Here is a 57,671-nt window from a genome sequence, read left to right on the forward strand (position 1 = left end):
CACTTCGCGAATTTTCGCGAGTTCTATCCCTACTATCTTGGCGAGCACGCCGACCAGACTTGCCGTCGTCTGCATTTCGTGGGCACGTCTCTGGTCATCGGCGTCCTTGTTGCAGCGATCGTACGCAGCAACCCGATGTGGCTGTTGCTTGCACCCGTCGCGGGCTATGGCTTCGCATGGGTCGGACATTTCTTCTTCGAAAAGAACCGGCCGGCGACTTTCAAGCACCCGCTCTACAGCCTGATCGGCGACTGGGTCATGTACTGGGACATGCTGCGCGGCAAGATCAGGTTCTGAGCATCGCATGGGTGCCCATAGTGAAGCAGCCGGCGTGCGACTGGATGTATGGCTCTGGGCTGCACGCTTCTTCAAGACGCGCAGTCTCGCCAAGCAGGCCATCGCGGGAGGCAAGGTCGCAATCAACGACGCGTCGGCCAAGCCGGCACGCAGCGTGCACGTCGGCGATCAGCTGAGTATCGCTCGCGGCGTTGAGCGTATGCGGGTCCGCGTCGTCGGCTTGAGCGCCATGCGCGGTCCTGCGACACAGGCACAGGCCTTGTACGAGGAGTCTGCGGAAAGCGTGGACGCGCGCGAGAAAGCACGAGAGATGAGGCGACTCACAGGTGCTGGACTGGATCATCCGGCAGCTCGACCCGACAAGCACTCTCGCCGCCTCCTGCGTGAATTCAAGGAGAGCGGTCACTGACAGCGTTCGAGCATCTATGCAAACTGTCCGGTGTACCATGCGCATCAATGGAGTCGTCCGCAATCCGGCATTAGTGAAGATGACCCTTGCACCTCCCGGCAGGATCTCTTCCCCGGGATTCACGATGCCCGCAGATCCGCGGCCGAGTGGGTGCCATGCAATGTGCCTGAACTCTGGAAGATGATGCAGCGCTCGCTACTAAGAGATACCTGGGTCGAATTGAGACGGCGCCGCGTTGTCCGCGCCGGGATAACCTACGCCGTGGTTGGCTGGATCATTCTGCAGGCGGCGGAGATCACCTTCGAGCCGCTGGATCTTCCGCCGTGGGCGCTGACCTGGACCGTGCTCGGCGTCGTGCTTGGTTTTCCGGTCGTGCTCGTGCTTTCCTGGTTCTTCGATGTTTCGAAACGCGGTGTCACGCGTGAGCGAGGCGTGGCCGGTCCGGTTGGCGCGGCATTTGCGGTTGCGATGGTGTTGCTGGCCGTCGGAGGTGTTGCCTGGTGGCTCTACGGGGTCTATGCGCCCGCCAGGCTCCAGTTGGCAAAGGCCGACCCTGGCATCGAGGCCTCATCGAGTTCGGCGCCAGCCAATTCGGTTGGCGTGTTGCCGTTCGATGATCTGAGTCCCGGGGCAGATCAGGGATTTCTTGCCGACGGAATCGCCGAAGAACTGCTCGATCGCCTGGCGCGCAATCCGGGTCTGCAGGTTGCATCGAGAACATCCTCCTTTGCATTGCGCGGACTTGCCCAGGACATGCGCACGCTGGGCCAGCAGCTCGGCGTGCGCTGGTTGCTTGAAGGGTCCCTGCGCAAGGCCAGTGGGCGCGTCCGCGTGACCGCCCAGCTCATCGACACGAGCAACGGATTTCATGTCTGGAGCGATACCTACGAAAAATCCGATCACGATCTTTTCGCCCTGCAGGATGAAATCGCAACGGCGATCTCCGATGAGCTTTCTACGCGTATCGAGGGCGTGGCCGCTGAAGTGCCCGCGGAAGCCAGCACCAGCAACCCGGAAGCCCTGGAGGCGTACATGCAGGGTCGCGGCGCATGGCGCAAGCGGACTGCAGCTTCGCTGGACGATGCGGAGGCCATGTTCCTCAAGGCCGTGGAGCTCGATCCGGAGTTTGCACGCGCGTGGTCCGGATTGGCCGACACCTACCTGCTCCAGGCAGATTACGGTCGGCGTTCCGAAGAAGAGGCCATCCGCCTGGCGGAGCCCGCGGCGGTCAAGGCTGTCGTACTGGGCCCCAAACTCGGCGAAGCCTGGGCATCTCTCGGGCTGTTGCGCTTGACTGCAGGACAGTACACGGCAGCGCAGAGCAGTCTGGAGCAGGCGATGAAACTCGACCCGCGCTACGAAATGGCGCCCATGTGGCTGGCCAACGTCTACGGCAGCATGGGCCGAATGGACAGGAAGCGCGAAGTCTTGCTCAAGGCTGTCGAGCTCACCCCGCTGGAGCCCGTTATCAATGTCAATCTGGCCGAGCTCACGGCCAGCAGCGGGGACAGCCAGGCCGCGCTTGAACAGCTGCAACGGGTACTTGCGATCACCCCGAATGACGCGTCACTGTTGCGCGCGGTTTCGTCGATCGAACTGGCAGAGCTCGATTACTCTGCTGCATTGCGTGCTGCCAGGCAGGCCCTGGCAACAGATCCGGATGGGCCGGCAAATATCCATGCCATGCTGAGGGTCCTCATGCAGATCGAGGATTTCGAGGCCGCCACGTCGCTTGCCATGCGTCTCCCGGCTGGCACGCCGGATCGACGCATCGCCCTGCAGACGATTGAATTCAATCGGGGTGGTACCGAGTTGATTCCGGACATGGTGGAAGCCATCTCCAGCATTGCCGTCAATCCCTATAGCGCCAGCAATCGAACCACGCTGACCCTGGCAGGCATGGTCGAGTTGCGCGCGGGAAATCCGGGATTGGCGGCGGATTGGCTGAGTCAGGCCGCGGGCGAGCCCGGGCAACTCGAAACCAATCTGGATTTGATGAATCCGGCCAGTTTGCTGGTCGTCGCATTGGAGGCGATGGGCGAAAAGGAACAAGCCAGGCGTTGGAGTGAACCGCTGCTTGAAGTTGCAAAAAGGGCCATCGAGCAACCGGGCAACGGAATCCGGCGTTTCATGCTGGAAGCAATGGTTGCAGCGCAGCAGGATGAGCCGGCCGCCGCTGTTGCTGCGCTGGAAAAGGCCTTCGAGCAGGGTTATCGAAACCGTGCGGAACTGCTGTACGATCCGCGTCTGGCGCCTCTGAAAGACAGGCCCGAAATTCAGGCGATGCAGAAGAAGATGGCGGACGAGTTTGCCGCGGCTCGACAGGAGGCGGCCGGATCGATTGCCCATTGATCTCCTCACTCGCGGTGCGAATGGAGCCGGCCTTCGCCTCATGCGGAATGGCATGGGCGTCGCCAGAACGGTTTCCTCCATTTCCTTCACCAGGTATTTCGGGTTGCGCATGCCTGTCTGGTCTGGATATCAGTTCGATCGCGGCCAGGAACGACGGAAACAGGATCCGGTTGGCGTGACCGCTCAGGTGGTCGCCGTCGAAGAACAGCGGCTTTCCATCACGTATCGCATTGCAGCGAGTGGCGCCGCAAAGTAGCGGAAGCGGATCCCAGACCGTGGCCTCCAGCTGGCGCGCCAGCTGGCCAAGGCTGGTCATGGCCGGCTCTCGATAGTCTTCGATGGAAGCGCGCGACTCCGACATGCCGCCCGCGCATGAAGAGTTTCCTGCATTGAAGAAGTCCGAGCAGCGAAACGGCGAGGCGCGAAACAGCGGTGTCGGTGCCTCAAAGACGATATGGATACCCTTTCTTGCCAAGGGGTAGAGCGTTCTCCGGAGCGCGGCCTCGATGGCGCGCCGAGCCGTGGCATGTCGGGACACATGCGGGAAACCGGCAACATCTCCTGCAGGAAAGGCCGCATCCTGATTGCTCAGGCGCGGCAGGCGCATCGCTGCGAGGAACAGGATGTCTCCGGGTTTCGAGCGATGCAGGATGTCGTCGACCTGTGCCTGATTCTGTGCCGGGCAAACGCCGGATTCGCGTTCGGGCTGCAGACTGGCAAACGTGCATCCGGTATTCGGGTAAAGAGTGACCCGCGCGCCGGTACGCAACACGTATTCGGTCAGCATCGTTGCATAGGCCAGCGCGTGCGAATCGCCAATCGCAAATACATCGGGCATGGAGGCGGAGACAGCCCCGCATCCGGATCTCTCGTAGATCGTCACGGGTGCAGCATCGATTGTCTGACTCGACGTGACCACCGTACAGCCGGGTATGGCATCGATGCGTTGCAGGGGTTTCGCATACCAGAGCTCGGCGTTGCGCGATACCGTGCTCAGGGACAGGTGCTGCTTTCCCAGCGAGATCATTGCCGACAGTCCCCAGGACGCAACGATCACCAGCATGCCCGCGGCAACAACACTTGTGCGCGACCAGGGCCGTAACAGCTTCCAGTAGCGGAATGGAGACTCGACGAGGCGATAGGACAGCTCGGCCAGAATGAACGTCGAACCGACAGCCGCCGCCGCAAGCGGAATCGTATCGAGTCCGCAGGTCCAGCGCATGACGACGTAGACCGGCCAATGCCACAGATACAGCGAGTACGAGCGACGCCCCAGATAGACAGGGATCGCGCTTCCCAGCAGGCGCGACAAGCCCAGCTTGCGGTCGGTTCCATACAGGAACCCCAACAGGCCAAGCGTCGCGACGGTTGGCAAGAGGGCACCCGGGAACGGAAACCGGCTGACTTCGGAAACCGACAATGCCCAGCCGAGCAAAGCAAGCGAGAGCCACGCCGCAATTGCCCTTGTTGCCAGCCATCCCGTCGCCCGACCTTTGCCGGCCGTGGACTGGACAAGCTGGAACACCAACACACCGGCTCCCAGTTGCCAGAATCGCGATGTAATCAGGTAGAAGCCTGCCCCGGAATCCGAGCCCGAGCGTGCCCATGCATCAGCCAGTGAAGCGAGCACGGCCAATGCGACAAGGCATACGGATACGCTCCGCCAGCGTCCGCCGCGCGTCCAGGCGAAGAAGAGCAGGGGAAACAGCAGATAGAACTGCTCTTCGACACCCAGCGACCAGGTATGCAGATAGGGATTGAACTCCGTGCTCGGCGAGAAATAGGTATCGGACTGCAAAGCCAGATAGACATTGCTGAGTGCAAAGAAGGCAAACAGCCCGGTCAGTTCGTTTGACGAGCTGAGCCACGCGCTGGGTATGACCAGGGTGGAAACCAGACTTGTTGCGAGCAGGCAGGCGAGCAGGGCCGGCACAATCCGTTGCATGCGACGTGCATAGAACGAGGCGAGGAAATGCCCCGGACCACCATCATTCCAGTGGCTGACCGAAGCACTGACCACAAATCCCGAGATGGCGAAGAACACGTCAACACCACTGAACCCGCCCGGCAACCAGAACGTATCCAGGTGATAGAGCATGACGGCGATGACCGCGATCGCGCGCAATCCGTCGATATACGCCTGGTAGTGGATGCGTGGGGTGGCGGTAGCCGATCGCATGGGCAGATGACTTCGTGGCGTACTCAAAGCATCTTTTTCAGGCGGTACAGAGCCTCCAGGGCCTCGCGCGGGCTCATCGAATCCGGATCGAGCGCTCGCATGGTTTCCTCGATTGGCGATGGGGCCGGCGGAGCAAACAGGCCGAGTTGGGGTGTCGCCGACAACGCTGATTTAGTTGCCTTCGCCGTCGAGTGCCCGTCCGCCTCGAGGCGCGCCAGCGTGGCGCGTGCATCCGCAATGGTGGCCTTGGGCAGTCCGGCCAGCGCGGCCACCTGCAAACCGAAGCTGCGGTTTGCCGGACCTTCCTTTACCGCATGCATGAAGACGAGCTGCTCGCCGTATTCGACGGCATCCAGGTGCACGTTCGCGATGCCTTCGTGCGTTTCGGGCAGACGTGTCAGCTCGAAATAGTGCGTCGCAAAAAGCGTGAACGCACGGTTGCGGGTTGCCAGATGACTGGCACAGGCCTGTGCCAGCGCAAGGCCGTCGTAGGTACTCGTGCCGCGACCGATTTCATCCATCAGGACCAGGCTCTGCTCACTGGCGTTGTGCAGGATATTGGCCGTTTCACTCATTTCGACCATGAAAGTCGACTGACCACGCGAAAGGTCATCACCGGCACCGATGCGCGTGAAGATGCGGTCAATCGGTCCGATCGTCGCTCCTGCGGCCGGGACGAAGCTGCCGATGTGCGCCAGCAGTACGATCAAGGCGTTCTGGCGCATGTAGGTGGACTTGCCGCCCATGTTGGGGCCGGTGACGATCAGCATGCGGCGTTCGTCGTTCAGGACCAGATCGTTCGGCTCGAACGGCTCGTCACGGACCTGTTCAACCACCGGATGACGCCCTCGTTCGATCTGGATGCCGTTGACATCGGTCAGGGTAGGGCGATTCCAGCCCAGGGCTTCGGCGCGATCGGCCAGGCAGGCCAGGGTGTCGAGCTCGGCGATGGCGCCGGCAGCGATCTTCAGCTCGCCCAGGCGTTCACCAAGATAGTCGAGCAAGCCCTCGTAGAGCGCGCGCTCGCGCATCAGTGAACGCTCGCGGGCGGAAAGCACCTTGTCCTCGAAGGTCTTCAGTTCTTCGGTGATGTAGCGCTCGGCCCCCTTGATGGTTTGCCTGCGCGTGTAGTGGGCAGGTGCCCGGGTCGATTGCGCCTTGCTGATCTCGATGTAGTAACCGTGCACGCGGTTGTAGCCGACTTTGAGCGTCGGGATGCCGCTGGCGGCCTTCTCGCGCTCTTCGAAGTCGATCAGGAACTGGTCCGCGTTGGTCGCAAGCGCGCGCAACTCGTCCAGCTCGGCGTCGAACCCGGTCCGGATCACACCGCCATCGCGCTGCAGGGCCGGAGGTTGTTCGACGACGGCTGCGATCAGGTAGGCGGCGGTATCGGCGTGCTCGCCTACACGCTCGAGCAGGTCGTGCAGCAACGGACTGTCGGTTCCGGTCAGACGCTCGCGCAATGCCGGTGTGCGCGCAATGCCGTCGCGCAGGGTCGAAAGATCGCGCGGTCGCGCAGAGCGCAGGGCCACCCGGGCCAGGATCCGTTCCAGATCACCGATGCCGCGGAGTTCTTCGCGAAGACCTTCGTTGCAGCCGCTGTCGATCAGCGATTCGATGGCCTGATAGCGACGGTTCAGTGTTTCTCGATCTCGAAGTGGCCTGTTCAACCATCGGTGCAGCTTGCGTGCGCCCATCGGCGTAACCGTGGTATCGAGCACGCCGAGCACGGTGACGTCGCGGTTGCCGGAGGCATGGAAGTCGAGCTCGAGGTTGCGCCGTGTGGCGGCATCCAGCGCAATCGTTTCGTTCGCGTTCTGGACTGACATGCCGCTGAGATGGGGCAGGGCGGACTTCTGCGTTTCCTCGACGTAGGCCAGCAGGCAACCGGCCGCGCCGATGGCCAGCGGGCAATCGTCCACTCCAAACCCGGACAGGTCGCGCGTACCGAAGAATCGACAAAGTTCGCGTTGCGCCGACTCGGCGTCGAAATGCCAGGGTGCGCGCTTGCGCAAGCCGCTCAGCCCGGAGACGACCTTCGGCCAGGCCACGTCCTCGGCAATCAGCACCTCGGCGGGTTGCAGGCGAGCCAGCTCGGCCGCCAGCGCCTCGGCGTTGTCGACATCGCTGAGCAGGAAGCGGCCCGTGGTCAGGTCGACCCAGGCAAGCCCGAAACCCTGCTTGCCGGCCGAAATGGCCAGCAGGAGATTGTCGCGCCGCTCTTCGAGCAGGGCTTCATCGGTCACCGTGCCTGGGGTGACGATACGCACGACCTTGCGCTCGACCAGTCCCTTGGCCTGCGCCGGATCGCCGATCTGCTCGCAGATCGCCACGGATTCGCCGAGCTTGACCAGGCGTGCCAGATAGCCCTCGGCGGCATGGTAGGGCACACCGGCCATCGGAATCGGGGCTCCCGCCGACGAACCGCGCTGGGTCAGTGTGATATCGATCAGGCGTGCCGCCTTGCGCGCGTCGTCGTAGAAGAGCTCGTAGAAATCGCCCATGCGAAAGAACATGAGCACGTCCGGATGGGCCTGCTTCGCAGCGAAGAACTGGCGCATCAGCGGGGTGTGGGTGGCTGCACCTTTTTCAGTCATGCGTACAAGGTTCGGGCGGGAGGCAAGGGGTCTTCCATGTGGTGCGGTGCCCGATTGCGGATCGAAGAAGGCGATTCAATCAGGAACATGCCGGTTGATGGTGATTCTCGGTGGAAACAATGCGCCGCGCGACCGCGGCAGCCTTCGACGGTGCCACATTATCGCCCAATCGTCACACCCGCCGTCCCGACCTGGTGCGTCCTTCCGTTGGCCCGGCCTCGCGTACCGGTTGCAAAGGCATCGCGTATGATCAGGATCCGGGCCGAGACCCTGCAACCGGCGGAGATTCACGTCAATGACATCGCAATCGACGGACGATGCGCAACTGTTCGCCCTGGGCAATACCATCGCGGAATTGCTGATTTCGCATGGCCAGACCATCGTCGCGGCAGAATCGTGCACGGGTGGCTGGATTTCCAAGGTCCTGACCGATATTCCCGGCAGCTCCACCTGGTTCGAGTGCGGGGTCGTTGCCTACAGCTACGAAGCCAAGGAAGCCTTGCTCGGCGTCCAGCCGCAAACCCTGGAGCGGACCGGTGCGGTCAGTCAGGAAACCGTCGTCGAGATGGTATCCGGTGCATTGGCCCGCTATGGCGCCGGCGTGGCCGTGGCGGTGACCGGCATCGCCGGCCCGGGTGGCGATGCTCCAGGCAAGCCGGTCGGGACAGTCTGGATCGGCTGGAAACGGCGCGGCGGCTATGCAAAATCCGAGCAGTTCCATTTTGAGGGCGACCGCGAAGCGGTTCGTCGGCAGACTGTCGGCGCTGCCCTGGAGGGCGTGCGGCGAATTCTTACAAGCTGAGTCGGAAATCTCCTCTTCCGTCTGCGGCCCCGTGTGAAATAATCGAAGACAGACGGGCTGCCGGCCCATGGTTCTCAGCTTCTGAGATGAACTGCCTGCAGTCTCGCAATCCGTGACTACCAAGGAATCCCTGATGGACGACAACAAGCGCAAGGCGCTCTCCTCCGCGTTGAGCCAGATCGAGAAGCAGTTCGGCAAGGGCGCGGTCATGCGCATGGGTGATCGCGTCAACGAGGCGATCCCGACCATTTCCACCGGCTCGCTTACCCTGGACATCGCGCTGGGCATTGGTGGATTGCCGACCGGACGCGTCGTCGAGATCTATGGCCCGGAGTCCTCCGGCAAGACCACGCTGACCCTGCAAGTCATTGCGGCCTGCCAGAAAGCGGGCGGAACCGCTGCATTCGTCGATGCCGAGCACGCACTGGATCCGTCCTATGCGGAAAAACTGGGGGTCAAGGTGGACGACCTCCTGGTATCCCAGCCCGATACCGGCGAACAGGCGCTTGAGATCGCGGACATGCTGGTGCGCTCCAATGCGGTCGATGTGGTTGTGGTCGATTCGGTCGCTGCACTCACGCCCAAGGCCGAAATCGAAGGCGAGATGGGCGATACCCATGTCGGTCTGCAGGCGCGACTGATGAGTCAGGCCTTGAGGAAACTGACAGCAAACATAAAGAAATCAGGATGTCTGGTCATTTTCATCAACCAGATTCGCATGAAGATCGGCGTCATGTTCGGCAGCCCCGAAACGACCACCGGCGGCAATGCGCTGAAGTTCTACGCATCGGTCCGCCTCGATATCCGTCGTATTGGCGCAGTCAAGCGCGGCGACGAAGTGATCGGCTCGGAAACCCGGGTCAAGGTCGTCAAGAACAAGGTCGCCCCGCCGTTCAGGCAGGCCGAATTCGAGATCCTTTACGGCGAGGGTACGTCGCGCGAGGGCGAACTGATCGACCTCGGCGTGCTGCACAATCTCGTCGAGAAATCCGGTGCCTGGTACAGCTACAACGGCGACCGTATCGGCCAGGGCAAGGACAATGTCCGCCAGTTCCTCAAGGAGCATCCGGAATTGGCCGACCAGATCGACAAGGCGCTGCGCGACAAGCTGCTGGTCAAGCTCGGCAACTCGCCGCTGCCGGCCGTGGAAGTCGAAGAAGCCTGAGCAAAAGGGCTTCCGAACGGGACGTGAGTCGCAAGGCCTCCGCGAAATCCAGAGCAGAAAAGCCCAGTGCCTACAACAAGGCCCTGGGTCTTCTGGTGCGACGCGAGCAGTCCGAGCGAGAGCTCAAGGCCAAGCTGTCGCGTAGCGGCTACTCCGATGCGGAAACCGGCGAAGCCATCGATGCGCTGAAGGCGCAGAAGTATCAGAGTGACGAGCGTTTTGCCGAGCTGCTGGCGCGCTCGCGGGCCGCCAATGGCTACGGGCCCCGGCGCATTTCGGCGGAATTGAAGTCAAATGCCATTGGCGATGCGGTAATCGCTGCCGCCATTGCCGGTCTCGAGTGCGACTGGCGCGACCTGGCCGAGCGCCAACTGCTTCGCCACTATGGCCGCAATCCTCCCGCCGACATGAAGGAACGCAGCAAGCGCGCGGCCTTTCTCTTGCGTCGTGGCTTCGATGCCTCCACAGTAAGCGCCCTTACGCGCGCCGAAATCGGCGATCCAGGTGACGAGTTCGACTGAGAACCGTGCTGTGGACGTTCATTGGCGTGTCCGCACTTCCGGATTGAACTGATAGATGAAGACCAGCGCCGAAATCCGTTCCGAATTCCTCGAATTCTTTCGTTCCAGGGGCCACATGGTGGTGCCTTCGGCGTCCCTGGTGCCATCCAGCGACCCGACCCTGATGTTCACGAACTCGGGCATGGTGCCGTTCAAGAACGCCTTCCTTGGCAGCGAGAGGCCGCCGAGCGCACGCGTCGTCGATGTGCAGCGATGCCTGCGTGCAGGCGGCAAGCACAACGATCTCGACCAGGTCGGCTACACCGCACGCCACCATACGTTTTTCGAGATGCTCGGCAACTGGTCGTTCGGCGATTACTTCAAGCGCGAGGCGATCCTCTGGGCCTGGGAGTTGCTGACCGAAGTCTGGAAATTGCCGAAGGAGCGCCTGCTGGTCACGGTCTACCAGACCGACGACGAGGCCTACGCGATCTGGAAGGATGAAGTCGGAATCCCGGCCGATCGTATCGTCCGCATTGGCGACAACAAGGGTGCGCCATTCGCGTCGGACAACTTCTGGCAGATGGCCGACACTGGCCCATGCGGCCCGTGTTCCGAGATCTTCTACGACCACGGTCCGCATATTCCGGGGGGTCCGCCCGGCTCACCCGACGAGGACGGTGATCGCTACATCGAGATCTGGAATCTCGTCTTCATGCAGTTCGATCGCGCCGAAGATGGCAGCCTGTCGGACTTGCCTGCCCAATGCGTGGATACGGGCATGGGTCTGGAACGCCTTGCCGCGATCCTGCAGAGCGTGCACAGCAACTACGAAATCGACCTCTTCCAGCACCTGATCAAGGCCGCTGGCGAGCTGACCGCCACGGCCGATCTGGAAAACAAGTCCTTGCGCGTAATCGCCGATCACGTACGCGCCTGCGCCTTCCTGATCGTCGATGGCGTGTTGCCATCCAACGAAGGGCGCGGCTACGTGTTGCGGCGGATCATCCGACGCGCCCTGCGTCACGGCTGGATGCTGGGCGTTCGTGGCGACTTCTTCTGGAAGATGCTCGGGCCTCTGGTCGAGCAGATGGGGAGTGCCTACCCGGAACTGGCTGCGAAGCAGGAATTCATCGAAAGAGCACTCAAGGCCGAGGAAGAGCGCTTCGGAGAAACCCTGGAGCACGGCATGAAGGTGTTCGAGGAGGTAGCAACCCGGTCTTCCTCCGTGATACCCGGAGTGGATGTTTTCAAGCTCTATGACACCTACGGTTTTCCGGTCGACCTGACTGCTGATATCGCGCGCGAGCGCGGAATGTCGGTCGACATGCCGGGGTTCGAGAAGGCCATGAACGAGCAGCGCGAGCGTGCCCGTGCCGCAAGCAGCTTCGAATCGAAGGGACAACTGCCCGCCGAGCTGGCCAGCTCGTTGCCACCCACTAGCTTTACCGGATACGAAACGACTCGATCATCCGGCGGACGCGTGCTTGCCATTGTCCGAGGCGGGCGTCGGCTCGATTCGCTGGCAAGCGGAGAGGAAGCTACTGTCATCCTCGACCGTACTCCGTTCTATGCCGAATCAGGCGGGCAGGTCGGCGATTGCGGCGAACTGACCAGCGCCGAGGGTCGGTTCCTGGTCAACGACACGATCAAGCTGGGCGGAGCCTTTCACGGCCACGTTGGACGCTGGCAGGGATCGGCGGTGCTCAAACCCGATACGGTCATGGACGCCAGCGTGGACGTCGAGCGACGCAAGTCGATCGTGCTCAATCACTCGGCGACGCACCTGCTGCATGCAGCCTTGCGCAAGGTGCTCGGCGAACACGTCACGCAAAAGGGCTCGCTGGTTGCGCCCGATCGTCTGCGTTTCGACTTCTCCCATTTCCAGCCAACCGGAGCCGACGAGTTGCGCCGGATCGAGGACATGGTCAACGCCGAAATCCGCAGCAATTCCGAAGCGGAGATTCGCCACATGGGCTATGACGAGGCGATCGAATTCGGTGCGATGGCCCTGTTCGGCGAAAAGTACGGCGACGAGGTTCGCGTATTGCGCATGGGTGAATTCTCGACCGAGCTCTGTGGCGGCACGCATGTCGCACGTACTGGAGATATCGGTCTGTTCAAGATCCTCAGCGAGGGTGGTGTCGCCTCGGGCATCCGCCGTATCGAAGCGGTGACTGGCGCTGCGGCGGTCGCGCATGTGGTCGAGGAGGAATTGCGTCTGCACGAAATCGGCAGCCTGCTTTCGGCACAAGGCGGCGAAGTGGTCGACAAGCTGCGTCAGGTTCTCGATCGCCAGAAGAAGCTGGAGCGCGAGCTGGAATCCTTCAAGGCGCGCGCTGCGAGTGCTGCAACCGCGGATCTTGCGGACCAGGCTGTGGATGTCGCCGGAATCAAGGTGCTGGCCGTGCGCGTCGACGGACTGGATGCCAAGGCCCTGCGCGAAGGCATCGACGCGATCAAGCCGAAACTCGGCGATTGCGTCATCCTGCTCGCCGCTGGCGCAGACGGAAAGGTATCGCTTGTCGGCAGCGTGGCTGGCAGCGCCCTGGGCCGAATCAAGGCCGGCGATGTGGTTGCCCATGTAGCCAGGGCCATCGACGGCAAGGGCGGCGGGCGACCGGACATGGCCCAGGGCGGAGGCGTTGATTCTCCGGCGCTGGCGATTGCCCTGGCCGACTTGCCGCAATGGATCGCCGACAAGCTTGCCTGACAGCATTTTTCGGCATGCGCATCCATGCTGCTGGTGGCGTTTGCAGCGTGCGGGAACGTCGCTTGCATTGCGCCCTAACGACGGCATCGCTTAGTATCGGCACTGTCCTGTCTGTGGCACTTTTTTCGATTCCGAAACGGAGTGTCCCTGCAGGGTACGGCTGCGAAAACTGGGGGGAACGAGCCGCGAGGTCAGCTAGGGAGGCTGGTCTTGGTCCCCGGACATGACGCCGGATTGCGTGCGGAGTACGCGCGACTGGTAGCCAAGCCGGATCGACGAGAGCGCTTCAAGGAGTAGACAAACATGTTGATTTTGACCCGCCGAGTCGGGGAAACCCTGATGATAGGCGACGAAGTAACCGTTACCGTTCTTGGTGTTAAGGGCAATCAGGTGCGTATTGGCATCAATGCCCCAAAGGATGTTTCCGTACATCGCGAGGAAATCTACCAGCGCATCAAGCGTGAAGAGACTCCTGGTCAACCGTCCGGTGAGATGTCCGAGGATTCCTGACGCTTTACCGCATGGAGCTTGCCGGGTATCCTTCGCGTCCCGCCGAATCCGGTGGACAAGCCTGCCGGCCAAGTCTGACAGTCGGGAAACAAGATCGGAGAGATGGCCGAGTGGTCGAAGGCGCTCCCCTGCTAAGGGAGTATAGGGTCAAAAACTCTATCGAGGGTTCGAATCCCTCTCTCTCCGCCAGATACAAAAAAAGCCCCTCGAGGGGCTTTTTTTGTATCTGGCGGAGAGAGGAGTGGACGAAACCTCCGGGTTGACTCCGGGCGTCCCGCTCTACGCCCTTCGGGCCATCGCCGTTGGCGATGTTCGCTTCGGCATCCTGCCTGCGCAGTGACAAATTCGTCCGGAACGAATTTGGACAGCCGAACGGCTGGCCCGCAGCGCGAAGCGCAAGGGTGAGGCCCAGGGACGGGCCGAGCAATCCCCGCGGCAGGCAACCGAAACGCTCACCTTGGAGCCCCACTTGGGGGTTTTTTGTATCTGGCGGAGAAGGGATTTATGAAAACTCAGGTGGATTCCCGGAACCGCAGCGATCAATCAACTGCCTGCGCAAGCTGCAACATCTGCCTGGCGTGTGCCAGTGTTTCCCGGGTGATCTCGATGCCGCCGAGCATGCGGGCAAGTTCTTCGCGGCGGGCCTCTTCGTCAAGCTGGTGGATACGAGTTTCGGTCGCGTCGGCGCCGCTGGCCTTGCTGACGCGCAAGTGGGCGTGGCCCTGGGCGGCGACCTGGGCCAGATGAGTGACGCAGAGCACTTGGCGCTGGCTGCCGAGGCGACGCAATTTCTGGCCCACGACTTCGGCGACGGCGCCGCCAATTCCGGAATCGACCTCGTCAAAGACCATGGTGCCGACGTCATCCATGCCAAGCGCCGCCACTTCGATGGCGAGACTGATGCGGGACAGTTCACCGCCGGAGGCCACCTTGCGCAAGGCGCGAACCGGTTGGCCAGGATTGGCGCTGACCATGAATTCGCAGCGCTCGGTACCCTGGACGTTGGGATCCCCGGGTGGCAGCGACTCCAGCTCGACTTCGAATCGACCGCCGGCCATGCCGAGATCAGCTAGCAGCTCGGCGACGGATTGGCCGAGCCGTTTCGCCGCAGTCTTTCGTGCTGCACTCAGAGCCTTGGCGGCCTTCGCATACTGTTCGATCAGGGCGATGCGTTCGCGTTCCAGCGTGTCGAGATCGGTACTGGCGTTGCGCAGGGAGTCGAGTTCTTCCTGCAACTCGTCGCGTTTGGGCAGGAGTTCTTCCATCGACACGCGATGTTTGCGCGACAGCTCGTGCAGCTTGCCGAGTTGGGCATCCATTTCCGCCATCCGCTCCGGATCCAGTTCGAGCGAATCCTGGTAGCGGGTCAGGCTGTCGCCCGATTCGTCGACATGAATGCGCGCGGCGTCGAGCAGTTCGGTCAGGGATGCGAGTGCCGGATCGAGCGCCGCAAGGCGCTGGCTTTCCCCGTGTGCGCGGCTGACCAGACGCGACAGACTGAACTCGCTTTCGCCGTCCAGGAGTTCTGCCAGGCCAGCACAGCCCTGCAGCAGCTGGCCTGAATTGGCCAGACGCTTGTGTGTTTCCTCGAGTGACTGCAGGTCTTCGGCAGTGAGTGCATGCAGGGAGAGTTCCTCGACCTGATGCGACAGCCAGTCGATGCGTTCGGCATGATCCTGGCCACCGGAGAGTTGCCGGATGCGCGCCATGACCCTGCGCCAGGAAGCGGCCAGAGTCTGCACCAGGTTCAGCGCCTCGGAATGCGCGCCATAGGCGTCGAGCAAGGCCAGCTGCTGGGCTCGGTCCAGCAGCGCCTGGTGCTCGTGTTGGCCGTGGATCTCGATCAGTCGGTCGCCCAGAGCCTTCAGCTGGGTGAGGGTGACCGGTCGGCCGTTGATCCAGGCGCGCGAGCTGCCTTCGCTGCGGATCACCCTGCGCAGCTGGCAAGCATCTTCGTCATCGAGTTCGGCCTCGCGCAGCCACTCCAGCAGATCCGCGCGGCCGGCGAGATCGAACTCGGCCGAGAGTTCGGCGCGTTCTCTGCCATGACGCACGAGACCTGCGTCGGCGCGATTGCCGGACAGCATCAGCAGTGCGTCCACCAGCAGCGACTTGCCGGCGCCGGTTTCTCCGGTGACAACGGTCAAGCCTGTGTCAAAGGCAATTTCCGCCTCGCCGACGATGGCGAAATCCTTTACGAACAACGAACGGAGCATGCATGCGTCCCGATAAATCCCGGTTCAAGTTTCCGGGCCAGCGGGCATTGTCGCAAGTCTGGAAGCACGGAATGAGACCGCTATGTCTCTAGAGGTGAAGACTGCAGGCTGCAAACTTCGCTATTGCCTGCCCGGCGCTGCTGTGTATGCTCACGAAATGAGCTACTCCGGCCACCCCGACTCACTAGATGCACGTTCGCGCTCCCTGCTGCGAACCCTGATCGCCCAATACATTGCGGATGGCCAGCCGGTGGGATCGCGGACTCTGGCCAAGTCTTCGGGCCTCGATGTCAGCCCGGCGACCATTCGCAACATCATGTCCGACCTCGAAGACGCCGGTCTGGTTGCTGCGCCCCACACGTCGGCGGGACGCATCCCGACGGCGCAGGGCTATCGGATGTTCGTCGACAGCCTGCTCGAGATGCGCCCGCTCGGTGAACCCCAGGTCGAGCAGCTGCGCCGGGAACTGCCGACCGGCGCCGCCACCCCCGCCTTGCTTGGAAGCGCCAGCTCCCTGCTTTCCGAACTGACCCGGTTCGTCGGCGTGGTCAGCGTGCCGAAACACGACGAATTTCCTTTCCGGCACATCGATTTCGTCGCCCTCGACGGCAATCGCCTGCTGGTGATCCTGGTGTTCACGGACGGCCAGGTGCAGAACCGCGTCATCGAAACCCAGCAACCTTTTTCGCCGAGCGAACTGGAGCAGACGGCGAATTTCCTGAACAAGAACTACGCGGGCATGAGGCTGGACGAGATCCGCAAGCGTCTGTTGCGTGAAATTCAGGAGGAGGGCGCGCGACTCAACCGGATGCTGGCATCTGCGGTCGAAGTGGCGGAGCAGGCGTTCCAGTCGCCGGACGACAACGACATGCTGGTCAGCGGGCAGACCAATCTGATGGGCGTGCACGAGTTGTCGGAAGTCGACCGTCTTCGCGATCTGTTCGACGCCTTTCAGCGCAAGCGTGACCTTCTCCAGCTGCTGGAGCGCTGCTCCCGAGCCAAGGGCGTGCGCCTCTTCATCGGCGAGGAATCCGGCTTTCCGGCCCTTGGCGGCTATTCCCTGGTGACTGCCCCCTACGGCGTCGGCAACCGCGTGCTCGGCGTGCTGGGCGTGATCGGACCTACCCGCATGGCCTACGAAAGGGTTATTCCGGTGGTCTCAGCCACGGCTCAGTTGATTTCCGGTGCCTTGAACCGGCCAACGACGCCCCCATAGGGTAGGCGGGACGTCACTTCTGGCGCGCACATTCCCCGATCCTGCCGGGAGCGTGGGTCATTGTTGCGCCTGGCGCATTGATCAATCTGAAGACGGACCGGGCGCTTGGAGCCTGGTCGCCATGGTTTCTGGAGGCGAGATGGAAAACAAGGATCCGGCCAACGAACCGGTGGACAATTCGGCGGACGACCAGTCGACCGTGGAAACGGGTGACGAGGCCATGACCGGCCTGTTGGCCGAATACGAGGTCAAGCTGGGCGAGATGCGCGAACTGGTCCTGCGCGAGCGTGCGGAGATCGACAACCAGCGCAAGCGCCTGCAGCGCGACCTCGATCAGGCGCGGAAATTCGCCAACGAAAAGCTGCTGGCAGACTTGCTGCCTGTCATTGATCACCTCGAGCGCGGCCTCGGCGCGGACAAGGGCGATTCGGCCGGCATGCGTGCGGGCGTCGAACTGACCCTGAAGGAACTGCTGCGCGTGGCCACGACGCATGGTCTGGTCATCATCGACCCGGCTGGTGAAACCTTCGATCCGGAGCGGCATCAGGCCATGAGCATGGTTGACAGCGCCGAGCACGAGCCGAATCAGGTGGTAGCGGTGCTGCAGAAGGGCTACATGCTCAATGAGCGCCTGTTGCGACCTGCGCTGGTCAACGTGGCCCAGGCACCGGAATGATTCCGCGGCCGGGTTGGTCAATTTGCAACATGAGCGCTTGAAACGGGGCGGTTGACCCCCAAATTTTGCGCCAGTGGCCGTAGCGGCCGAACAAGATATTTCGGGAGAGAAACAAATGGGCAAGATCATCGGTATCGACCTCGGCACGACCAACTCGTGCGTCGCGGTCATGGAAGGCGGGACCGTCCGCGTCATTGAGAATTCCGAAGGCGATCGCACCACACCCTCGGTCGTGGCATTCAAGGACGGCGAAGTCCTGGTCGGTGCCACGGCGCGTCGTGGTGCAGTGACCAATCCGAAGAACACGTTCTCGGCGGTCAAGCGCCTGATTGGACGCAAGTTCACGGACGCCGAAGTGAAGAAGGACATCGATCTGGTGCCATACAAGATCATCGCCCACGACAATGGCGATGCCTGGGTCGAGACGGCCAACGGCAAGAAGATGGCGCCGCCGGAGGTTTCCGCGCAGGTCCTGATGAAGATGAAGAAGACGGCCGAGGACTATCTCGGTGAACCGGTGACAGAAGCGGTCATCACCGTTCCCGCCTACTTCAATGACAGTCAGCGTCAGGCGACCAAGGATGCCGGCCGCATTGCCGGTCTCGAGGTCAAGCGCATCATCAACGAGCCGACCGCGGCCGCGCTGGCCTATGGTCTGGACAAGAAGGGCGGCGATCGCAAGATTGCGGTCTATGACCTCGGTGGCGGCACCTTCGATATCTCGATCATCGAGATTGCCGAAGTGGATGGCGAAAAGCAGTTCGAAGTGCTCGCGACCAACGGCGACACCTTCCTCGGCGGTGAGGATTTCGACAAGCGCATCATCGACTACATCATCGACGAGTTCGAGAAGCAACATGGCGTGGATCTGAGCAAGAATCCAATCCAGCTGCAGCGCGTGCGTTCGGCTGCCGAGCGCGCCAAGATCGAGCTCAGCTCGCGCCAGCAGACGGACATCAACGAGCCGTTCATCACTCAGGTCAACAACGAAGGCGTGCATCTGGAAATGCGCCTGACCCGGTCCAAGCTCGAGTCGCTGGTCGAAGACTTGATCAAGCGCACCATCGAGCCGTGCCGCATGGCGATTTCCGACGCCGGCATCAAGGTTTCGGACATCGCTGAAGTCATCCTCGTCGGTGGCCAGACGCGCATGCCCAAGGTGCAGGAAGCGGTCAAGGATTTCTTTGGCAAGGAGCCGCGCAAGGACGTCAACCCCGATGAGGCGGTCGCGATTGGTGCGGCAGTCCAGGGCGGTGTGCTGTCCGGTACGGTCAAGGACGTGCTCCTGCTCGACGTGACTCCGCTGTCGCTCGGTATCGAGACCCTGGGCGGCGTATTCACCAAGCTGATCGAGAAGAACACGACCATCCCGACCAAGGCCAGTCAGGTGTTCTCGACCGCCGAGGACAACCAGAATGCGGTGACCGTGCATGTGCTGCAGGGCGAGCGCGAACAGGCCCGCTTCAACAAGTCGCTGGCAAAGTTCGATCTGACCGACATCGATCCGGCTCCGCGTGGCATGCCGCAGGTGGAAGTCACTTTCGACATCGATGCCAACGGCATCCTGCATGTGTCGGCCAAGGACAAGAAGACCGGCAAGGAGCAGCGCGTCGAGATCAAGGCCGGTTCCGGCTTGTCGGATGAAGAGGTCCAGCGCATGGTCAACGATGCGGAGGCCAATCGTGAGGAAGACAAGCGCTTCCAGGAGCTGGTCACCACGCGCAACAAGGCGGATCAGCTGGTCCACGCGACCCGCGCCGCGCTCAAGGAACATGGCGCCAACGTGCCGGGCGAGCAGCTTGGCAGCATCGAGGAAGCTCTGGCCGATCTCGACAAGGCCATGAAGGGTGACGACAAGGCGCAGATCGAGGCAAAGATTTCCCGCGTCGAGGAAGTCTCCCAGGCGCTGCAGGCAGCCGCCGCGGCGGGCGCCCAAGCGGGTGCAACTGGTGAGTCGCAGGGCGGAGCCTCGCAGCCGGATGACGTGGTCGATGCCGAATTCACGGAAGTGAAAGACGACGACAAGAAGTAAGTCGTGTGAGAACGGGCGAAACGATGGCCAGAGCCGAAGCACGGTTCGTCGTTTCGCCTTTCACGTGTCAACGCCCTATCGATGCCGGTTTTCGCTTCCACCATGACCAGTAAACGTTGCTACTACGAAGTCCTTTCGGTCGAGCGCACTGCCTCGGACGAGGCGATCAAGAAATCCTTTCGCCGCCTCGCGATGAAGTGCCATCCCGATCGTTGCCCGGACGATCCCGAAGCACAGGAGCGATTCAAGGAAGCCAAGGAAGCCTATGAAGTCCTGGCCGACGGCCGTAAGCGTGCGGCGTACGATCAATACGGCCATGCCGCCTTCGAGAACGGCATGGGTGGCCGGGGCAATGGTGGTTTCAACGGAGATGTCGGCGACATCTTCGGCGATATCTTCAGCGACATCTTCGGCATGGGCGGCAACGGTCGCGGGCGTCCCCGGCGCGGGTCGGATCTTCGCTATCTTCTTGAGCTCGATCTCGAAGAAGCCGTGTTCGGCGTCGAGAAGCACATCGAGGTACCCACCCTGGTTGCCTGTGAACACTGCCAGGGCAGCGGCTCCGAGGATGGCAAGACTTCAACCTGCGATACCTGCCGAGGACATGGCCGCGTGCGCATGCAGAACGGTATTTTCTCGGTCCAGCAAACCTGTCCGCATTGCGCCGGGACCGGCAAGACGGTGGCCAACCCGTGTCGCAGTTGCCACGGCGAAGGTCGGGTCAACGATGAACGCACCCTTGAAGTCAAGATTCCGGCCGGAGTCGACAACGGCGATCGCATCCGGCTGACCGGGCAGGGCGAAGCCGGCCCAGCAGGTACGGTTCCGGGCGATCTCTATGTCGAGGTGCGTGTGCGCGAGCACGCCATCTTTACGCGCGAAGCGGATGATCTCTATTGCGAGGTGCCCATCCGGTTCGCCCAGGCAACCCTGGGAGCCGAGCTCGAAGTGCCCACCCTGGGCGGTGAAGCAAGGATTTCGATTCCACCGGAAACCCAGACCGGCAAGTTGTTCCGCCTGCGCGGCAAGGGCGTCAAGTCCGTGCGCAGTGGTCACACCGGCGATCTCCTGTGTCGGGTCGTGCTTGAGACCCCGGTCAAGTTGACCAGCCGTCAGCGCGAGTTGCTGGAGGAGTTTGAAGCCACGTTTGATGGCGACAAGGCCCAGACCCATTCGCCGCGAAACCGTAGCTGGCTGGACGGGGTCAAGCAGTTCTGGGACCGCGTGACTTCCTGACCGGCATGGCGCAACGCGCCAGCTACGGTTTACCCTGCATGACGAACAGCGGTCAGGCAAGGTTTCAGGCATGAACGAACCCATCAGATTGATTGTCTTCGGTGCCGCCGGGCGCATGGGCCAGGCAGTGCTGAGGATTGCCTCGGAGAACTCTGGATTCGAAGTGGCGGTCGCGGTCGTTCGCGAGCGAAAGGACGATGCTGGAAACGCTGTCGCCGCGAACTACGCGACAGTCGTCGACGCTGGGACAGGCGCGGATGCCGTCCTCGATTTTTCCGGCACTGCCGGTTTCAATGCCGCGCTGGACCTGGCCGTGCAGCGAAGGCTTCCGCTGGTCAGCGGTTCCACGGGACTCAGCGATGCCCAGCAAGCCGCCATGGCGGCGGCGGCTTCGAAGATCCCGGTACTGTGGGCTGCGAACTTCAGTCTGGGCGTGGCGGTGCTGGCGCATCTTGCCGCACAGGCGGCCAGCCTGCTGCCCGATTGGGACTGCGAGATCATCGAGGCCCATCATCGCCTCAAGACGGATGCGCCCTCCGGCACCGCCCTTACGCTCGGCGAGCGCGTCAATGCTTCTCGCGGCAGACCGAACGACCCTGCCAGGATCGATCGGTCAGGAAAGCGCGCTCCGGGTGCAATCGGCTATTCGGTCTCCCGCGCCGGCGACATCATTGGTGAGCACGAGGTGCGTCTGGCCGGCAGTGGCGAACGCCTGGAACTGATTCATCGGGCCGGTGATCGTGACCTGTTTGCCCGCGGTGCGCTGGCAGGCGCGCGCTGGATCGTCGGCAAGCCGGCCGGCCTGCACCAGGTTGGGGACGTGCTCGGACTCGCCCGCCGATAACGCCCGGATCAGTGCTGCTGGGACTGCGTACCGTACGGACGCGGATGCGTGCCGATGCCACGGCCCTGCAGCCTCAGCGGGCGTGCCTGCAACCCGGCTGCGATGCGCACGGCCAGACTGCCTTCGGCTTCCTGATCCACCGGGGTCGGGGTATTGTGGTCGATACCGGCAATACTCAGTGCGCCGGTTCCTGCCGGATCCAGCCAGTCGCGCAAGCGGCTCGACGCAGATGGGCCATCCCATCCGGCCGAGAACTTGCCGTAGCAATCCCAGCCGTTGTCCGGAACCGTGCCCATGCATGCAGCCGTACCGCCGGACAGCACGCCAATCAGGCGCCGGCCGCTGCCGCCAGGCGAGCTGGACGGGATCCAGAGTCCGGATCCGGACGAACCGCCTTCCGTGGTGCCCTGATCATAGGGACCGGTGCGCCAGTGGGTGTTGAAGCTGCCGCCCCCTGTACTGATGCAGTTGTTCATCGTTCTCGGCGCGACCGGACTGTTGTTGATCTTGAGTGAATCCTGGCTGGGGTGATGGATGCCGATGCTGCCGGAAGGGGCAATATTGGTCGCATCCCAGCCGGCGTGGAACAGGTTCCAGGAAGGATCCGGCGCCTGGTTCAGCTCGACCAGGGTGAAATCCGCATCGGCACGGGTGGCGCGCAGGGTCGTGCCGGTCTGGTTCTGGGTGAAGGAAATGCCGCTGTTGCCCGCACAGGTGGTGGAACGGTAGTTCCAGTACATCCGCATGCTTGCAGCCTCGGTCTGTGTGGACAGGCAATGCGCTGCGGTCAGTACGTAGTTTTTCCGATCCGCGGGCACGTCCGACATCAGGGTCGCCGTGCAGACATAAGTGAGACCGTCATCATCTGCGCGAAACTCGTAGTAGGCGATCGCACGCTGCTCGGCCGTGTAGGGTTCGCCAAGAGGGCAGGCCACATTGATGTTGCAGGGCCCGGAATTGCCGGGAATGCCCAGGCGCGGCTCGACTTCGAACATGTTGCGGAACCCGGCACCGACATCGGTAAGCGTCAGTTCGCCAGGGCCGATCTGCGAACCCGCCGCAAGCCGTAACTCGATCGTTGCAGCTTCACCGGGAACCATGGGAATGGATAGCGGCGATGCATCCTCTGCCGTATACGGGCCCTCGTAGTAGTCATCCGCGCCGATGACCCAAAGCGCAGCTCCCTCAGGCAGGGCATAGCGATCAAAGCTCAGGTGCAGGTCGGTCGCACCAGGAACCTGCACTCGAAGCCGCCAGAGTGAAGAGCCATCTTCCAGCGTCTGCCAGATACCGTCCGTGTCGGGACCCAACTCGACCGGGTTGCCTTCGGCGATGGCCATTCTCTTGGTTCTTGCATGTGTCGCGTCGCGCATTCGTGCGTCGTATGCAGCGCGCGCAGCAGCGCTGTCGATAGCCGGCAGGAATACTTGAGGCACCTGGATGCCACGCTTGGCTGTAGCGCCGATGCTGTAGGGCGCTTCTCCCTGGCGTGCCTGGATCGGCTGTGCCAGAACCAGGATCGCCACGGGTAGCAGAAGCAGTCGTCTCATTTTCATCGGGTTGCCGGGTTCAGTCGAGGTGGGACGCGTTGTTCTTGCGCCGAGCGCCAATTCTACGGTCTATCGCTCCAAACAACTTCTTGAACAGTCTGGAAAACTTGCCACGACGGGTCTTGCGCAGCTTTTCGTCTTCATTCAGCAGCCATGCCACCTGGATAACCCGCCGTTCTCCTTCGTAGGGCAAATGGCCATGGTACGAATTGCTGCTGCGCCGAAATGCGACGAGGTTGCCGTAAACAGGCCTTATCTCGGGAATGACCATGTCATCGATACTGTCGGCGCGCCTGAGAAACCTGAGGCAACCGTCGCTGGTCTCGGGCCAGGATTCATTCAGGTAGATCAATGCCGTTGCGATCTTCGACTGGCTGTCGGTATGGATGGTCCCGTGTCGCTTGTTGAGGGTGCGACAGATCGTGATCAGGGTGGGGAAGTTGCCGAGTCCTTCAATGCCCAGGCGTGCGCCTATCGCGTTGGAAAATGCAGGCCCGGTCAGCTCGTCAACCAGCTGGTTGATTGAAGCTCCGCAATCAGCGGGTTCATAGGGGAAGAACCCCGCACTCGCATAGCGCGGGAAATCGGAATCCAGCATGCCTTGCGCGGAATCAGGCAGTTGCCCACTCGCTGCCAGGAACGAAAACGGCTCGTGCAGAACCACGGTATCGTCACGATTCAAGCTCTCGGTATTCAGCATTTGCACGGGCTGCGGGACCGCATGATGGGCAATGAGACGCGATTCTAGCGCCATTGGTTCGCGACAGGTCCCTATTGCGTGCGCTTGCGGAGGTGGACAGGGAGACGGGCGATGCCTATCATTCCGCCTCGCCTTGACCCCACTTGAATCCGCCCCAACCACGGACTGGCCGACCCAGCCCGCGGGTTTCGTCGCACCCGGATCCAATCCGACTTCGCGACGAGGGCCACTACCCAGGCGAAAGCATGACCCGACCAGCCATTCTTGCCCTCGCCGACGGTAGCCAGTTTCGTGGTCGCTCGATCGGCGTCGACGGCAGCAGCACCGGAGAAGTCGTATTCAATACGGCAATGACCGGTTATCAGGAAATCCTGACCGATCCCTCCTACGCGCAGCAGATCGTCACCCTGACTTATCCGCATATCGGTAACACCGGCTGCAATGCGGTGGATGTGGAATCGGATCAGGTGCACGCCGCCGGGCTCGTCATTCGCGATCTGCCACTACTCGCCAGCAGCTGGCGTAGTGAGGAATCCCTCGATGCCTACCTCAAGCGCAACGGGATCGTGGCGATCGCCGACATCGATACGCGCCGATTGACGCGCATACTGCGACAAAGCGGCGCCCAGGCTGGCTGCATCCTCGCTGGTGACAACCTCGATGCAGACCTTGCGCTGGCCCAGGCGCGGGCGTTTCCGGGATTGTCGGGAATGGACCTTGCCAAGGTGGTTTCCACGAAGCGAGCCTATGACTGGGGCCACGCCGTCCACGATCTGGACGGCAAGCCGTCGCATCCCCCAAAGCCACGTTTTCGTGTCGTTGCCTATGATTTCGGCGTCAAGCACAACATCTTGCGCATGCTCACCGATCGCGCCTGCGAAGTCCTTGTCGTGCCCGCCACGACGCCGGCTGCCGAGGTTCTCGACATGAATCCGGATGGGGTTTTCCTATCCAATGGGCCCGGCGATCCGGAGCCCTGCGACTACGCCATCGCCGCCATTCGCGAGCTCATGGAAAGGCGCATGCCGCTGTTTGGCATCTGCCTCGGGCATCAGCTGCTGGGGCTGGCTGCGGGTGCCAAAAGCGCCAAGATGAAATTCGGCCATCACGGAGCCAACCATCCTGTGGTGGATCTGGATACCGGGCGAGTCATGATATCCAGCCAGAACCACGGCTTCTGTGTAGACGAATCGAGTCTGCCATCCCGACTTCGGACAACGCATCGCTCGTTGTTCGATGGTTCATTGCAAGGCATTGAACTGACTGACGGACCCGCATTCGGATTTCAGGGCCATCCCGAAGCCAGTCCCGGCCCACACGATGTGGCCCCGTTGTTTGATCGTTTCATTCAGCTGATGGAGGCGCGTGCGACAGCCGCGGCATAAACGCATGAGAATTCCACAAAAACTGGTGTGTCTCTTACTTCCCTTCGCCGTGCTTGGTTTTTCGTCGGCGAGTAGCCTGGCCGCACCTGCGGCCGCCACCAAGGCAGGCAAGTCCGCTACCGCAAACGCATCCAGTCTGCGCGAAATCGAATACACGGCACTGGAAGACAAGATTGGTGCCAAGCTGGTCATCAATACCACCAATGGCACGACGCGCAGCGGCGGGTTGACGCGCTATACCAACGTGACCCTGACGCTTCAGCTGGGTCCCGAGAACGGCTCAATCGAGTTGTCGGTGCCGCGCGATACGATCCGCAAGATCCTGATCGAGATTCCGCCAGCCGACCCCTTGTTCCTCAACGAAGAATCCCCGGACAAAGGCGAAACTGGTGCCAAAAAGAACTGATCTCCGCACTGTCCTCGTCATTGGTGCAGGGCCCATCGTCATTGGCCAGGCCTGCGAGTTCGACTATTCCGGTGCGCAAGCGTGCAAGGCCCTCAAGGCAGAAGGCTATCGGGTTGTACTGATCAACTCGAATCCGGCCACGATCATGACCGATCCGGAAACTGCGGACGTGGTCTACATCGAGCCGATCAATGCGCGCATGGTCGAAAAGATCATCGCCAAGGAAAAGCCCGATGCGCTGTTGCCGACCATGGGTGGGCAGACCGCGCTGAACTGCGCGCTGGATCTGGCCGACAAGGGCATTCTCGAAAAGCATGGTGTCGAGCTGATCGGTGCATCGCGCGAGGCCATTCGCATGGCCGAAGATCGCGAACTGTTCCGTGTGGCCATGGCTGACATCGGGCTCGAGTGTCCGAAGGCCGAGGTCGTGCGCAGCTTTGAGCATGCCCTCGAGGCCCAGCTCAAGGTGGGTTATCCGACCATCATCCGTCCCAGCTTCACCCTGGGTGGATCCGGCGGCGGCATCGCCTACAACCGCGAGGAATTCGAGGAGATCGTCAAGCGCGGACTCGATCTGTCGCCAGTCAACGAAGTGCTGATCGAGGAATCCGTGCTCGGCTGGAAGGAATTCGAGATGGAAGTGGTGCGCGACACCGCGGACAACTGCATCATCGTCTGCTCCATCGAGAATTTCGATCCGATGGGTGTTCACACCGGCGACTCGATCACGGTGGCACCGGCGCAGACCCTCACCGACAAGGAGTACCAGCGACTTCGCGACGCATCGATCGCCGTGCTTCGCAAGATTGGCGTCGACACCGGCGGCTCCAACGTCCAGTTCGGCATCAATGCCGAGGACGGTCGCGTCGTTGTCATCGAAATGAATCCGCGCGTATCCCGATCATCCGCCCTGGCTTCCAAGGCGACTGGTTTTCCGATTGCCAAGATCGCGGCGAAGCTGGCGATCGGCTACACCCTCGATGAACTGCGCAACGAAATTACCGGTGGCCTCACGCCGGCTTCGTTCGAGCCCTCCATCGACTATGTCGTGACCAAGATCCCGCGTTTCGCGTTCGAGAAATTTCCTGCCGCAGATTCGCGCCTGACCACGCAGATGAAATCAGTTGGCGAAGTCATGGCAATCGGACGCACATTCCAGGAGTCGTTGCAGAAGGCGTTGCGCGGTCTGGAGACGGGCAACAACGGGCTTAGCCCGCAAGAAATCGACTACAGTACCGAAGTCGGCATGACCACGCTCAAGCGCGAGTTGCGTCAGCCGGGACCGGACCGAATTCTGTATATCGGTGATGGTTTCCGCGCCGGACTGTCGCAAAAGGACATGTTCGGCCTGACTCACGTCGATCCCTGGTTCCTGGCCCAGATCGAAGAGCTGATCCAGATCGAAGCCAGTATTGCCAAGAATGGTTTGGCCGCGATTGACGCAGATCGCATGCGCGCGCTCAAGCGCAAGGGATTTTCCGACTCGCGGCTCGCCGAATTGCTCGACACCGACGAGAATGCCGTGCGTCACCTGCGCCGTGCCTTCAACGTGCGTCCGGTCTACAAGCGTGTCGATTCCTGCGCGGCCGAGTTCGCCACGACGACCGCCTACATGTACTCCACCTATGAAGAGGAATGCGAGGCCGAACCCACCACGCGAGACAAGATCATCGTGCTCGGTGGTGGTCCGAATCGCATCGGCCAGGGTATCGAGTTCGACTATTGTTGCGTGCATGCGGCGCTTGCATTGCGCGAGGACGGCTTCGAAACGATCATGGTCAACTGCAATCCGGAGACCGTTTCGACCGACTACGACACCTCCGATCGCCTCTACTTCGAGCCACTGACGCTCGAGGATGTGCTGGAGATCATCGACAAGGAAAAGCCCAAGGGCGTTATTGTCCAGTACGGCGGACAAACGCCGCTGAAGCTTGCCCGGGCGCTTGAAGCGGCTGGCGCACCGATCATCGGAACCTCGCCGGATTCGATCGACCTGGCAGAGGACCGCGAGCGCTTCCAGAAGATGATCAACAAGCTGGGTCTTGCCCAGCCCCCGAATCGCACCGCGCGCAATGCCGACGAAGCCATTGCGCTCGCCCGCGAGATCGGCTACCCGCTCGTGGTCCGGCCCAGCTACGTGCTCGGTGGACGTGCCATGGAGGTTGTGCACGATGACGAAGACCTGGCGCGCTACATCCGCGATGCGGTGAAGGTTTCGAACGAGTCGCCGGTTCTGCTCGATCGCTTTCTCGATCACGCCACCGAAATCGACGTCGACCTGGTCGCCGATGCCGAGGGCAATGTCCTGATTGGCGGCGTGATGGAGCATATCGAGGAGGCAGGCGTGCATTCGGGCGATTCGTCCTGTTCGCTGCCACCGTACTCGCTGAGTGCGGAGCTTCAGGATCGCCTGCGCTTTCAGGTCAGCCAGATGGCGCGGGAACTGAAGGTGGTTGGTCTCATGAACACCCAGTTCGCGATCCAGGGTGATTCCATCTTCGTTCTCGAAGTCAATCCACGTGCCTCGCGTACCGTGCCATTCGTTTCCAAGGCCACGGGTGTTCCGCTGGCCAAGATTGCCGCACGCTGCATGGTCGGACGTTCGCTGCCGGATCAGGGTGTGAGCGCGGAAATGGTGCCGAAGTATTTTTCCGTCAAGGAAGCGATTTTTCCGTTCCTCAAGTTCCAGAACGTGGACCCCATTCTTGGCCCGGAAATGCGCTCGACCGGCGAAGTCATGGGCGTAGGCCGTACTTTCGGTGAAGCATTCGCACGCGCCCATGAGGCTGCTGGCATCGAACCGCCCGCTATCGGAAAGGCCTTCCTTTCCGTGCGCGAATCGGACAAGAGTCGGCTTGTCTCGATCGCCGAGGAGCTGTTGCGCCGTGGCTTCGGTCTTGTGGCCACCAGTGGTACCTGCTCCTACCTGAGCGAACGTGGCATCGTCTGCGAACGTATCAACAAGGTCATTGAAGGGCGGCCGCATATTGTCGACCTGATCAAGAATCGGGAAATCGTGTTCATCGTCAATACCACCGAAGGCAAGCAGGCGATTGCGGATTCGTTCTCCATCCGGCGCCAGGCCTTGCAGCAACGCGTCACGTATTCGACTACCATCTCCGGAGCAAAAGCCTTGCTTCACTCTCTGGATTTCCGCGAGAGCGGTGAGGTCAACAGCCTTCAGGAATTGCACAGGGAATTGACCGCATGAATCGAGCGCCAATGACACAAAAGGGTGCGGATCGCTTGCGTGCGGAACTTGATCGACTCAAGTCCGTGGATCGGCCGCGCATCATCCATGCCATCGCGGAAGCACGTGCGCACGGCGATCTCAAGGAGAACGCCGAGTATCACGCGGCGCGCGAAATGCAGGGTTTTACCGAGGGCCGCATCAAGGAGCTCGAGGCCGCCCTGAGCTACGCCGACGTGATCGACATTTCAAAGCTCAACGCCGGCAGCAAGATCGTGTTCGGAGCGACCGTTGACCTCGCGGACGAAGACACCGGCGAAGAAGTCACCTACCAGATCGTTGGCGATCTCGAGGCCGACATCAAGCAGAAGCTGATCTCGATATCCTCACCCTTTGCACGGGCATTGATCGGAAAGAATGAAGGTGACAGCTTCGAGTTCCAGGCACCGAATGGCACTCGAAACTACGAGATCGTTGGCGTTCGCTATATCACCTGACGCATGCACGAAGCGGGCAAGCCATTGGCGTTTCCTGACCATGCCCATGCATGACTGAGGTCTTGCTGCTGCTGCCGGACTGGAGGCGCTGCATGGCGTCTGTGCGAGTGGCTCGGGGCACGCTTGCGCGATGGTGGCGACTGGGCGATCGCGCTGCGCCTGTCAGCCCGGGTGAAGTCGAAGCCGTTCGTTCGGTCTTTCAGTGGCCCGGAAAGTCGATGCCAACCGCGGCGCTGACACGCCAGCATGATGCGGGCGATGCGGCCGGTTCTGCCTGGCTTCGCGCTGATCCCGCCCATGTACGAGCCGACATGGCGACTGCTCGCATGCTGGCCTGCGGCGAACTCGGTTTGTCGCTGGCCGATTGCGCAAGCATTTCCCGCGAGCTCAAGCCGTTGTTCGGCGATGCCGGATTCGAGTTTGATGCGAGGCTGCCGCAGCGCTGGTACGTGCGTGCGTCGAGCGGCGTGCAGCTGCCATCGGCGGCGACACCCGACGAGGCATTGGGAGACGACCTCAAGCTGCATCTGCCCGAAGGTTCGGCTGGCAAGCAGTGGCGCCAGCTGTTCAACGAGGCACAGATCATCCTGCACAACCATCCGGTCAACGCGGAGCGTGCGCGGATCGGTGCGGTTGCAGTCAACAGTCTGTGGTTCTGGGGTGGAGGCCGTCTGCCCGATTGGGTGCGCAGCGATCTGACTTTGCTCATCAGCGATCGCGCCGAGCTGCAATCATTGGCTGATCTCGCCTCTGTCACACGCGCTCCACTCTCAACCGGAATCGTATCGGGCATAAAGCAGGTCGAAGGAAGCGGTCGCCGTGTCCTCATCGACCTTTTCGAGTTGCGCGCCGACAGCCTCGAGGAAAACGGCTTTGCCGTGCTCGATGCCATGATGCGCAGCGGTGAATGCAGCTCGGTCAGCCTGCTGTTCGCCTCGGGCGAGCGTCTTCGTTTCAGGCCCAGCCACCGCTTGCGTTTCTGGCGGCGGACCAGCGATCTGGCATGACCGCAAACTCCGCAATCCGGCGCAGAACGCCGACTGCGTCGACAGCAGCATGGCCGGCACAGATGCACCCCGTGCTGCGACGTGTCTATGCCGCTCGCGGCATCTGCAGCAGCGAGCAGGTGGAACACCGACTGGCGCACATGGCGCCCCCCGCTTCGCTGGGCGGTATGACTGTTGCCTGCGAATTGCTGGCTGACGCGATGCGGCATGAAAAGCGGATCGTCGTAGTCGGTGATTTCGATTGCGACGGCGCAACCGGAACTGCGGTCGCGGTGCGCGGTCTGCGCCTGCTCGGCGCGAGGCAGGTTGGATATCGCGTGCCGAATCGATTCCTGCATGGCTATGGGCTCAGCCGCGAACTGGTCGAGACCCTGGTTGAACCTTCTCCGGATCTGATCATTACCGTAGACAACGGTATAGCCAGCATCGCCGGTGTGCGTGCCGCCCGCGAGCGTGGTATCGATGTGCTGGTGACCGATCATCACTTGCCAGGTCCCGAGCTGCCTGCCGCCAACGCCATCGTCAATCCGAATCTCGCGGACGATGCATTCGCGAGCAAGGCGCTGGCTGGAGTGGGCGTGATCTTTTGCGTCCTGGTTGCGTTGCGTGCGCATCTGCGCGAGATCGACTGGTTTGCCGAACGCGAACTTCCCGAGCCGGACCTGAGCGTGCTGCTCGACCTGGTCGCACTGGGAACGGTTGCTGACCTGGTACCGCTGGACTTCAACAACCGGGTGCTTGTGCAAGCCGGTTTGCGCCGGATCCGTTCAGGCCAGGCCTGTGCCGGAATCAATGCCTTGCTGCGCAGTGCCGGGCGTGCAACGGCGACCCTGGTGCCCAGCGACCTCGGATTCGCGGCAGCGCCGCGAATCAACGCAGCGGGACGGCTGGAAGACATGGCCCTCGGTATCGAATGCCTGCTCACCGACGATCCGGCCACGGCACAAGGTCACGCGGAACGCCTGTCCGCAATCAACGCCGAACGCCGCGAGTTGCAGACAAGCATGGTCGAACAGGCTGAAGCGGCGGTGTCGCGGTGGATTGCGGCGCAGGGCCGGTCGGCCTTGCCGCTGGGCCTGACCCTGTTCGAGGATGACTGGCATGCCGGCGTGGTCGGTCTGGTCGCATCGAAGCTGAAGGATCGATTGCATCGGCCGGTCGTGGCCTGCGCACCTGCGCTGGAGGGCGGCAATGAAGTGCGCTGCTCTGCGCGTTCGATTCGCGGCATTCACGTGCGCGACATCCTCGCAGAAGTGGACGTACGCTGCCCTGGTCTGATTGTCCGCTTCGGCGGCCATGCCATGGCAGCCGGCCTGACCCTTGATCGATCCGATGTACCGCGCTTTGCCGAAGTCTTTGACAGCGTGGTCCGCTCCCGCGCTGCGGCCGAGTTGTTCGAGCCCGTCGTGCTGACCGACGGCGAGCTGGATGCCGGAGATTTCAGCCTCGAGCTGGCTACCGAGTTGCGCTACGCCGGGCCCTGGGGTCAGGGCTTCAGCGAACCGCTCTTCGACAACGACTTCGAGCTGCACTCGTGGCGCCTGGTGGGCGGCAAGCATTGGCGCATGACGCTTCGTCCGAGTGGCGCCGACCATCTCGTGGAGGCCATGCACTTCAATGTGGATCCCGGTGCGATCCCGCCGCAGCAATTCCGCGCCGCCTATCAACTCGATGTCAACGAATGGAATGGCCGGGAATCGCTGCAGCTGATCCTGCGTCATGTGGAAGCTGCCTGAACGACACCGCTGCTCTTCTTTCGAGGCAAACCCTTCAGTCCGAACAGTGGCCGCATCAAGCGGATTCGGCGCACCAGCTCGTATCCCGCAAAGCAGGCCGCGAAGGTTCCAACAATCAACAGCGGCGCTTCGATAACCGGGTGAATGCCCAAAGGTTTCAGATTGTGCGCAAACGCGACGATCACGGTCTGGTGCAGGATGTAGACCGGAAATACGGCCTGCGACAGGTACCTGAGCGCGGGACTGTCGCCAGGCGCAAGGCGACCGGCAAAACCCGTCACCGCGACAATCGCGGACCACTCCACGATGCCCCAGACCGCACGTTGCAACTGACGCAGAAGTTCGGGTGGCTCGACACTCGAATAGATGGAGTTGGAGAGGTTCAGCAGCACCCACCCGGAAAGTGCCAGGAGAAGGGGTGGCCAACGATAGCGCTGCATGGCTTGCCAGATCGAACCGGCACTGGCGAGGAAGTCATGCGCGTGGCCTGAGCCCTCGTCACCAGCGGCGGGTCCGATTTGCTATCCTTCGCGGCCCGAATCGAAGCGCAAGAATTCCGTGATAGAGACCAATCCCATCCGTGCCGGCATCGAAGACCTCAAGGAGCGACTCGAATCGCTCAGGGGGTTTCTTTGACTTTGATTCCAGGGCCGAGCGCCTGGAGGAGGTCAGCAGGGAGTTGGAAAACCCCGATATCTGGAACGACCCAGCCCGCGCCCAGGATCTCGGCAAGGAACGTGCGCAGCTCGAGCGTGTAGTCAACGGAATTGTCGAATTGAGGCAGGGCCTCGAGGATGCCGGAGAATTGCTCGAACTCGGCGAGGCGGAATCCGACGAGGACGTCATCAAGGGTGTCGAATCCGATGTGGCGGAGATCGCGACCCGCGTCGAGAAGCTCGAATTCCAGCGCATGTTTTCCGGCGAGATGGACAGTTCGAATGCCTTCGTGGACATCCAGGCCGGGGCAGGCGGTACCGAAGCCCAGGACTGGGCCGAGATGCTGCTGCGCATGTATCTGCGCTGGGCCGAAGATCGTGGCTGGAAGACCGAATTGCTCGAGGCATCCGCCGGCGAGGTGGCCGGCATCAAGAGTGCGACATTCAAGGTCGAGGGCGACTACGCCTATGGCTGGCTGAAAACCGAGATCGGCGTGCACCGTCTGGTACGCAAGTCGCCCTTTGATTCGGACAATCGTCGCCACACCAGCTTCACCTCGGTCTTCGTGTCGCCCGAGGTGGACGACAATATCGATATCGAGATCAACCCGGCCGATCTGAAGACCGACGTCTATCGTTCTTCGGGTGCGGGCGGACAGCACGTCAACAAGACCGAGTCGGCCGTGCGCATCACCCACGTACCGACCGGCGTCGTGGTTGCTTGTCAGACCGGTCGCTCGCAGCATGCCAATCGCGACAACGCGATGAAGATGTTGCGGGCGAAGCTGTATGAGCTGGAAGTGCAGAAGCGCAATGTCGAGAGGGATGCGCTGGAGGCAACCAAATCCGATATCGGCTGGGGCAGTCAGATCCGCAACTACGTGCTTGATCAGAGCCGGATCAAGGATCTGCGCACGGGTGTGGAGCGCACCGATACGCAAAGGGTACTGGACGGGGATATCGACGAGTTCATCGAGGCGAGCCTGAAATCAGGCCTTGAGGCTGGCGCAAAGCGAAGTGATGCGTAGGGCGTGCGCCCCTCCAGTCCCCACTGGAAGGGCGCACGGCATTGAGTGCGACTACTCCGGTGTGGAGAGATCCGGCCTGGAAACGTAGATCGTATCTTCGGTGCCTTTGTAGGTCGCCGAAAAGCTCTTCATGGTCTCGTCAGCCGCAGCCTCCGAGCCCAACGACTTGGCCAGGATCTTCATCAGCGATGGATCCGGATCGGCCATGTCGGCCCAGCTCTTCATCGGCGACACGATGGACATGCCGCCACTACCGCCAATGTTGTAGGAGATCGAATAGGGGTAGGCCCATTTTTCGTCTTCGACGGCTTTCTGGATCTTGTCCAGGGCTGCCTTGCGGTCGGCGTAGGTTCCCGGCTTGGTCGAGAAATTCGTGACCGAGAAATACTTGTAGTCATCGCTCTCTATCCAGTTGCTGTGCTTGGTATCCAGCTCCGAAAAATAGTGCTCGGCACGTTCGGTGAACGGACCCACGTCCTTGTTGTAGGCTTCATTGGCCTTGGCTTGCATGGACCAGGCCTCGTTGGCATCCATGTCCTTCCAGAAGTGCGAACCGGAGCGAATGATGTAGTGCCCGAGATCGCTGCCAACGACGGGTTGGTAGATGTGCCAGACAAATTTCTCGCCGGCCGACTTGCGCCAGGCTGCATGCTTCTTCAGGGCGGCTTCGAACTGGGCTTCCTGACCCGGCTTGGCCCATATCTTCCACACGGTGGCGATGGTGCCTTGCTCCTGCATGGCCTTCTTGTCCGCTTGCGCCCACGCCGCTGTGGTACAGAACATCAGAAGTATCATGCTGAGCAGCGCGCACAACACTGGCTTTTGCCTAGGATTGCTCATGGTTCACCCTCCCGGATTTGAGTATCAAGTCCCCGCCCGGCTGCTGATCGGATCAGCGCCGTGGGGATACCAGTATAGGCCTCTGATTTTGTGGGTGTATCGAGCGAAAACAGGGCATGTTTTACGTTATGATTGACGGCTTTGTTGCGAGTAGTGCATTTTGCGTTTTCGCAGCCCACCCAGGATTTTCCGAAGATTTTTCAGCGAGTGACGTTCATGACGGCAGACTCCAGTCCCGACCCGCAAGCCAGCACCCGGAACGACACCGGCAAGCCGGTCGACGAGAACAAGCTGATTGGTGAACGACGCGAAAAGCTGCGTGGATTGCGCGAGTCCGGGAATGCCTACCCGAACGACTTTCGTATCGATGCATTCGCCGGCGACCTGCAGTCGGAATACGCGGATGCCGAAAAATGGAGTGCGGAAGCGCTGGCAGCGGATGCCCGCCGCGTACGCGTGGCCGGGCGCATCCTGGCACGTCGAATCATGGGCAAGGCCAGCTTCGTCCAGATTCAGGACATGCGCGGTCAGATCCAGTTGTTCCTGCAGGGTTCGGTGCTCGGTGAAACCTACGACGCATTCAAGGGCTGGGACATCGGCGACATTGTCGGTGCCGAAGGCGAACTGATGCGCACGCGCACGGGTGAACTTTCGATCAAGGTCGATGTGCTGCGCCTGCTGACCAAATCACTGCGTCCGCTGCCCGACAAGTGGCACGGTCTCTCCGATATCGAGCAACGCTACCGCCAGCGCTACGTGGACCTGATCGTTACACCCGAGGCGAGGGAAGCGTTCGTGCTGCGATCGCGTGCCATCGGCTTCATGCGCCAATGGCTGGAAGCGGCGCCGCGACGGTTCATGGAAGTCGAGACGCCGATGATGCATGTGATACCGGGAGGGGCGACAGCGCGCCCGTTCGTCACGCATCACAACGCGCTCGATCTGGAGCTGTACCTGCGTGTCGCTCCCGAGTTGTACCTCAAGCGCCTGGTTGTCGGCGGCTTCGAGCGGGTTTACGAAATCAACCGCAATTTCCGCAACGAAGGCGTATCCACTCGGCACAATCCCGAGTTCACGATGCTCGAGTTGTACCAGGCCTATGCCAGCTACATCGAGATCATGGACATTACCGAAGCGCTGCTTCGGGAAACGGCACGGGCCACGCTCGGCCGCACCGCGCTGACCTGGGAAGGTCGGGATATCGATCTCGGCCCCGCGTTCAGTCGCCGCCGCATGGACGATGCGGTGCTCGAGCACAATCCCGAAATCCGGCGCGAGCACCTTCGCGACCGGTCGATCATGGCAGGTCACTGCGAGCGGCTTCGCATACTGGTCAAGCCGTCATATGGATGGGGCAAGATGCTGCTCGAAATTTTCGAGCAGACAGTGGAGCCGAGTCTCGTCCAGCCCACATTCATTACGGCCCATCCAGTGGAAGTATCGCCGCTGGCTCGCGAATGCGACAGTGAGCCGGGTATCACCGATCGATTCGAGCTGTTCATTGGCGGCAAGGAGATCGCCAACGGCTTCTCGGAGCTCAATGATCCCGAGGATCAGGCGGCCAGGTTCCAGGCGCAGGTTGATGCGCTTGCGGGCGGCGACGATGAAGCCATGCACTTTGACGCCGATTACATTCGTGCCCTCGAGTACGGATTGCCGCCAACCGGCGGGCTCGGCGTCGGTATCGATCGCTTTGTCATGCTGCTGGCGGACGTTGCCTCGATCCGCGACGTACTCCTGTTTCCCTACATGCGGCCACAATCCTGATCGAAGCGGCTTTCGCGGCGGCGCCCTGCGGTGCCTGTGAAGGCGGTCGCATTACTTGCCGGAAACGTTCGAAATAAGGTTGGTTTGGCGTCCAGTGTGGTAGCCTTCTGTACTTGATGACCTGAGCCGGTTTCCTTCGAACCAGTGCCGCTCATGGCGTGCTGCAGCCGGTTTCCCGAGGGCGCACGCAAAGCACTCGAAACCCGTTGCTCCGGACCAGTGGAGAATGCGGCGTGAACGTTCTAATTGTGGATGACCAGCCCTCCGCGAGGACCATGCTTCGACATGTTGTCGAAGGCATTGGCCCTGTTGTGCATGTGTCCGATTTTGGCAATCCCATCGACGCGCTGCATTGGTCCGAAAGCAACAACACCGACCTGCTCCTGCTGGACTACCGCATGCCGGAAATGGACGGGCTGGAATTCGCACGTCGCTTCCGGCGTCCGATGTCGCGGCGAGACATACCGATCATCCTGATCAGCGTTGTCGGCGACGAGCCGGTGCGCCAGGCTGCGCTCGATGCAGGTGTCATCGACTTCCTGGTCAAGCCGGTTCGCCCGCGCGAGCTTCGTTCGCGCTGCAAGAACCTGCTCCAGATACGGCGTCAGGGCGAGTCGGTCAAGGAGCGCGCCAGATCGCTTGAACAGAAGGTTCTGGAGGGTGTGCAGGAAGTCGAGCAGCGCGAACGCGAAATGCTGTTCCGCCTGGCCAAGGCGATCGAATACAGGGACTTTGGAACAGGCGTGCATCTGTTGAGAATGGCCCGGTATTCGGAGATCATCGCCGAAGACATGGGCATGTCCGAGGAAGAGGTCCGTACCCTCACGCTTGCCGCGCCCTTGCACGATATCGGCAAGATCGGTGTGCCGGATTCCATCCTGCTCAAGCGCGGTAGCCTGGATGACGAAGAAATGGCGGCGATGCGCAAGCATCCGCTGATTGGCTACGAGATCCTTCGGGACAGCCAGAGTCGCTTCGTGCAGACGGGTGCGCAGATCGCCTTGCGCCACCACGAGCGCTGGGATGGGAGCGGCTATCCGGATGGACTCAAGGGGGAGCAGATCCCGTTGAATGCCCGGATCGTCGCTATCGCCGACGTTTTCGATGCGCTGACATCCGAGCGCCCCTACAAGCGGGCATGGAGCAACGACGAGGCGTTCAGCTACCTGACTGAGCACGCTGGCACGTTATTTGATAGTGCCTGTGTGAAGGTCTTGCTGGCGAACAAGGTGCGAATAGCCGAAATCCAGCAAGCCAAGTTGGCACCACAGGGTTTCGGGCTGTAGGAGTCCGCTCTATGTGCCGATGGAGATGGCCGCTATGAGATCAACGCTGGACTGGCTGCGAAGCCGATTCGAGAACCGCCCCGACAGCGAGCACGGTCAGGCCTTTGTCCGGCTCGCTATTGTCGGGGTCTGGCTGATCTACCTGCTTGGCGCCGCTTCGGCGCATGGATTGAGCGGTCCGACCCTGCCAGTCGCGATGCTGATCCTGCTGGTGGAGACCTGCGTCGGAACGGCCATCATCGTTCACATCGGCTTCTATCCGGGCGTTTCGCATGTGCGTCGCTGGATAGGCATGATTCTCGACTACTCGGCCATGGGTGCCATGATGACCCTGGGGCCGCAGCTTGCTCCGCTCTATGTCATCTACCTCTGGGTGACGATCGGCAACGGCTTGCGCTATGGGCCGCGCTTTCTTTTCGCTGCGGTCTGTCTGGCCGTGGCGTCATTCCTGTACGTCATTCTCAGCACCCCGTACTGGCAGGAAAACGGGCCGCTGGCCTGGGGATTGCTCGGCGGTCTGATACTGATTCCTGGATACCTCACCTCCCTGCTGCGCGCTCTGACCAGAGCCACGGCCGAAGCGCGCCGGGCCAATGAGGCCAAGAGCGTGTTCGTCGCCAACATGAGTCATGAATTTCGCACGCCGCTGAATGGCATTGCCGGCATGACCGAACTGTTGGCAACGACCCGCCTCAGCAAGGAGCAGCTTGAGTTTGTCGAGGTCATGCAGGCGTCGGCGCGGTCCCTGCTGACCCTGATCGAAGATGTGCTGGACATCTCCAAGATCGAGTCCGGAAAGCTCAAGCAGACTGTCAGCGACTTTCACCTTGCGGACCTGCTGCGCAGTGTCCAGTTGATTTCGCAACCTGCAGCCCTGAACAAGGGGCTCGGATTCGAGATCAGGGTTGCAGATGACGTGCCCGACAATCTGAGCGGTGATGTCGACCATCTGCGGCAGATTCTGATCAATCTTGTATCCAATGCGGTCAAATTCACCGAAAACGGGCAGGTTTCCGTCGAGGTTGGCCTGAACGGTGTGCCTTCCCAGGGCCGTATTCCTCTGCGCTTTTCGATTCGGGATTCCGGCATCGGCATTCCGGTGGAAGCGCAGAGTCGAATTTTCGGCGCGTTCGAACAAGCCGAACGTGGTCATTCGCGCAAGTTTGGCGGCACTGGCCTGGGCACGACCATTGCGAAGTCGCTGACCGAGCTTCTTGGTGGCAAGATCGGCTTCGAAAGTTCGCCAGGGCAGGGATCCCACTTCTGGGTAGACCTCACGCTGAGTGCCGGCGCCAATGTTGCGCGGGCTAGTCTGTCCGAAGTGGGCAGTGGCGGCGAAAACGTCATTGCCTTCAGCGACCCGTTTGTCCGGCATCGCGCCCGGGTACGGTCGCTCAGGATACTCGTGGCGGATGATCAGCAGGCGAATCTCACCGTGCTTACCAGGATGCTGGAAAAGGCCGGCCATCGCGTCGTTGAAGCCTCCAGCGGCGATGAGGTTCTGGATGCCATCGAGGTCGACCAGTTCGATCTCGCCATCATTGATCTCCACATGCCTGGACTCAGTGGCATCGATACCATCAAGCAGGCTCGCGTCATGCAGACTTCGGGCGACCGAACCCCGTTCGTGATTCTAAGCGCTGATGCGACTGCCGAAACGATGAGGGACGCCGAGCGTGCGGGCGCACGTGGCTTCCTGACCAAGCCCGTATCCATCGCAAAATTGCTTGACACCCTGGCCGAGGTGTCGGTCGGGACATCGTCCACCATGCTCAACTCGACAGGCATGCCGGACAGTGGCAGCGACGACACCGTGATTTCAAAAAAGGTATTGGAGGAGCTGGAAGACCTTCAGCTCGGTGACCAGTTTCTCCAGGTTTTCGTGGATGAATGCGTCCGCGATTCGGTCCGATGCATCGCGGAAGTCGAGAAGCTGGCCAACGCCGAGAAATGGGACCTTTTTCGCGATCAGTGCCATGCGTTGAAGGGAGTTGCGGAGAACATGGGCGCGGTGCTGCTGGCCAAGGCGGCCAGCGACTCGATGCGTCTGGGAAACTGGGAGCTGGCCAGAGACTGGCGGCTCTCGGTAGAGGATCTGACCATCCAGCTTGACCGGGTCCGATCAGCGTTGAAGACTTCTGGCGCCTCCAAGGCCAGGGAGAGTGAGCCCGAACGCCATTGATTGGCGACTCGGTACGCCAGCGGAAAAGCCGACACCAGGCCAACCCCAGTTCGAGAGGAGCGGCCTCGATCGACCATGCATGCGCAATGTCTGCGCATTCACGAAGAGCGTCTTCTATTGCCGCTGCTGCCGTATCGGAGCCGCCTTGTCAGAGCGCCGCGACATTTCGCTGGGCGGCATTCTCCGGCACGGGCGCAGGAGCGCTCACCCCGCGTTTTTCCTGGGCACGAACCAGCCTTTCCATCGTGCGCAGTGATTTTTCGCCGAGCTGGAGAGCCGTATCAACCCATACCTCGGTTATTTGCATCAACTCGATGAGATTCACGGGCTGTGCTATTTCGCGAACCCGATTCATGGCACTGCGCGCATGTGCAATCCGCTGGTTTCGGCGAATGAATTCGTGCGTGGCTTGCACGCCTTCTCCACGCGGCACCAGAATATCGACGATTCCCATCTTGTGCAGTTCTTCGCTCGCGTATACCGCGCCATTGAGCATCATTTCCTCCGCCACTTTTGGCGCGATCCGCTTGCACAGGAACGAGTAGGCGCCCATCCCCGGGAACAGGTCGAACAACACTTCGGGAAAGCCCATGCCGATGCCTTCTTCGGCAATGATGGTCTGGCAGGAAAGTGCCGCCTCGAATCCGCCACCGAGCGCATCGCCCTGCACCAGGGCTATGGTGTGCGCGTTCCGATTCAGATGCGCGTGGAACGCGTATATACCCTCAACGCACTGCCGCGCATAGGCGAGCAGATGCTCTCGATTGCGCTCGCGGATGAGACGGCAGAAGAGGTTGAGATCTCCACCCAGGTTGAAAACATCCGCGTCCGAGGCAAGGACGACATGGGCGATGCGCGAATCCGGCCTTGCGGCAATGGTTGTCAGCCTATCAGCCGTGCGCTTCTGGAACTCGCGAATCTCGCGAATGAGTTGTGGTGAAAAGCAGGCCCGGTAGCCATTCGCCAACGCAGAGCGCCGAGAGTGCATGAAGCACCAGTGCGTATTTTCGGAAAGATCTTCCTGCGAGCGGAGCAGGCTGCTGTCTTGGTTGTGGCGGACGAGCTCTAATGCGGTCATGGTGGCAATTCCTTCAGGGTGGAGCCGCCTACCGGGTCGCGCGGGAAGAGCGGCATGTGCTCAACACCAATTTGCATTCGGACTGGAAGGCAAATGCGACCAAATTCAGTCTAGCTTAATAATTGACATAGGCCGACAAAACCGGTAGTCACATTTTGTGACGCAAGTCACACTATTTCGAGGTCAATTTTGGGGAACTGCTCGCGTTTGGGTTCATCAGTCTTGTTTGGCGCGATTTGTGCTGGTGACCTGTCGGAGTTCCCCGGCAGGGCTCTCGCTGCATGCCTCATGTCAGCGGTCGTGCCGAGGCGAGGGTCAGGAAGCACGGTTTCAACGAGGGGGTGGCATGAGTGATGATTCGGCGGAGCAGTATTCGCGACATGCGCGAATGCCCATCCGATCCATTGTCCTGATCAGCATGGGCCCGCTGTCATGGGTTACCGAGGTCGAGAACATCTCGGCTACGGGGCTGCTTGCGCAGCGACCCAGCGAATGGAATGCCAATGCGGGCGAACGTTGCGTGCTTGACTTGCTTGTCGGTGACGACCTGCATATCCATCTCGAAGCCAACGTGAGCCGCCTGACGCCGAATCACGTCGCATTTGCCTATACGAATATCCCGGAAGACAAGGAACACGCGCTCTGGGGATTGCTCGGTCAGTATGCCGACCATGTGGACAAGCCCGTCCAGGCGGACGAGCAGGACTGATTTCAGGCTCGCAGAGCCGGCTTGCCGGACATCTGCCGGAGCTCAGCTCGGCGCAACGGGTGCATCCCTCAATTCGCGCCGCAGGATCTTGCCCACGTTGGTCTTTGGCAACGATTCGCGGAACTCGATGATTTTCGGCTGCTTGTAGCCCGTCAATTCCTTGCGGCAATGCGCGCGAACTGCCGACTCGGTGATGGCAGGGTCCTTCCTGACAATGACCAGCTTGACCACCTCACCCGATTTTTCATCGGGAACGCCGATCGCGGCAACTTCAAGTATCCCCGGCATGGATGCGACGACGTCTTCGATCTCGTTCGGATACACATTGAAACCCGAAACCAGAATCATGTCCTTCTTGCGATCGACGATATAGAAGAATCCGTTTTCATCCATCCTGGCGATATCACCGGTATGCAGCCAGCCATCGGCATCAATGATCTTTGCGGTCTCTTCCTCGCGGTTCCAGTAGCCCTTCATCACCTGCGGGCCGCGTACGCAAAGCTCGCCGATTTCACCGACAGGTAGAATCTGGCCGCTGTCGCTCTGGATATTCACCTCGGTCGACGGGATTGGCAGGCCGATCGAGCCGTTGTATTCGGTAATGCCGAGAGGATTGATGCAAACCGCGGGTGAGGTTTCGGTCAGGCCGTATGCTTCAGCCAGGGTGGAGCCGGTGACCTTTTGCCAGCGCTCCGCAACCGAGCGCTGTACCGCCATGCCGCCACCCAGGGTCATGCGCAGGTTGGAAAAGTCGAGCTGGTCAAAGCCTGGCGTATTCAGCAGGCCGTTGAACAGCGTGTTCACGCCAGTGATGCTGGTATAGCGGGTACGGCCCAGTTCGGCGACGAAGCCGGGCATGTCGCGCGGATTGGTGATCAGGTGATTGAGGCCGCCGATCTTCATGAAGGTCAGGCAATTCGCCGTCAATGCGAAGATATGGTAGAGCGGCAAGGCAGTCACGATGACTTCTTCGCCCTCGGTCATGCCGCCGCTGATCCATGCGCTGGCCTGCTGCATGTTGGCGATCATGTTGCGATGGGTGAGCATCGCGCCCTTGGCGACACCGGTGGTACCGCCGGTGTATTGCAGGAAGGCGATATCCGAGGTTGCAACATCGGCTTTCGGAAGCGTCTTGCCCTTGCCGCGGCCCAACGCATCCTTGAATCGAATGGCACCATCGATGGAAAACGGGGGAACCATTTTCTTGACGTGGCGGACGACGAAATTGGTGATCAGGGATTTCGGAAAGCCGAGCATGTCACCCAGCCCACTGGTGATCACATGCTTGACCGGTGTCTCCTTGATCACTTCCGAAACGGTGTGGGCGAAATTGTCGAGGACGAGGATCGCCTTGGCGCCGGAATCCTCAAGTTGATGCCTGAGTTCGCGGGCGGTGTACATCGGATTCGTGTTGACCACGACCATGCCGGCACGCAGTGCGCCGCAAATCGCAATCGGATACTGCAGCACGTTCGGCAGCATCATTGCGATGCGGTCGCCCTTCTCGCATTTCAGGTCATTGACCAGGAAGCTCGCGAACTGCCGGCTCAGTTGCTCCAGCTCCCCGTAGCTGATCGTTCTTCCCATGTTGGAGAACGCAGGTCGATGCTCGAATCGGGTAAAACAGTTCTCCAGCAGCGCGACAATGGACGGAAATTCCTCCATATCGATTTCCGCAGGGACGCCTTTCGGATAGTTGTCCAACCAGGGACGGTTATTGCTGCTTGACATGTATCCTCCGGGGTCGCACCCGAGGGTGCAGGAAATGGCACTGCCGATCCGAGTCCACTGCCGTCCGGACCGTACGCAGGCGGATAGAGCGTGATTGCAACACAAGGCACAAACTGGCAGCAAGGCGCACTGCAGCGCGACATGAGCGAAATCCTCGAGGGTCCATGATCAAGGAGCAGCGAGAACGATGATGACGATGATTCGGCTATTTTCCGGGCCGGCAGCCGAATTGACGGGCCGCTGGCGGTATCTGGTCTCCTGCTTGGCCATGCTGATGGCCCTGGTCGGCTGCGCGCGCCCTTCGGACGAGCAGCAGATCCGTAACGCAATGGCGGAAATGCAGACCGCAATGGAAGCGGGCGATCCCGCAGGGTTCATGCAACATGTCGCAGAAGACTTCACGGGCGGAAACGGGGAATTCGACCGGAATGCCTTGCACAACCTGCTGCGCGCCCAGGTGCTGGCAAACTCGCGAATCGGCATCAGCACGGGGCCGATCGACGTCGAATTGCACGGCGATCGCGCCACTGCCTCGCTTTCAGTGACGCTGTTGGGCGGCAGCGGGCGCTGGATTCCGGAACGCGGATCGGTCCATCAGATCATCAGCGGCTGGCGCAAGCAGGAGGGCGACTGGCTGTGCATCAGCGCGCAATGGGAGCGCGCCCTCTAGTCGGGCAGCGAGCCGGTTGCGCCTCCCGCAAGGAAAATGATCGGGATGCCCCGATTTGATGGCGATTGATGGCATGGGCCTTGGTCAAATTGCCAGCTCCCTGGCAAGAAGCGGGTGCCCATCGACACCCGCAGATGCGGAGAGTGGCCGTCAGGCGGATTTTTCCGTTTGCGCGAGCTGACGCAGCACGTAGGGCAGGATGCCGCCATGACGGAAGAAGTCACGTTCCTTGGGCGTCGCCAGCAGGATGTCGACCTTGAATTCCTTGCTGCTGCCGTCTTTCGCCGTGGCGACCACACGGGCTTCGCGTGCCCTGGCATCGTCCAGTCCGAGCAAATCGAAGGTTTCGCGACCGCTCAGGCCCAGTGACTTTGCATTTTCGCCAGGCTTGAACTGGCATGGCAGGACGCCCATGCCGACCAGATTCGAGCGATGAATGCGCTCGTAGCTCTCGGCAATGACCGCCTTCACGCCGAGCAGGAGGGTGCCCTTGGCGGCCCAGTCACGCGAGGAACCGGTCCCGTATTCCTTGCCGGCGATCACGATCAGTGGCGTCTTTTCGGCCTTGTATTTCATCGCCGCATCGTAGATCGGCATTTCCTTGCCGGAGGGCATGTGCTCGGTGAATCCGCCTTCGACGCCATCCAGAAGCAGATTCTTGATGCGGATGTTGGCAAAGGTACCGCGCACCATGACGTCATCGTTGCCGCGTCGCGATCCGTAGGAATTGAAGTCTTTCGGTTGCACGCCGTGCTCGATCAGGTAGCGTCCCGCCGGTGAATCCTTCTTGATCGATCCTGCCGGGGAAATGTGATCGGTGGTGATCGAGTCACCGAACAGCCCGAGCACGCTGGCGCCGTGGATATCCTCGACCTTGGCCACGTCCATGGTCATGCCGTCGAAGTAGGGCGGATTCTTGATGTAGGTCGAGTCACTCCAGGCGTACTGGTTGCCGTCCGGCGAGGCGATATGGTTCCAGCGCGAATCGCCCTTGAACACGTCGGCGTAGTTGTCCTTGAACATTTCCGGGTTGATGGCGCCGGCAATGGTGTCGCTGACCTCCTTGTTGGACGGCCAGATATCCTTCAGGTAGACGGGCTGGCCGTCCCTGCCGGCGCCGAGCGGATCGGTTTCGAGATTGATGTCGATGGTGCCGGCGAGGGCATAGGCCACGACCAGTGGCGGCGATGCCAGGTAATTCATCTTGACTTCGGGATGCACCCGGCCCTCGAAGTTGCGGTTCCCGGACAGCACCGAAGCGACCGCGAGGTCGCCCTCCGCAATTTCCTTGCTGATTTCCGCGGGCAGCGGGCCGGAGTTTCCGATGCAGGTCGTGCAGCCGTAGCCGACGATGTAGAAGCCGACCTTTTCGAGTTCATGCAGGAGTCCGGTCTTCTTCAGATAGTCGGTGACCACCAGCGAGCCGGGTCCGATCGAGGGCTTGACCCAGGGCTGGCTGTTCAGTCCGCGCGCTGCCGCCTTCTTGGCCAGCAGACCGGCAGCCAGCATCACGGCCGGATTGGACGTGTTCGTGCAAGAGGTGATCGCCGCGATGACGACGGCTCCGTCACGCAAGGGTGCCTTCGGTACATGAGGGCCCGTTGCGCAGGCGCTGGAGTCGTGGCCTACGGCAGTCGAGCCGCCTTCACCTTCGAAGCGGTCGACCGTGACTTCTCGCGGCTTGCGGCCGACGGTGAGGCCGGCCAGCGCTGCCTCGAAACTGGCCTGCATGTCGCCGAGCAGGACCCGATCCTGCGGGCGCTTGGGTCCGGCCATGGAGGGCCGGACATCGGCCAGGTCCAGTTCCATGGTCGAGCTGAACTCGGCGTGTGGCGTTGCGTCGTCGTGCCAGAGCTGCTGGGCTTTCGCATAGGCCTCGACCAGGGCGATCTGCTCTTCGCTGCGGCCGGAAAGGCGCAGATAACTGATCGATTCGGCGTCTACCGGGAAGATGCCGCAGGTTGCGCCGTATTCTGGAGCCATATTCGCAATCGTGGCGCGATCGGCCAGCGGCAGGTGCTTGAGGCCGCTGCCGAAAAATTCGACGAACTTGCCGACTACGCCGTGCTTGCGCAGCATCTGGGTCACGGTCAAGACCAGATCCGTCGCGGTCACGCCCTCGCCGAGCTTGCCGGTCAGCTTGAAGCCGACAACCTGCGGAATCAGCATCGACGAAGGTTGCCCGAGCATCGCTGCCTCGGCCTCGATGCCGCCGACTCCCCAACCGAGCACGCCGAGGCCATTGATCATGGTGGTGTGGGAATCGGTGCCGAAGACCGTGTCGGGGAACGCCCATTCGGTACCGTTCTTCGTTGCCGTCATGACGACCCTGGCCAGATGCTCGAGGTTGACCTGGTGCACGATACCGGTACGCGGTGGCACGACCTTGAAATTGTTGAATGCCTTCTGGCCCCAGCGCAGGAACGAGTAGCGCTCCTGGTTGCGCTCGAACTCGATTTCGACGTTCTCGTCGAGCGAATGCACCGAGCCGAATGAGTCGACCTGCACGGAATGGTCGATGACAAGCTCTGCAGGCGCCAGCGGGTTGATCAGGGTGGGATCGCCGCCCAGGGCGACCATGGCGTCGCGCATGGCCGCCAGATCGACAACGCAGGGCACGCCGGTAAAGTCCTGCAGGACGACGCGGGCCGGCATGAAGGAGATCTCGGTCGCCGGTTCGGCCTTGGCCTCCCAGTTGGCAACGGCCTTGATCTCCTTCTCGGTCACATCGACGCCATCTTCGTGACGCAGCAGGTTCTCGAGCAGGATCTTCATGGAGTAAGGCAGTTTCGCCAGGTCGAACTGCTTGCCCAGGCGGGCCAGACTTGCGTATCGGTACTTCCGGCCATTGATCTCGAGCGTGTCGTGGGTCGAAAAGCTGTCGTTCATGGCGATACTCCTGGCAAGAATGGGGCTTGGGGGTCCGAGCGGCTCCCGACGTATCTATCCTAGCGCGAAGCGCAAGCCGGAGGATTGCAGGCACATTAAGTTCGCCTGGATGCGAACGGGCTGTAGCGGTTTCCGGCCTTGAATGGACCCGCATTTCATTGCGGCCAATCAGTCAAAAAGTTAACATGAACGGCTGCCCTGCACCGTTTGCCAACCGCTGTTCGGCTTCCGTCGGGGATCCGCCCGAACGCCCGCACCACTGACGCAGCGCGAGTGCCTGCAGGTTGTACACCGCGCTGTTCGCCACGCCTACAACCAAGGATTGAGACCTCATGCTTTCGACCTATCGCCAACATGTCGCTGAGCGCGCCGCGCTGGGCATTCCGCCGCTTCCGCTTTCGGCCCGGCAGACAGCCGAGGTGATCGAGCTGCTCAAGGCGCCTGCGCCGGAAGAAGGCGAATTCCTGCTTGAACTGATCACCCACCGGGTTCCGGCGGGCGTGGATGATGCGGCCAAGGTCAAGGCATCCTGGCTGGCGGCGTTGGCGTTTGGTACGGAATCCTGTGTCCTGATCACACCTGAGCGCGCGACCGAGCTGCTGGGCACCATGCTCGGTGGTTACAACATCCACCCGCTAGTCGAATTGCTCGACCATGCCAGCCTGGCGCCGATCGCCGCCGATGCGCTGAAGAACACCCTGCTGATGTTTGACGCTTTCCACGACGTCAAGGAGAAGGCCGACAAGGGCAACACGAATGCGCGCGCCGTGATCCAGAGCTGGGCCGATGCGGAATGGTTCACCAGCCGCCCCGAATTGCCCGAGTCGATGACGGTCACGGTGTTCAAGGTCAGCGGCGAGACCAATACCGATGACCTGTCGCCAGCGCCGGATGCAACCACGCGCCCGGACATTCCCTTGCATGCACTCGCCATGCTCAAGAACAAGCGCGAAGGCATCACACCTGAAGAAGATGGAAAGCGCGGGCCGGTCGCATTCATCGAGGCACTGAGGGAGAAGGGCCATCTGGTCGCCTATGTCGGCGATGTGGTCGGCACCGGCAGCAGCCGCAAGTCGGCGACCAACTCGGTGCTGTGGTTCACCGGCGAAGACATTCCGTTTGTGCCGAACAAGCGCTTCGGCGGCGTCTGTCTCGGCAACAAGATCGCCCCGATCTTCTACAACACCATGGAAGACTCCGGCGCCTTGCCGATCGAGCTCGACGTCAGCCAGATGAACATGGGCGATGTCATCGAATTGCGACCGTATGAGGGCAAGGCATTGAAGGACGGCAAGGTCATTGCCGAGTTCAAGGTCAAGTCGGAAGTATTGTTCGACGAGGTCCGCGCTGGCGGACGCATTCCGCTGATCATCGGTCGCGGTCTGACCACCCGCGCCCGTGAGTCGCTCGGCCTCGGGCCTTCGGACCTGTTCCGCCTGCCCGAAAACCCGCCCGGGAGCAGCAAGGGGTTCACCCTGGCGCAGAAGATGGTGGGTCGCGCCTGCGGACTGGCCGCAGGGCAGGGAATCCGCCCCGGCACCTATTGCGAGCCGCGCATGACCTCGGTGGGATCCCAGGACACGACCGGGCCCATGACCCGTGATGAGCTCAAGGATCTGGCCTGCCTGGGTTTCAGCGCCGATCTGGTCATGCAGTCGTTCTGCCATACCGCCGCCTATCCGAAGCCGGTTGACGTGGCCATGCATCACGACCTTCCGGAATTCATCAGCACGCGCGGCGGAATTCCGCTGCGTCCCGGCGATGGCATCATTCATTCCTGGCTCAATCGCATGCTGCTGCCGGACACGGTCGGTACCGGCGGTGACTCGCATACCCGGTTCCCGATCGGGATTTCCTTCCCGGCGGGTTCCGGCCTGGTCGCGTTTGCCGCCGCGACCGGAGTCATGCCGCTGGACATGCCCGAGTCGGTACTCGTCCGCTTCAAGGGCGAACTGCAGCCCGGCGTGACCCTGCGTGACCTGGTCAACGCGATTCCGCTATATGCGATCAAGGCGGGTTTGCTCACGGTCGAAAAGAAGGGAAAGAAGAACATCTTCTCGGGCCGCATTCTCGAAATCGAAGGCCTGCCGAACCTGAAGGTCGAGCAGGCGTTCGAACTGTCCGACGCGTCAGCCGAGCGATCGGCGGCCGGTTGCACGGTGCATCTGGACAAGGCTCCAATCATCGAATACATCACCAGCAACATCGTCATGCTGAAGTGGATGATCGCCCAGGGCTACAAGGATGTACGCAGCATCAGGCGCCGCATCGAGGCGATGCAGGCATGGCTGGCGGATCCGAAACTGATGGCGCCCGATGCCGACGCCGAATACGCCGCGGTCATCGAGATCGACCTGGCTGACGTGCACGAACCGGTTGTCGCCTGTCCGAATGATCCGGATGACGTGAAAACGCTCTCGGATGTATCGGGTGCGGTGATCGATGAGGTCTTCATCGGCTCGTGCATGACCAATATCGGTCATTTCCGCGCAGCCTCGAAGTTGCTCGAAGGCAAGCGCGACATTCCGACCAAGCTGTGGGTGGCCCCGCCCACCAAGATGGATGCGGCCGAACTGACTCGGGAAGGCCACTACGGCACCTTTGGCACCGCAGGCGCTCGCATGGAGATGCCGGGCTGTTCGCTGTGCATGGGCAACCAGGCCCAGGTGCGCGAAGGCGCAACCGTGTTTTCGACAAGCACACGAAACTTTCCGAATCGCCTTGGCAAGAATGCGAATGTCTATCTCGGCTCGGCCGAGTTGGCGGCGATCTGCTCAAGGCTGGGGCGCATACCCACTCGGGAGGAGTACATGAGGGACATGGGCGTACTGGACGCCGACAGCGACAAGATCTATCGCTACATGAACTTCGATCAGATAGAGGAATTCAACGAGGCGGCCGATTCGGTGGGTGCCTGAGATCCCAAGATGGTCCGTTTCCGCCGTAATCCGATCCGGCAGGCAGGCGGAAAAAATAGTTCAATAAGCAACTCTGGTCAGATCCTTGGGTCGCTCCGGCTCGCCCCGGAAGCGCGTTCAAGACTGCACGGCGGCGTGTTCAAGTGATTGATTGGATGGCACAACTTCCAGCAATCCGTCGGGATGCTCGAAGTGCCTGGGGGTTGATCGGCGCTTGCCAACGTGACGCCGCACCATGCAGCCTGTTGCGTATTGGCCTAAAGTGACGGGGCGGAGCCGCGTTGTCTCGGCAACGGCGACGCGTCGCGCGGAAGATTGACCAAATTCACCCGGGAGGCGGGTCAGTTTCAATGTCGAGCATGCAAGACAAACGTAGCGAGGAAACACCCCAGACGATCCGGCGCTCGTTTGGTGCTCGCCTGTTGCGCGTAAACGACATGGCTGCGCTTGGTGTGCTGGCTTCGCAGGAAGCGGCAGACCGATTCGGTATCCGCTCGATGTGTCTTTCCTGGAACACGGAAAGGACGCACGCCGACGGGCGCAGTGAATCCAGTGGTTGCTCGCCTGAGCGACTAGACAGTGAAGTTGCCGACGCCAGGCATGTGTTGCTGAGGGCGCCGAACGGCATGCAGGCAGAGCTCACCTGGGTTGCCGAATTCCGCGGCTCTGTTGTCTCTGGAGCCGACTGGGATCAGTTCCTGGCCGACATCAGCCAGAAGGCACGCAATCTGCTCGAAAGGGAATCCCTGGCTCATTCGGTGCGACGACTGGAGCGTGCCGAGCATGTGCAGCGAGCCCTGTTCGCCATCGCCAACATGGCCAGTTCCGATCTCGACATGCCCGACATGCTGCGCGGCATCCACGAGATCGTCGGCTGGTTGATGTACGCGGAAAATTTCTTCATCGCTTTGTATGAGCCTGAACGCGACAGCCTGCGTTTCCTGTATTTCGTCGACAGCGTCGATCAGGACATTTTCAGCCCGGACTGGGAATTCACCGCCAGCGAACTGCCAAACAGCCTGACCCTGGCCATGATCCGCAGCGGCGAATCGCAGATGGGCCCCTCCGAACAGGTACGCGAAGCGCTGGGCATCATGCGCGACGACACGCTTGGGCCGGAATCCGAAGACTGGCTTGGCGTACCGATGAATGGCGCCGCCGGTATCCGTGGCGCCATCGTCGTGCAGAGCTACTCGCCGGATACGCGCTATTCCGAGGAAGATCGCGCGCTGCTGAACTATGTGGCCCAGCACATCCTGACCGCGCTGGAACGCAAGCAGGCCAAGACCGATCTTGAAAAGCGCGTGGCCGAGCGCACCCAGGCACTGGCCAAGGCCATCGACGAACTGCAGCAGGAAGTCTCGGAACGCAAGCGGGGTGAACGCCTGCAGCGGGCCTTGTTCGGCATCGTCGAATGCGCGGCCGCGGCCGAATCCATGGGTGACTTCTACGCCAGCGTGCACGGGATTCTCGGCGAACTGCTGAACGCGCGGAACTTTTATATCGCGCTCGTGACGGAAGACGGGCAAGAGCTCGAGTTTCCCTATTCGGTCGACGAGATCAACCCGGTACGCCCGCGCCGGCCGATGGCGAACGGTATGACGGAATATGTTCTCGGGACGGGTCGCGCCTTGCTCGCCGACCGGACCGCCATCGACGCACTGGTGGGGTCGGGCAATGTGCAGCGGTTCGGAACCCGGGCCAGCTACTGGCTCGGTGTGCCGCTGATCTGCAACGAACATACCGTCGGCGTACTCGCGGTCCAGAGTTACACCCCCGATGCGCCATTCACCGAGCGCGATCAGGAATTGCTGACCTTCGTGGCCTACCACATCGCCAACGGCCTCGAGCGCAAGCGCGCCCAGGATTCGCTGGTGAAGGACAACGCCATGCTGGAGGCGCGCGTTGAAGAACGGACCCGCGCACTGGCCCATGCCAACAGCGATCTGGTCGGGCAGATCCGGGAGCGCGAACGCATCGAGGCACGCCTGACCCATGAAGCCTTTCACGATGCATTGACCGGACTGCCGAACCGGGCTCTGCTGCTGCAGCGGCTGGGAACCACGCTGGAGCGCTACCGCAAGGATGAAACCTGCAAATACGCGGTGTTGTTCCTCGATCTGGACCGTTTCAAGGTCGTCAACGACAGCGTCGGCCATCTGGTCGGCGATGAAATGCTCAAGCAGGCAGCCATGCGCCTGGCCAGCGCCTGCGCTCCCTTCATGGTGGCGCGTCTGGGCGGCGACGAATTCGCCGTGCTGGTTGATGATTTGCCCGATCCGTCTCTGGCGGCCACGGTCGCCGAACGCCTGCTGCGCGGTCTTGACGATCCCATCCGCGTGGCAAACAAGGAAATGTTCACCTCGGCCAGCATCGGAATCGCCTACGCCGACAAACACTACACGCGTGCCGAGGAGTTGCTGCGAGATGCCGATACGGCCATGTACAAGGCCAAGGCCCAGGGTCGTCAGCGCTACGAAATCTTCGATGAGCGTCTGCGCGCCGAAGCCATGCAGGCCCTCGATCTCGAAGGCGACCTGCGCCATGCGCTCGCGCGCCGCGAATTCGAGCCGCATTTCCAGTCGATCGTGAACCTGCAGGATGGCACGGTGCTGGGCTACGAGGCCCTGTTGCGCTGGAACCATCCGACACGCGGGCTACTGTTGCCGGCGGATTTCCTGGCGGCCGCGGAAGAGAACGGCTCCATCGAGCAGATCGACTGGCAGATGTTCGCGATGGCCTGCGAACGGGCCCGTCGCCTGCCGGAATCGACTTACATCTCGATCAACGTGTCGGCGCGCCGGTTGCGCGTGGCGGATTTCGACGAAATCGTGCTGCGCACGATTGCCAACAGCGGACTCAATCCCGGTCGGGTCAGGCTCGAGGTCACCGAGGGTGCGCTTCTGGACCAGCCGGACCAGATGCGCAGCATCCTGCTGCGCCTGCGCCAGGCCGGTGTCCTGGTCCAGCTGGATGACTTCGGCACTGGCTACTCCTCACTGAGCTACCTGCACCGTTTCCCGATCCATTCGCTCAAGATCGACCGCTCGTTCGTTGCCGACCTCGCTGCCGAAAGCAGCAGCCGCGCGGTCGTCCGCGCCATCATCGCGCTGGCTGCATCGCTGGACGTCGAGGTGATCGGCGAGGGTATCGAGACCCCCGCGCAACGGGAGATGCTGATTGGCCTGGGCTGCAAGATCGGCCAGGGTTTCCTGTTCTCGCAACCGGTACTGATCGACTCGATCTGCTGAGATCCGGCGCCTGTCCCGCCCGGTACTTGCCGCCCATTTCATGCCGACGGGCTCGATCCTGCGTGATTTGCAGGTGACGCGGTAGAATTGCTGTCCCTCGCAGATAGCCGATCGCCGCCATGAGTACGACTGCCCAGAGCCTGCCCGCTACCGAATCGACCACGGACCGTGCGCCACTGCGCTTTGTGACAGCCGCCAGCCTGTTCGACGGCCATGACGCCGCGATCAACATCATGCGCCGCCTGATCCAGGCCCAGGGCGCGGAAGTGGTCCATCTTGGCCACAATCGCGCGGTCGAGGACGTGGTCAGGGCGGCCCTGCAGGAAGATGCCGACGCCATCGCGCTGTCGTCCTACCAGGGCGGCCACGTCGAGTATTTCAAGTACATGATCGACATGCTCAAGGAGCGCGGTGCCAGCCATATCCGGGTTTTCGGCGGTGGCGGTGGCACGATCACCCCCGAGGAAATCCGTGAGCTGCAGGCCTACGGCGTCGAGCGCATCTACCACCCCAACGACGGCATGCATCTCGGTCTGGTCGCGATGATCGAGGATGTGGTGGCGCGTGCGGAGCGCGCGCGGGATTCGGGATTGGGAAATCGGGATTCGAAGAAAGCTGCAAGCGCCGAGATTGCGGATATTGAAGACGAGATTTCTGTTGGGCGTGTGCTGACGGCTATTGAAAATGGTGAGTTCAGCGAGACTGAGCTGGTCAAGTTGCGGAAGCAATGGGCAGGGCCACGCTCTGACGAATCCCAAATCTCCAATATCGAATCCCACCGGCGCGGGGCGCCGGTCGTCGGCATCACCGGCACCGGCGGCGCGGGCAAATCCAGCGTTGTCGATGAGCTTCTGCTGCGTTTCCTGCACGCCTTTCCGACCATGCGCATTGCCGTGCTGGCGGTCGATCCGACCCGTCGTCGCTCGGGCGGCGCCTTGCTCGGTGATCGCATCCGCATGAACGCATTGCGCAATCATCGCGTCTTCATGCGTTCGATGGCGACGCGACGCCAGCATGCGGCAACCAGCGCCGTGCTCAAGGATTGCGTCAGCTTCCTCAAGGGCCAGGCCTACGACCTGGTCATTGTCGAAACGGCCGGCATCGGGCAGTCCGATTCGGAAATCGTCGATCTGGTCGATTTTCCGATGTACGTGATGACCAGCGACTACGGCGCGGCCAGCCAGCTCGAGAAAATCGACATGATCGATTTCGCCGAGCTGATCGTGCTCAACAAGTTCGACAAGCGCGGTGCGGAAGACGCCTTGCGCGACGTGCGCAAGCAGTGGAAGCGCAATCGGGTCAAGTTCCAGATTCCTGACGACGAAGTGCCGGTCTATCCGACCATCGCCAGCCAGTTCAATGATCCGGGCATCACCTGGATGTTCACCAACCTGTGTCGCCTGTTGCGCGAAAAGCTCAAGGTCGGAAGTGAAGGCGGCCTGGACTGGAAGCCCGATCTCGATACTTCGCTGAAGGAACCGCGCGCCACGGTTCTGATTCCGGGCGCCCGCGTGCGCTACCTCGCCGAGATCGCCGAGCAGGGCAGGGGCATCAACAGCGCCATCGAGAAGCAATCGGAAATCGCTGACCGCGCCCAGTCGCTCTGGACTGCACTCAAGGAGCTCGAGGATTCCGAGCTGCCCAAGGCCCTCGACCTGTACGACTCCAGGTTCCTTCTCCCCTCGGGAGAAGGTGCCCGCAGGACGGATGAGGGTACGCTCTCGAGTCAAACTCCAGGTACTCCCGAACCCTCATCCGATGCTTCGCGCCACCTTCTCCCGAAGGGAGAAGGAAGTGTTGTCGACCGCAGCCTGCTGACCCTCCGCCAACGCTACAACGACGCCATCCAGTCCCTCAGCGCCGACTCCCTGCGCCTGCTTCGCGGATGGCCGCAGCGCCTGAAGTCGATCACCGACGAATTCACCGAGTACGAAGTACGCGGCAAGGCGATCAAGGTCGAGAACTATCGTGAATCGCTCTCGCACCAGAAGGTCCCGAAGATCGCCGCGCCGACCTACAAGTCCTGGGGCGAACTGCTGGTGTTCCTGCAGAAGGAAAACCTGCCCGGCAGCTATCCGTACACCGGCGGCGTCTATCCGTATCGCCGTACTGGCGAGGATCCGATCCGCATGTTCGCCGGCGAAGGCACGCCGGAGCGTACCAATCGCCGCTTCCACTACCTCAGCGTCGGCCAGCCCGCGGCGCGTCTGTCGACCGCGTTCGATTCGGTCACCCTGTACGGAGAGGATCCCGCGCCGCGCCCCGACATCTACGGCAAGATCGGCAACTCCGGTGTCAACGTCCCGACCCTCGATGACATGAAGAAGCTCTACTCGGGCTTCAATCTGTGCGCGCCGACCACCTCGGTATCGATGACGATCAACGGCCCCGCGCCGATCATCCTCTCGATGTTCATGAACACGGCGATCGATCAGCAGGTCGAGCTGTATCTGAAGGAAGACGCCAAGCGCTGGGCCGAAGCCGAAAGGAAGATCGAAAAGTTCTTCGACGGCCGCCAGCGTCCCAGCTATTCGGGTGAGCTGCCGCCCACCAATGACGGCCTCGGCCTGGCCCTGCTCGGTATCTGCGGCGATCAGCTGGTCGATGCGGAAACCTATGCGCGCATCAAGTCCGACACCCTGCGTTCGGTACGCGGCACCGTCCAGGCCGATATCCTCAAAGAAGACCAGGCGCAGAACACCTGCATCTTCTCGACCGAGTTCGCCCTGCGCATGATGGGCGACATCCAGCAGTACTTCGTCAACCAGAAGGTGCGCAACTTCTATTCGGTATCGATCTCGGGTTATCACATCGCCGAAGCCGGCGCGAATCCGATCAGCCAGCTCGCCTTCACCCTGAGCAACGGGTTCACGATTGTCGAGTACTACCTTGCCCGTGGCATGAACATCGACGATTTCGCGCCGAATCTGAGCTTCTTTTTCTCCAACGGAATGGATCCGGAATACACCGTGATCGGCCGAGTCGCCCGACGCATCTGGGCGCGCGCCATGCGCGAACGCTACGGCGCCAACGAGCGCAGCCAGATGATGAAGTACCACATCCAGACTTCGGGTCGTTCACTGCACGCGCAGGAGATCCAGTTCAACGACATCCGCACCACGCTGCAGGCGCTGTACGCCCTGTTTGACAACTGCAACTCGCTGCACACTAATGCCTACGACGAGGCGATCACCACGCCGACCGAGGAAAGCGTGCGTCGCGCCGTGGCGATCCAGATGATCATCAACAAGGAGCTCGGCCTCAACTTCTGCGAGAACCCCTGGCAGGGCAGCTTCATCGTCGACAAGCTCACCGACATTGTCGAAGAAGCCGTCTACAAGGAGTTCGAGGCGATCAGCGATCGCGGCGGCGTACTCGGTGCCATGGATACGATGTACCAGCGTGGCAAGATCCAGGAAGAATCGATGTACTACGAGCACAAGAAGCACGATGGCTCCTTGCCCCTGGTCGGCGTCAATACCTTCCTGCCCAAGGAGCACGCCGGCGACATCGTCACCGAGATCGAGTTGATCCGTTCGACGGAGGAAGAGAAAGGCCAGCAGATCACCAACGTGCTCGGCTACCAGCAGAACCGCAACGTTCTTGCCCCCAGCGGCGAAACCTCGCACGCCCACGCGACAACGTCAGAAGAAGACGAAGCCGCCGAAGTGCATACAGGACACGGCCTGGGCTATCTCCAAAAGGCAGCAAGGGACCGCAAGAACGTCTTCGAAGCACTGATGGAAGCGGTCAAGACGCACTCGCTGGGGCAGATCAGTCATGCCCTCTACGATGTGGGCGGGGAGTATCGCAGGAACATGTAGGCGACGAGGCCGAGCCCATGGCGTTCAATGTTCGTCAAATATTCATTGCCCTTGCTGATGCGCGAGTGGAGTATGTCGTGGTGGGCGGCTTTGCGGTCATTCTGCATGGCTATCTGCGCGCTACCGCCGATCTGGACCTCGTCATCGGCCTGTCGCAAGCAAACTGCGAACGAGGATTGAAGGCGCTTTCCGACATCGGCTTTCAGCCGCGACTACCGGTTGATCTCTCAGACTTTGCGGATCCGGACAAACGACGAGAGTGGAGCGAGAAAGGAAACATGCTCGTCTTCCAGCTCTGGGATCCAGCCAATCCCCTGAGATCACTGGATCTCTTCATCAAGGAGCCGATTGATTTCCCCACCTTGCTACGTGATTCAGTCAGCAAGGACATCGGTGGCGCAAGCGTTCCGGTGGCCAGTATCGAGCACCTGATAGAAATGAAGCTGGCGACCGGACGCCCCAGGGACCAGGATGATGTCGCCAAACTACGGTTGATTCGAGAGGAGGCGGCGGGCTATGGATGAGCGGGCCGAAAAGGCTTTTCGCCAAGCTGAGCTCGAAAACCTGCGTGCCTGGGTGAAGCTCAGCACAGCCGACAAGGTGGATTTCTTTGAAGAAATGGTCGAG

Annotated in this window: 39 protein-coding genes, 1 tRNA gene and 1 pseudogene (2 of these 41 cut by a window edge); 31 read left to right on the top strand and 10 right to left on the bottom strand. The window is 61.4% G+C overall.

The window, feature by feature from the left end; all coding sequences use genetic code 11:
* The 3 genes and pseudogenes from R3F00_RS11505 to R3F00_RS11515 form a co-directional block, all read left to right on the top strand.
* Window positions 1-297, top strand: partial view of an Mpo1-like protein gene (locus R3F00_RS11505; protein ID WP_371281941.1) — the 3' portion only. The gene continues 36 nt to the left of window position 1, outside the view; only the last 297 of its 333 coding nucleotides appear in the window; the start codon falls outside the window, past its left edge; its stop codon occupies window positions 295-297.
* A gap of 7 nt (window positions 298-304) precedes the next feature.
* Window positions 305-706 carry an RNA-binding S4 domain-containing protein gene (locus R3F00_RS11510; RefSeq protein WP_371281942.1) on the top strand — a complete coding sequence of 134 codons (402 nt, stop codon included), beginning with the start codon at window positions 305-307 and terminating at the stop codon, window positions 704-706.
* A gap of 1,092 nt (window positions 707-1,798) precedes the next feature.
* Window positions 1,799-2,155 (top strand): annotated as a pseudogene (locus R3F00_RS11515) (tetratricopeptide repeat protein); the annotation flags it as partial.
* A 679-nt stretch (window positions 2,156-2,834) separates the two neighbouring features.
* On the opposite strand, the gene R3F00_RS11520 reads toward R3F00_RS11515, so the two are convergent.
* A complete protein-coding gene (locus tag R3F00_RS11520; protein WP_371281943.1) occupies window positions 2,835-5,237 on the bottom strand; it encodes an acyltransferase family protein in 2,403 nt (800 codons plus the stop codon).
* A 23-nt stretch (window positions 5,238-5,260) separates the two neighbouring features.
* The gene (mutS, locus tag R3F00_RS11525) at window positions 5,261-7,834 is read right to left on the bottom strand and encodes a DNA mismatch repair protein MutS (RefSeq protein ID WP_371281944.1); all 2,574 of its coding nucleotides are present in this window, start codon (window positions 7,832-7,834) and stop codon (window positions 5,261-5,263) included.
* Between the two features lie 295 nt (window positions 7,835-8,129).
* Here mutS and R3F00_RS11530 point away from each other — a divergent pair, with 295 nt between their 5' ends.
* The 6 genes from R3F00_RS11530 to R3F00_RS11555 all read left to right on the top strand — a co-directional run bounded on the left by R3F00_RS11530 (window position 8,130) and on the right by R3F00_RS11555 (window position 13,713).
* Window positions 8,130-8,636 carry a CinA family protein gene (locus R3F00_RS11530; protein ID WP_371281945.1) on the top strand — a complete coding sequence of 169 codons (507 nt, stop codon included), beginning with the start codon at window positions 8,130-8,132 and terminating at the stop codon, window positions 8,634-8,636.
* 133 nt (window positions 8,637-8,769) lie between these two features.
* Window positions 8,770-9,801, top strand: coding sequence for a recombinase RecA (gene recA, locus R3F00_RS11535; RefSeq protein WP_371281946.1), 1,032 nt, complete (start codon window positions 8,770-8,772; stop codon window positions 9,799-9,801).
* A 23-nt stretch (window positions 9,802-9,824) separates the two neighbouring features.
* A complete protein-coding gene (locus tag R3F00_RS11540; RefSeq protein ID WP_371281947.1) occupies window positions 9,825-10,322 on the top strand; it encodes a regulatory protein RecX in 498 nt (165 codons plus the stop codon).
* A gap of 55 nt (window positions 10,323-10,377) precedes the next feature.
* Window positions 10,378-13,014, top strand: a complete 2,637-nt coding sequence (gene alaS / locus R3F00_RS11545) for an alanine--tRNA ligase (RefSeq protein WP_371281948.1) — start codon at window positions 10,378-10,380, stop codon at window positions 13,012-13,014.
* A 303-nt stretch (window positions 13,015-13,317) separates the two neighbouring features.
* A complete protein-coding gene (csrA, locus tag R3F00_RS11550; RefSeq protein ID WP_371281949.1) occupies window positions 13,318-13,524 on the top strand; it encodes a carbon storage regulator CsrA in 207 nt (68 codons plus the stop codon).
* 96 nt (window positions 13,525-13,620) lie between these two features.
* Window positions 13,621-13,713: transfer RNA gene (locus tag R3F00_RS11555), tRNA-Ser, on the top strand.
* Between the two features lie 350 nt (window positions 13,714-14,063).
* On the opposite strand, the gene recN is transcribed toward R3F00_RS11555, so the two are convergent.
* Window positions 14,064-15,740, bottom strand: coding sequence for a DNA repair protein RecN (gene recN, locus R3F00_RS11560; protein ID WP_371281950.1), 1,677 nt, complete (start codon window positions 15,738-15,740; stop codon window positions 14,064-14,066).
* A 157-nt stretch (window positions 15,741-15,897) separates the two neighbouring features.
* On the opposite strand from recN, the gene hrcA reads away from it, so the two are divergent.
* The 5 genes from hrcA to dapB all read left to right on the top strand — a co-directional run bounded on the left by hrcA (window position 15,898) and on the right by dapB (window position 21,744).
* Window positions 15,898-16,956 carry a heat-inducible transcriptional repressor HrcA gene (gene hrcA, locus R3F00_RS11565; protein ID WP_371281951.1) on the top strand — a complete coding sequence of 353 codons (1,059 nt, stop codon included), beginning with the start codon at window positions 15,898-15,900 and terminating at the stop codon, window positions 16,954-16,956.
* 139 nt (window positions 16,957-17,095) lie between these two features.
* The gene (grpE, locus tag R3F00_RS11570) at window positions 17,096-17,632 is read left to right on the top strand and encodes a nucleotide exchange factor GrpE (RefSeq protein WP_371281952.1); all 537 of its coding nucleotides are present in this window, start codon (window positions 17,096-17,098) and stop codon (window positions 17,630-17,632) included.
* 115 nt (window positions 17,633-17,747) lie between these two features.
* Window positions 17,748-19,664: a molecular chaperone DnaK gene (dnaK, locus tag R3F00_RS11575; RefSeq protein WP_371281953.1), complete on the top strand. Its 1,917-nt coding sequence runs from the start codon at window positions 17,748-17,750 to the stop codon at window positions 19,662-19,664.
* Between the two features lie 102 nt (window positions 19,665-19,766).
* Window positions 19,767-20,900 (top strand): molecular chaperone DnaJ, encoded by a 1,134-nt coding sequence (gene dnaJ / locus R3F00_RS11580; protein WP_371281954.1) that lies wholly within the window; start codon window positions 19,767-19,769, stop codon window positions 20,898-20,900.
* Between the two features lie 70 nt (window positions 20,901-20,970).
* A complete protein-coding gene (gene dapB / locus R3F00_RS11585) occupies window positions 20,971-21,744 on the top strand; it encodes a 4-hydroxy-tetrahydrodipicolinate reductase (protein ID WP_371281955.1) in 774 nt (257 codons plus the stop codon).
* Window positions 21,745-21,752: 8 nt separating this feature from the next.
* Here dapB and R3F00_RS11590 read toward each other — a convergent pair whose 3' ends face one another.
* Window positions 21,753-23,294, bottom strand: coding sequence for a serine protease (locus R3F00_RS11590; protein ID WP_371281956.1), 1,542 nt, complete (start codon window positions 23,292-23,294; stop codon window positions 21,753-21,755).
* Between the two features lie 19 nt (window positions 23,295-23,313).
* Window positions 23,314-23,994, bottom strand: coding sequence for a 2OG-Fe(II) oxygenase (locus tag R3F00_RS11595; RefSeq protein ID WP_371281957.1), 681 nt, complete (start codon window positions 23,992-23,994; stop codon window positions 23,314-23,316).
* A gap of 245 nt (window positions 23,995-24,239) precedes the next feature.
* On the opposite strand from R3F00_RS11595, the gene carA reads away from it, so the two are divergent.
* The 6 genes from carA (at window position 24,240) to recJ (ending at window position 32,215) form a co-directional block, all read left to right on the top strand.
* On the top strand, window positions 24,240-25,379 hold the full coding sequence (gene carA, locus R3F00_RS11600; RefSeq protein WP_371281958.1) for a glutamine-hydrolyzing carbamoyl-phosphate synthase small subunit: 1,140 nt from the start codon (window positions 24,240-24,242) through the stop codon (window positions 25,377-25,379).
* Window positions 25,380-25,383: 4 nt separating this feature from the next.
* Complete coding sequence (locus R3F00_RS11605; protein ID WP_371281959.1) at window positions 25,384-25,785, top strand: hypothetical protein; 402 nt, start codon at window positions 25,384-25,386, stop codon at window positions 25,783-25,785.
* On the top strand, window positions 25,769-28,996 hold the full coding sequence (gene carB / locus R3F00_RS11610; RefSeq protein ID WP_371281960.1) for a carbamoyl-phosphate synthase large subunit: 3,228 nt from the start codon (window positions 25,769-25,771) through the stop codon (window positions 28,994-28,996). The genes R3F00_RS11605 and carB overlap by 17 nt, the downstream gene beginning before the upstream one ends.
* Window positions 28,993-29,472 carry a transcription elongation factor GreA gene (greA, locus tag R3F00_RS11615; protein WP_371281961.1) on the top strand — a complete coding sequence of 160 codons (480 nt, stop codon included), beginning with the start codon at window positions 28,993-28,995 and terminating at the stop codon, window positions 29,470-29,472. The genes carB and greA overlap by 4 nt, the downstream gene beginning before the upstream one ends.
* A gap of 92 nt (window positions 29,473-29,564) precedes the next feature.
* On the top strand, window positions 29,565-30,479 hold the full coding sequence (locus R3F00_RS11620) for a phosphoglycerate mutase (protein ID WP_371281962.1): 915 nt from the start codon (window positions 29,565-29,567) through the stop codon (window positions 30,477-30,479).
* Between the two features lie 62 nt (window positions 30,480-30,541).
* Window positions 30,542-32,215: a single-stranded-DNA-specific exonuclease RecJ gene (gene recJ / locus R3F00_RS11625; protein ID WP_371281963.1), complete on the top strand. Its 1,674-nt coding sequence runs from the start codon at window positions 30,542-30,544 to the stop codon at window positions 32,213-32,215.
* Here recJ and R3F00_RS11630 read toward each other — a convergent pair.
* Window positions 32,197-32,733 (bottom strand): acyltransferase family protein, encoded by a 537-nt coding sequence (locus tag R3F00_RS11630; protein WP_371281983.1) that lies wholly within the window; start codon window positions 32,731-32,733, stop codon window positions 32,197-32,199. The genes recJ and R3F00_RS11630 overlap by 19 nt on opposite strands.
* Before the next feature lie 40 nt (window positions 32,734-32,773).
* Between R3F00_RS11630 and prfB the strand changes: the two genes are divergently transcribed.
* Window positions 32,774-33,899, top strand: a protein-coding gene (gene prfB, locus R3F00_RS11635; protein ID WP_371281964.1) for a peptide chain release factor 2 whose coding sequence is annotated in 2 segments (ribosomal slippage) — window positions 32,774-32,848 and window positions 32,850-33,899 — 1,125 coding nt in all. Because the reading frame shifts where the segments join, the coding sequence is not laid out codon by codon here.
* A gap of 51 nt (window positions 33,900-33,950) precedes the next feature.
* Here the strand turns inward: prfB and R3F00_RS11640 are convergent.
* The gene (locus R3F00_RS11640) at window positions 33,951-34,739 is read right to left on the bottom strand and encodes a hypothetical protein (protein WP_371281965.1); all 789 of its coding nucleotides are present in this window, start codon (window positions 34,737-34,739) and stop codon (window positions 33,951-33,953) included.
* 216 nt (window positions 34,740-34,955) lie between these two features.
* Here R3F00_RS11640 and lysS point away from each other — a divergent pair, with 216 nt between their 5' ends.
* The 3 genes from lysS to R3F00_RS11655 all read left to right on the top strand — a co-directional run bounded on the left by lysS (window position 34,956) and on the right by R3F00_RS11655 (window position 39,974).
* Window positions 34,956-36,506, top strand: a complete 1,551-nt coding sequence (gene lysS, locus R3F00_RS11645) for a lysine--tRNA ligase (protein ID WP_371281966.1) — start codon at window positions 34,956-34,958, stop codon at window positions 36,504-36,506.
* Window positions 36,507-36,712: 206 nt separating this feature from the next.
* Entirely contained in the window at window positions 36,713-37,792 is a 1,080-nt protein-coding gene (locus tag R3F00_RS11650) for an HD domain-containing phosphohydrolase (protein WP_371281967.1), read from the top strand.
* A gap of 34 nt (window positions 37,793-37,826) precedes the next feature.
* Window positions 37,827-39,974, top strand: a complete 2,148-nt coding sequence (locus tag R3F00_RS11655) for an ATP-binding protein (RefSeq protein WP_371281968.1) — start codon at window positions 37,827-37,829, stop codon at window positions 39,972-39,974.
* Window positions 39,975-40,122: 148 nt separating this feature from the next.
* On the opposite strand, the gene R3F00_RS11660 is transcribed toward R3F00_RS11655, so the two are convergent.
* Complete coding sequence (locus R3F00_RS11660; protein ID WP_371281969.1) at window positions 40,123-41,052, bottom strand: crotonase/enoyl-CoA hydratase family protein; 930 nt, start codon at window positions 41,050-41,052, stop codon at window positions 40,123-40,125.
* Window positions 41,053-41,398: 346 nt separating this feature from the next.
* Between R3F00_RS11660 and R3F00_RS11665 the strand changes: the two genes are divergently transcribed.
* On the top strand, window positions 41,399-41,761 hold the full coding sequence (locus R3F00_RS11665) for a PilZ domain-containing protein (protein ID WP_371281970.1): 363 nt from the start codon (window positions 41,399-41,401) through the stop codon (window positions 41,759-41,761).
* Window positions 41,762-41,803: 42 nt separating this feature from the next.
* On the opposite strand, the gene R3F00_RS11670 is transcribed toward R3F00_RS11665, so the two are convergent.
* The gene (locus R3F00_RS11670) at window positions 41,804-43,492 is read right to left on the bottom strand and encodes an AMP-binding protein (RefSeq protein ID WP_371281971.1); all 1,689 of its coding nucleotides are present in this window, start codon (window positions 43,490-43,492) and stop codon (window positions 41,804-41,806) included.
* Between the two features lie 187 nt (window positions 43,493-43,679).
* On the opposite strand from R3F00_RS11670, the gene R3F00_RS11675 reads away from it, so the two are divergent.
* Window positions 43,680-44,162 (top strand): nuclear transport factor 2 family protein, encoded by a 483-nt coding sequence (locus tag R3F00_RS11675; protein WP_371281972.1) that lies wholly within the window; start codon window positions 43,680-43,682, stop codon window positions 44,160-44,162.
* Between the two features lie 150 nt (window positions 44,163-44,312).
* Here R3F00_RS11675 and acnA read toward each other — a convergent pair whose 3' ends face one another.
* Window positions 44,313-47,051, bottom strand: a complete 2,739-nt coding sequence (gene acnA / locus R3F00_RS11680) for an aconitate hydratase AcnA (RefSeq protein ID WP_371281973.1) — start codon at window positions 47,049-47,051, stop codon at window positions 44,313-44,315.
* Between the two features lie 332 nt (window positions 47,052-47,383).
* On the opposite strand from acnA, the gene acnB reads away from it, so the two are divergent.
* The 5 genes from acnB to R3F00_RS11705 all read left to right on the top strand — a co-directional run.
* On the top strand, window positions 47,384-49,969 hold the full coding sequence (gene acnB / locus R3F00_RS11685; RefSeq protein WP_371281974.1) for a bifunctional aconitate hydratase 2/2-methylisocitrate dehydratase: 2,586 nt from the start codon (window positions 47,384-47,386) through the stop codon (window positions 49,967-49,969).
* Window positions 49,970-50,328: 359 nt separating this feature from the next.
* Window positions 50,329-53,220 (top strand): EAL domain-containing protein, encoded by a 2,892-nt coding sequence (locus R3F00_RS11690; protein ID WP_371281975.1) that lies wholly within the window; start codon window positions 50,329-50,331, stop codon window positions 53,218-53,220.
* A 119-nt stretch (window positions 53,221-53,339) separates the two neighbouring features.
* Window positions 53,340-57,044, top strand: a complete 3,705-nt coding sequence (locus tag R3F00_RS11695) for a methylmalonyl-CoA mutase family protein (RefSeq protein WP_371281976.1) — start codon at window positions 53,340-53,342, stop codon at window positions 57,042-57,044.
* A gap of 17 nt (window positions 57,045-57,061) precedes the next feature.
* Entirely contained in the window at window positions 57,062-57,568 is a 507-nt protein-coding gene (locus R3F00_RS11700) for a hypothetical protein (RefSeq protein WP_371281977.1), read from the top strand.
* On the top strand, window positions 57,561-57,671 hold the 5' portion of the coding sequence (locus R3F00_RS11705) for a hypothetical protein (protein ID WP_371281978.1). Its footprint extends 60 nt past the window's final position; only the first 111 of its 171 coding nucleotides appear in the window; the start codon lies at window positions 57,561-57,563; its stop codon lies beyond the right edge, outside the window. The genes R3F00_RS11700 and R3F00_RS11705 overlap by 8 nt, the downstream gene beginning before the upstream one ends.

Source organism: Dokdonella sp. (genome assembly GCF_041395345.1).
Classification (GTDB): domain Bacteria; phylum Pseudomonadota; class Gammaproteobacteria; order Xanthomonadales; family Rhodanobacteraceae; genus Dokdonella.

Coding starts and splice junctions, on each gene's coding strand:
- R3F00_RS11510 (WP_371281942.1), top strand. CDS start 305: ATGGGTGCCCATAGTGAAGCAGCCGGCGTGCGACTGGATGTATGGCTC.
- R3F00_RS11520 (WP_371281943.1), bottom strand. CDS start 5,237: ATGCGATCGGCTACCGCCACCCCACGCATCCACTACCAGGCGTATATC.
- mutS (WP_371281944.1), bottom strand. CDS start 7,834: ATGACTGAAAAAGGTGCAGCCACCCACACCCCGCTGATGCGCCAGTTC.
- R3F00_RS11530 (WP_371281945.1), top strand. CDS start 8,130: ATGACATCGCAATCGACGGACGATGCGCAACTGTTCGCCCTGGGCAAT.
- recA (WP_371281946.1), top strand. CDS start 8,770: ATGGACGACAACAAGCGCAAGGCGCTCTCCTCCGCGTTGAGCCAGATC.
- alaS (WP_371281948.1), top strand. CDS start 10,378: ATGAAGACCAGCGCCGAAATCCGTTCCGAATTCCTCGAATTCTTTCGT.
- csrA (WP_371281949.1), top strand. CDS start 13,318: ATGTTGATTTTGACCCGCCGAGTCGGGGAAACCCTGATGATAGGCGAC.
- recN (WP_371281950.1), bottom strand. CDS start 15,740: ATGCTCCGTTCGTTGTTCGTAAAGGATTTCGCCATCGTCGGCGAGGCG.
- hrcA (WP_371281951.1), top strand. CDS start 15,898: ATGAGCTACTCCGGCCACCCCGACTCACTAGATGCACGTTCGCGCTCC.
- grpE (WP_371281952.1), top strand. CDS start 17,096: ATGGAAAACAAGGATCCGGCCAACGAACCGGTGGACAATTCGGCGGAC.
- dnaK (WP_371281953.1), top strand. CDS start 17,748: ATGGGCAAGATCATCGGTATCGACCTCGGCACGACCAACTCGTGCGTC.
- dnaJ (WP_371281954.1), top strand. CDS start 19,767: ATGACCAGTAAACGTTGCTACTACGAAGTCCTTTCGGTCGAGCGCACT.
- dapB (WP_371281955.1), top strand. CDS start 20,971: ATGAACGAACCCATCAGATTGATTGTCTTCGGTGCCGCCGGGCGCATG.
- R3F00_RS11590 (WP_371281956.1), bottom strand. CDS start 23,294: ATGAGACGACTGCTTCTGCTACCCGTGGCGATCCTGGTTCTGGCACAG.
- R3F00_RS11595 (WP_371281957.1), bottom strand. CDS start 23,994: ATGCTGAATACCGAGAGCTTGAATCGTGACGATACCGTGGTTCTGCAC.
- carA (WP_371281958.1), top strand. CDS start 24,240: ATGACCCGACCAGCCATTCTTGCCCTCGCCGACGGTAGCCAGTTTCGT.
- R3F00_RS11605 (WP_371281959.1), top strand. CDS start 25,384: ATGAGAATTCCACAAAAACTGGTGTGTCTCTTACTTCCCTTCGCCGTG.
- greA (WP_371281961.1), top strand. CDS start 28,993: ATGAATCGAGCGCCAATGACACAAAAGGGTGCGGATCGCTTGCGTGCG.
- R3F00_RS11620 (WP_371281962.1), top strand. CDS start 29,565: ATGGCGTCTGTGCGAGTGGCTCGGGGCACGCTTGCGCGATGGTGGCGA.
- recJ (WP_371281963.1), top strand. CDS start 30,542: ATGCACCCCGTGCTGCGACGTGTCTATGCCGCTCGCGGCATCTGCAGC.
- R3F00_RS11640 (WP_371281965.1), bottom strand. CDS start 34,739: ATGAGCAATCCTAGGCAAAAGCCAGTGTTGTGCGCGCTGCTCAGCATG.
- lysS (WP_371281966.1), top strand. CDS start 34,956: ATGACGGCAGACTCCAGTCCCGACCCGCAAGCCAGCACCCGGAACGAC.
- R3F00_RS11655 (WP_371281968.1), top strand. CDS start 37,827: ATGAGATCAACGCTGGACTGGCTGCGAAGCCGATTCGAGAACCGCCCC.
- R3F00_RS11660 (WP_371281969.1), bottom strand. CDS start 41,052: ATGACCGCATTAGAGCTCGTCCGCCACAACCAAGACAGCAGCCTGCTC.
- R3F00_RS11665 (WP_371281970.1), top strand. CDS start 41,399: ATGAGTGATGATTCGGCGGAGCAGTATTCGCGACATGCGCGAATGCCC.
- R3F00_RS11670 (WP_371281971.1), bottom strand. CDS start 43,492: ATGTCAAGCAGCAATAACCGTCCCTGGTTGGACAACTATCCGAAAGGC.
- R3F00_RS11675 (WP_371281972.1), top strand. CDS start 43,680: ATGATGACGATGATTCGGCTATTTTCCGGGCCGGCAGCCGAATTGACG.
- acnA (WP_371281973.1), bottom strand. CDS start 47,051: ATGAACGACAGCTTTTCGACCCACGACACGCTCGAGATCAATGGCCGG.
- acnB (WP_371281974.1), top strand. CDS start 47,384: ATGCTTTCGACCTATCGCCAACATGTCGCTGAGCGCGCCGCGCTGGGC.
- R3F00_RS11690 (WP_371281975.1), top strand. CDS start 50,329: ATGCAAGACAAACGTAGCGAGGAAACACCCCAGACGATCCGGCGCTCG.
- R3F00_RS11695 (WP_371281976.1), top strand. CDS start 53,340: ATGAGTACGACTGCCCAGAGCCTGCCCGCTACCGAATCGACCACGGAC.
- R3F00_RS11700 (WP_371281977.1), top strand. CDS start 57,062: ATGGCGTTCAATGTTCGTCAAATATTCATTGCCCTTGCTGATGCGCGA.